The organism is Streptomyces sp. BK239 (assembly GCF_004217285.1).
Lineage (GTDB): Bacteria > Actinomycetota > Actinomycetes > Streptomycetales > Streptomycetaceae > Streptomyces.
This window is the reverse complement of record NZ_SHKS01000001.1, coordinates 676,209-731,645: the sequence shown is the minus strand read 5'-3', so window position 1 is coordinate 731,645 and position 55,437 is coordinate 676,209. Positions and strand designations below refer to the sequence as shown.

The window sequence follows — 55,437 nt, the reverse complement described above, 5'->3', positions numbered from 1 at the left end:
AAACCCCGCCGCACCCACGGACGGCCTGCGCCCGCGTCCCGCAGGACGCCTCGACGGCGGAAGCCCTGGCAGCGGTCGCCAAGCCCCTGCGCTACGACGCCAACGCCCTCCTCTGTGCGATCAGCGGCTACCCGAAGACCGGCTGCGGGGAGCAGGTGACCGCCCGGAGCACCGGCCCCGCCCCCGCCGGGAAGCCCGAGGAGGAGGGCCCCTCCCTGGGCCTGTACGCGGGGGGCGCCCTCATAGCGGTCCTGGCGGGCGCGGCGGTGTGGCAGTCCCGGCGGCGCGGGCATGCGTAGCGGCGACGCGCTGCTGCGCCGGGCCGGACGGCCCCCGGCCCCGCAGTCCACCGACCAGGTGCGAACTCCCGACCGGCTCCACCCGGGCGCCTGGTGGTTGTGGGCCCTGGCCCTCGGCGCCGCGGCCACCCGCACCACCAACCCGCTCCTCCTCGCCCTCCTGCTCACCACCTCCGCCTACGTCGTCCTCACCTGCCGCCCCCACACCCCCTGGGCCCGCGGCTACTCCGCCTTCCTGCACCTGGCCCTCGCCGTCCTCCTCATCCGGCTCCTCTTCGTCGTCGCCCTGGGCTCCCCCGTGCCGGGCACGCATGTGATCCTCACGCTGCCCGAAGTCCCGCTCCCCGACTGGGCGCAGGGCATCCGCCTCGGCGGCAAGGTGACCGCGGAGGGTGTGCTCTTCGCCCTGTACGACGGTCTGCGCCTGGCCGCGCTCCTGGTCTGCGTGGGCGCGGCGAACGCCCTCGCCGGCCCGTCCCGCCTGCTGAAGTCCCTGCCCGGCGCGCTGTACGAGGCGGGGGTGGCCGCCGTCGTGGCGCTGACCTTCGCCCCGCATCTCATCGCCGACGTCCAACGCCTGCGCGCGGCTCGCCGGTTGCGCGGCCGGCCGGACAGCGGGCTGCGCGGTCTGCTGCAGGTGGCGCTGCCGGTCCTCGAGGGCGCGCTGGAGCGTTCCGTCGCCCTCGCCGCAGCGATGGACGCCCGCGGCTACGGCCGTACCGCCGAGGTGCCCGCCGCCGTCCGCCGTACGACCACCGCTCTCACCCTGGGCGGCCTGCTCGGCGTGTGCGCGGGGACGTACGGTCTGCTGACGGCCGTCGGCGGGGTGTACGGCCTCCCTCTCCTGCTCGCCGGTCTCCTCGCCGCCCTGGCCGGGCTCCGCCTCGGCGGCCGCCGTTCCCCCCGCACGCGCTACCGCCCCGACCGCTGGACCCCGCGCGGGTGTCTGGTCGCCGGGTCCGGGATCGCCGTCGCCGCGCTCCTCTTCGCGGCCGCCTCCACGGACCCGGCGGGCCTGCGTCCGGGCGTGGTGCCCCTGACCGCGCCCACCCTGCCGCTGTGGCCGGCTGCGGCGATCCTCGTCGGCCTCCTCCCCGCTTTCCTCGCCCCCGCACCACGCCAGGAGCAACCGTCGTGATCCGCTTCGAGAACGTCTCCGTGACGTACGAAGGCGTCCCCGAACCGGCCCTGCGTGGCGTCGACTTCACTGTCCCCGAGGGTGAACTCGTGCTGCTGGCGGGCCCGTCGGGGGTCGGCAAGTCGACGCTGCTGGGCACGGTGAGCGGTCTGGTCCCGCACTTCACCGGCGGCACCCTGAGCGGCCGGGTCACGGTCGCCGGCCGCGACACCCGCACCCACAAGCCGCGTGAGCTGTCCGACGTGGTCGGCACGGTGGGCCAGGATCCGCTCGCCCACTTCGTCACCGACACCGTGGAGGAGGAACTCGCCTACGGCATGGAGTCGTTGGGCCTGCCACCGGCCGTGATGCGCCGCCGCGTCGAGGAGACCCTCGACCTGCTCGGTCTGGCCGCCCTGCGCGACCGCCCGCTGGCGACCCTCTCCGGCGGCCAGCGGCAGCGGGTCGCGATCGGCTCGGTCCTCACCCCGCACCCGAGCGTCCTCGTCCTGGACGAGCCGACCTCCGCGCTCGACCCGGCGGCCGCCGAGGAGGTCCTCGCCGTCCTCCTGCGCCTCGTCCACGACCTCGGTACGACGGTGCTGCTGGCGGAGCACCGCCTGGAGCGCGTCCTGCAGTACGCCGACCAGGTCGCCCTGCTGCCCGCCCCCGGCGCGGCCCCCGTCCTGGGCCCGCCGGCGGAGATCATGGCCGTGTCCCCGGTGTTCCCGCCCGTGGTGGGCCTCGGCCGGCTGGCCGGCTGGTCCCCGCTCCCCCTGACGGTCCGCGACGCCCGCCGCCGCGCCTGCGGCCTGCGCGAACGCCTCGCGGACCGGGAACCCGACGGCGCGGCGGCCGGGACAGCCCCCGCGCCGCCTGCGCCCCGGTCCCCTTCGAGGCCGCCGTGGTGGCGCCGGCGCGGGCCCGCCGACGCTCCCTCGCCCGTGGGCGCGCCCGCGGAGGTCGTGGGCCTCGCCGTCCGCCGCGGCCGGGTGCAGGCGCTCCGTCACGTGGACCTCGCCATCGCCCCCGGCGAGACCATCGCACTCATGGGCCGCAACGGCGCCGGGAAGTCCACGCTGCTCAGCGCCCTCGTCGGCCTGGTCGAGCCGTCCGCCGGGACGGTGCGGGCCGGTGGCGCGGTCCCGCACCGCACCGCGCCCCGCGACCTCGTGCGCCGCGTCGGCCTGGTCCCGCAGGAGCCGCGCGACCTTCTCTACGCCGAGACGGTCGCCGCCGAGTGCGCGGCCGCCGACCGGGACGCGCAGGCCGCCCCCGGCACCTGCCGCGCGCTGGTCTCCGGGCTGCTGCCGGGCATCGCGGACGACACCCACCCCCGCGACCTGTCCGAGGGGCAGCGTCTCACTCTCGCCCTCGCGGTCGTCCTCACCGCCCGCCCGCCCCTGCTCCTCCTGGACGAGCCGACCCGGGGCCTGGACTACGCGGCCAAGGCCCGCCTGGTCGCCGTACTGAAGGAGTCGGCGGCGGCCGGTCACGCGATCGTGCTGGCCACGCACGACGTGGAGCTCGCCGCCGAGCTGGCGCACCGGGTGGTGCTGCTGGCGGAGGGCGAGGTGATCGCGGACGGTCCGACGGCGGAGGTGGTGGTCTCCTCGCCGTCCTTCGCCCCGCAGGTGGCGAAGGTGCTGGCCCCGCAGCCGTGGCTCACGGTGGCGCAGGTGCGGGAGGCGCTCGGGTGACCCGGCAGGCCCGCGCGGTCCGGCTGGGCCCGCGTTCCGTTCTCGCGCTGGTGCTCGTCAGCGCCGTCGGCGTCGTCGCGTTCGCCTGGCCCTTCCTGGCCCCGCCGCACTCCACGGTGAACGCCCACGCCCAGGACGCGCCGTGGCTGTTCGCGGGGCTGCTGGCGCTGCTGGTCGCGGTGGTCGCGGCGACGATCTCGGAGTCGGGGCTGGGCGCGAAGGCCGTCGCGATGCTGGGGGTGCTGGCGGCGACGGGCGCCGCGCTGCGTCCCATCGGCGCGGGCACGGCGGGCATCGAGCCGATGTTCTTCCTGATGGTGCTGAGCGGCCGGGTCCTCGGGCCGGGCTTCGGCTTCGTCCTGGGCTCGGTGACGATGTTCGCGTCCGCGCTGCTCACGGGCGGGGTCGGGCCCTGGATGCCGTTCCAGATGCTGGCGATGGGCTGGTTCACGATGGGCGCGGGCCTGCTCCCGGGCCGGGACCGGCTGCGCGGCCGAGGGGAGCTCGCGCTGCTCGCCGGCTACGGCTTCCTGGCGGCCTTCGCCTACGGCACGGCGATGAACATGCAGGGCTGGCCCTTCCTGGGCGCGGGCACCACGACCATCGCGTTCGACCCGGCGGCCTCCGTCGCGGCGAACCTGGCCTCCTTCGCCGCGTACTGCCTGGCGACGTCCGTCGGCTGGGATCTCGGCCGCGCGGTCGTCACCGTCGTGCTGACCGTGACGCTCGGCCCGGCGGTGCTCAGGGCGCTGCGGAGGGCCACCCGGCGGGCCGCGTTCGAGACCGCGGTCACATTCGAGGACCGCCGGCCGGTGAACCGGCCCACATGACGCGGATCACCTACGATCCCCTTTAGTCGGACATATCGGATGCCATGCACACGTCGAGACCGCCGCTGACCTGCACAGGGACCGGCTCACTGTCGCGACGGCAGAACACCCACATGCGGCCACAACTAGTAAAAGGGGCCATTGCGGGCACCTCCCGGGCCTGTTTCTCTGGATGACGTCGCACGGCGCCGACGAGCCCCACAGGCCCCGGCGCCGACGTGTGCCGGACGCCGCTCACCCACGGTCCGCCGCCGGCCGCGACACCGTCAGTCCCCGAAGAAAAAGGTTCTCCGTGTCCGTCTCCGTCATCCGCCGCCTCGCCTCCCCGAAGAAGACCCTCACCGCCGTCGCCGTGGCCGCCGCCACCGCCGGCATGGCCCTGACCGCGGCGCCGGCACAGGCGGCCCCCGCCGCGCCCTCCGCCGCCGAGGCCCAGGCGATCGCGCACAAGATGATCCCGGACGCCGCCCAGTTCGACGCGTTCAGCAAGATCGTCGAGCACGAGAGCAACTGGGACGTCGACGCCACCAACTCCTCCTCCGGCGCCTACGGCCTCGTCCAGGCCCTCCCCGGCTCCAAGATGGCCACGGCCGGCTCCGACTGGAAGACCAACGCCGAGACCCAGATCAAGTGGGGCCTGGACTACATGAACTCCCGCTACGGCAGCCCGGCCGGCGCCTGGTCCTTCTGGCAGGCCAACGGCTGGTACTGAGCCGCCCGGACAGGCCGACGGCACCCGCCGAGCGGACCGGGCGCAAGCGTCGGCCCCGCCCCGGCGCCGACCCCGCGGGAGCCCGCCGCACGAACGGACGCCGGGCACACGGCACCGCCGCACGGGCCCCGGCCCGCGCCCGCGCCCGCGGCACAGCCGCACTGACGGACCGGCTCAAGCGCCACCCCCCGCACGCCCCCGCGCGGCACCCTGAGCGGCGGCGGCCCCCTGATCCCCCGGGGCCGCCGCCTTCCGCGTTTCCCGGCCGGCTCCGCAGCGCGCTCCCGCCCCGCCCTCACCCGCCCGTGGTCCACTGGACCGATGACCACCGAGCAGCCCCGGTCCGCCACGGACAAGGGCCCCGAAGATCGCGGCCTGCGCCTGGTCGTCGTGCTGCTGGCGCTCACCGGGGTGAGCGGTCTGATCGACGCGGTGAGCTACCTCGGCCTCGGGCGCGTCTTCACCGCGAACATGACGGGCAACGTCGTCATCCTCGGCTTCGCCGCCGCCGGCGCCCCCGGCTTCTCGGTCCACCACTCGGCGACCTCGCTGGCCTGCTTCCTGCTGGGCGCGGTGAGCGGGGGCCGCGTCGCCCGGCGCCCGGGAGACGGCTCCCGCCGCGCCTTCGCGCGCTGGACGCTGGGCGTCGAGGCGGTCCTCCTCGGCGCCGCGTCGGCCGTGGCGTTCACCGCGCCGGAGGGGGCGACCGCCACGACGTACGCGCTCATCGCGACGACCGCCTTCGCGATGGGCCTGCGCAACGCGACCGTGCGCGAGCTGAACGTGCCGGCGCTCACCACGACGACCGTCGTGACGATGACCCTGACGGGCCTGGCCGCCGAGTCCCACGTCGCCGGCGGCAGCGGCGCCCGTACCCGGCGTCGCACGGCGGCGGTTTCCGCGCTGTTCGCGGGAGCGGTGCTGGGCGCGTGGCTGGTGCTCCACCACGGCATGGGCATCCCGCTGCTGCTGGCGTCCCTGGCGTCGGCCGTGCTCGCGGTGACGGCGTCGGGCAGGGACTGAGCCGAGCCCTTGAGGGCGTCACCCCAGGCTGACCCGCAACTCGGGGTCGTCGTAGGCGATCATCTTGTTGGACCAGTCGAAGCCGGGCGCGCCGTCGCCTTCGCGCGCTTGAACCGCCTCAGCGGTTGAGGTCGAGCACCGGCACGCCGCGCCCTTCGTACGCCTTCGGATCCACGGTGGCGACGAGCGCGTCCGCGCCCCACTCAGGCAGATGACGGGCGGCGTGGATCGCCGCCGCGATCCCGAGAGGCACTCCGTCGCGATGCAACCGGGCCACCGCGAGCGCCGCCGCGTGGTCGAGGTCGACGGTGTGCAGGACCTCCAACTGGCCGACGTGCTCGGCGATTCCGAGATGCTCCCGATCGGCTTCCAGGACCGACAGCGTCGGCGCCCACAAGCGCGACTCGGTCTCGAAGTGGGCCCGGTGGACCAGCGCGGAGACCTGTCGGTTGCCGGACAACGCCAGCAGCGTCGGCGCGTCCAGGACCAGGTGATGAAGGATCACGCGGCGTCACCCTGCTGCCTCGCGAAGGCCTCGCGAAGCCTGCGCCCCATCGCGGCGCTCTCTTCGTCGGTCACCTCGACCCCGAAGTGCTCCGCCAGATAGGCACGGGCCCGCTCCGCCCGCTCACGCCGCTCCTCCTCGGTCAGCGTGGACTCCGCGAAGTCCTGCACCAGGGACCGGATCGACGTCCCCCGCGACTCCGCTATCACGGCCAGGCGGTCCCGGACTTCGGCGGGCACTCGGATCATCGCATCTGCCATGGGGCGAGTATACGCCGCCGTATACACCCCTCACTCGACGGCGACCCGCAACTCCTTCACCCCGTTGATCCAGGCGGACCGCAGCCGCCGTGGGTCGCCGACCAGGCGCAGCCCCGGCATGGCGTCGGCGATGGCGTTGAAGATCAGGTCGATCTCCAGCACCGCCAGCGACTTGCCGAGGCAGAAGTGCGGCCCGCCGCCGCCGAATCCCAGGTGGGGGTTGGGGTCGCGGGTGACGTCGAACGCGTCGGGCCGGTCGAACACCTCGGGATCGTGGTTGGCGGAGGCATAGAAGAGTCCGACCCGCTCGCCCTTCCTGATCGTCCGCCCGCCGAGTTCGGTGTCCTGGGTGGCGGTGCGCTGGAAGGCGAACACGGGCGTGGCCCAGCGGACGATCTCCTCGGCGGCGGTGGAGGGCCGCTCCCGCTTGTAGAGCTCCCACTGCTCGGGGTGCGTGAGGAAGGCGTGCATGCCGTGGGTGATGGCGTTGCGGGTGGTCTCGTTGCCGGCGACGGCGAGCATCAGCACGAAGAAGCCGAACTCGTCGGAGTTGAGGTTGCCCTGGTCCTCGGCGGCCACGAGGGTGCTGACGATGTCGTGCGCCGGGCACTGTTTCCGGTCGGCGGCCATCGTCATGGCGTACGAGATGAGCTCGGCGGCGGACTGCGCGCCGACCTCCTCGGTGATCGCGTACTCGGGGTCGTCGTAGGCGATCATCTTGTTGGACCAGTCGAAGATCTTGGTCCGGTCGCCCTGGGGGATGCCGATCAGCTCCGCGATGGCCTGGAGGGGCAGTTCGCAGGCGACGGAGGTGACGAAGTCGAAGGGGCCGTCGAGTTCGCGGGCGGCGGTGACGATGGCGCCCGCCCGGTCCCGCAGCCGCTGCTCCAGCGCGCGGATCGACCGTGGCGTGAACCCGCGTTGCACGATCTGCCGCACCCTGGTGTGCTCGGGGGGGTCCATGTTCAGCAGGATCAGCCGCTGCGCGTCGATGGAGTCGCGCCGGATGTGCTCGTTGAAACGGATGATGGCGGTGTTGACGGTGGACGAGAACAGTTCGGGGTGGGTGGAGACGTACCGGACGTCGGCGTGACGGGTCACCGCCCAGTAACCCTCGTCCTGGAAGCCGGCCACGTTTCCCGACTGGGGGATCCAGCGGACCGGCTCGGCCCGGCGCAGTTCGGCCAACTCGGGCAGGGGGACGTGGTGTTGCAGCAGGTCGGGGTCGGTGAAGTCGAACCCGTCGGGAAGCGCTGGACAGTGCATGGGCAGCTCCAGCCGTCGGACCAGTCACCTGACGGTCCATCAGAAACAGGGTGCGGCGACGGTAGTTCAGGGCTCTGAAGCTTGCAAGACCCTTGCGGTGACGTACGTCACGTCCGCAGACTGCACAGAGCAGAACTAGAACACGTACTAGTTCCGGGAGGATCCGCACCCATGGCTGCCGAACCCGTGATCGTGGAAGCCGTCCGCACCCCCATCGGCAAGCGCGGCGGCGCGCTCGCCAATCTTCACCCCGCCTACCTCCTCGGCGAGACCTACCGCGAACTCCTCGGCCGCACCGGCATCCCCGCCGACGCCGTGGAGCAGATCGTCGGCGGCACCGTCACCCACGCCGGCGAGCAGTCCATGAACCCCGCCCGCACGGCCTGGCTGACGATGGGCCTCCCCTACGAGACGGCGGCGACGACGGTCGACTGCCAGTGCGGCTCCTCGCAGCAGGCGTCCCACATGACCGCCAACATGATCGCGGCGGGCGTCATAGACGTCGGGATCTCCTGCGGGGTGGAGGCGATGTCGCGCGTGCCGCTCGGCTCGGGCTCGAAGCACGGCCCGGGCAAGCCGTTCCCCGACGAGTGGAACGTCGACCTGCCGAACCAGTTCGAGGCGGCGGAACGCATCGCCCGCCACCGGGGGCTCAGCCGCGACGACGTCGACGCCCTGGGCCTGCTCAGCCAGACGCGAGCCGCCGACGCCTGGTCGGAGGAGCGCTTCAAGCGGGAGACCTTCGCGGTCCAGGTCCCCACGACGGAGGAGGAGCAGGCCGCCGGCCAGGGCATGTGGCGCCTGGTCGACCACGACGAGGGCCTGCGCGACACCTCCCCGGAGGCCCTGGCCCGGCTGAAGCCGATCATGCCGACGGCGGTGCACACGGCCGGCAACTCCTCCCAGATCTCCGACGGCGCGGCGGCGATCATGTGGGCGTCCAAACGGATGGCCCGCGCCCTGAAACTGAAGCCCAGGGCGCGGATCGTGGCCCAGGCCCTGGTCGGCGCGGACCCCCACTTCCACCTGGACGGCCCCATCGACGCGACACGGGCGGTGCTCGGCAAGGCGGGCATGTCCCTCAAGGACATGGACCTCGTCGAGATCAACGAGGCCTTCGCGTCCGTGGTGCTGTCCTGGACGAAGGTCTTCGACCAGGACCTGTCGAAGGTCAACGTCAACGGCGGCGCGATAGCCCTCGGCCACCCGGTCGGAGCGACGGGCGCCCGCCTGATCACCACGGCCCTCCACGAACTGGAACGCACGGACAAGGAGTTCGCCCTCATCACCATGTGCGCGGGCGGCGGCCTGGCCACGGGGACGATCATCCAGCGGATCTAGTGCCCCGGCCGCGCCAGCGCCACGCCGGGGAGAGAAACGGGGGCGGGGCGTTGACGGGGTCGTTAGGGTTCCTAAGTAGATGTCACGTGCCGAGTTCACACGAGAGGCAGAGCAGCGCATGAGCGAGTCGCAGGTTTGGGACGCCGTCGACGCCTACTTCACCGACCACCTCTCCCCGGACGACGAGGTCACCTCCGCGGCCCTGCGCGACAGCGACGCCGCCGAGCTGCCGCCGATCAGCGTCACGGCCGCGCAGGGCAAGCTGCTCCAGCTGCTCGCCGAGATCCAGGGGGCCCGCGCGATCCTGGAGATCGGCACCCTCGGCGGGTACAGCACGATCTGGCTGGCCCGCGCGCTCCCGGCCGACGGCCGGCTGATCACCCTGGAGTACAGCCCGAAGCACGCCGAGGTCGCCGCCCGCAACATCGCCCGCGCGGGCCTCGACAAGCAGGTCGAGGTGCGGGTCGGCCCGGCCCTGGAGTCACTGCCGCTGCTCGCCGACGAGAACCCGCCCCCGTTCGACCTGGTCTTCATCGACGCGGACAAGGTCAACAACCCCCACTACCTCGAATGGGCGCTGAAGTTGACCCGCGCGGGAAGTCTCATCGTCCTGGACAACGTGGTGCGCGGCGGCCGGGTCGTCGACGCGGCCAGCGACGCGGACGACGTGCGCGGGACCCGCGCCGCCATCGAACTCATCGGCTCGCACCCGCGGTTGAGCGGCACCGCGGTCCAGACGGTGGGGGCGAAGGGCTACGACGGGTTCGCGCTGGCCCGCGTGCTGGCGTAGCCCCGCGGGGCTCCCCGGGGCTACGCCTCGTGGAAGAACCCGACGTTGACGCTGCGCGGGCCGGTGCGGTCGACGACGACGATCTCGCCGACGCCGCCCCGCGGCAGCTGCACCGTGCCGCCGTAGGGGATGGTCTGGGCGTACTCGCCGACGACCAGCCGGACCTCGGAGGACGGGTCCGGCTGGGAGCCGCGCAGCCAGCTGACCTGCCAGACGCCCTCCGGCCCGCACAGGAACTCCAGGTGGACCCGGGAGACGAACAGCCAGTCCTCGGGGGTCACGAGGCGGCAGACGGACTTGTCCCGGCCCACCCGCAGCACCGCCCCCGGCTCGCTGGGCGCGTCGGCCATGAGCATGCCGGCCGTGGCACCCTCTTCCGTCCCCGAGACGGTGGCCATGGTGAGTTCGAGCACGTGCGCTCCTCGTGACTGTGTCCGACAGTGGCGTGCAAGTGACCTTGCACAGCGGCCGCATACTAAATCGCCCGGCCCCGCCACGTCCGGCACAATGGACGCATGACCGAGCGAAAGCCACCCGGTGTTCCGTTCGACTCCTGGATCGACAAGCAGATCCGGGACGCGCAACTCCGGGGCGAGTTCGATCAACTCCCGGGCGCTGGAAAGCCGTTGGAGTCCGGCGCCGACACGGCGTACGACGAACTGTGGTGGATCAAGCGCAAGATGGCGCGCGAGGGGCTCTCGGTGCTTCCGCCGGCGCTCGCGCTGCGCAAGGAGGCGGAGGACGCCCTGGCGGCGGCGTACGCGGCCCCTTCGGAACGCCTCGTCCGGAAGATCATCACGGACGTCAACGTCAAACTCCGCGACATGATGTTCAAGCCGCCGCCCGGCCCCCCGCTCGGGATGCAGCCGTACGACGTCGAAGCGGTCGTACGTCAGTGGCGGGAGCGCCGGGAGGCGGCTTCGGAGAACAGCTGACGCGTCGGGCACGACACGCGCCTGTCGGCACGCACACTCACACGTGCAGGAGCCGCTCCGTCAGTTCGCGGTAGTCCCGCAGGGCCAGGCGGAGCTGCTCGGTGTCGACGGCCGTGGCGGCGGCGTCGCCCTTCCTGCCGCCCTGGGCGCCGCCGCCCTCGGCGAGCTGCCAGGAGCCGCGCAGGGTGCGGCGGCGGTCGTTGACGGCGTCGGTGAAGCGGGCGGCCAGTTCCTCCAGGACGTGGTCGGCCTCCTCGACGGCGTCACGCGGCCGGTCCACGAACCCGGCGACCGCGTGGTGCAGCCGGGAGGCGAGCTCGTCGCACTCCTCGTTCGGCAGCAGCGGGGAGCCCTGCGGGCCGTGCGAGCGGTCGGCAGCGGAGTGCGGCCGCGCCGACGGCGTGTCCGTGCGGGTCGTGTCGGCGTCCGCGCCGGTGCGCTCCTCGGTGCCGGTCACGCCGGAGGTCCCGCCCGGGAGGGTGTCCCGTGCGTCCCTCGTCTCCCGGCCGGTCGTCGGGTCGGCCGCGCCCGCGCCGGTGCGCTCCTCGGTGCCGGTCACGCCGGGGGTCCCGCCCGGGAGGGTGTCCCGTGCGTCCCTCGTCTCCCGGCCGGTCGTCGGGTCGGCCGCGCCCGCGCCGGGGGACGTCGTGTCCTTGTGGACGGGGTCCACGGGGCTGACGGGCGTCACCGGGTTCACCCGGGCCCGTCCGGTCTGCTCCGGGGTCGTCGTCCGTTCGCGGTCCTCGCCGCTCGAAGTCACGTCGGGCATTCCTCTCAGCTCTCCTTCGTCTGGTGCCGGTGGAAGCCTCGCGGCAGGTGGAGGCTGGAGCGGTGCTCGCTTCGCGCGTGGGTCTCGCGGCCCTGCGTCACCCCGGCCGGCGACCGGTGACGGCCGGCCCCGTGCCGGCCCTCCTTCACCAGCTCGTCGAAGAGGGCGCGGGCCTCGACCATGGCGGACCGCAGGTCCTCGGTGCCGGGGGCCTGGCCGTTGCGCGCGCCGCCGTCGGCGTGGAAGCGCGCCACGTGGTGCACGTGCCGGTAGCCGTTGACGTGGCGCGGGTGGTGCACGGAGAGCGCGGCGACCTGCTCGTCGTACTGCGCGCCGTCCGGGAAGCCCCGGGCGCCCGCCACCTCCGCGACCAGCCGGTCGGCCTCGGCGACCGCCTCACGGGGCGAGTCGACGAAGCGCTCCTGCGCCGCCGTCCAGCGGGCCTCGAACCGCTCGCGCTCGGCGGGCTCCAGCGGACGCTCCTGCAGTCCGCCGTGCCGCTCCACGAGTGTGCCGAGCTCCCGCTCGGCGGCCTTGACGTCTCCGCCGTGCCGGGCCACGGCACGGTCGTACTCGGGCCCGAAGCGATGCTTCAGGCTGCGTCCCCCGTGCGGCCCTCGGGACCGCACGGCCAGGACGGCCGCGACGGCGATGACGGCCGCCACGATCACGATCAGAGCGATGATCACGCCTGTGGACATGGTTGCCTTCCGATGTGGTCGGCCCCGCGGGCCGGTTCACGATTCCGGGTTGCCCGGAAGACGTCGTACAAACGGCGGGCAAAGCCGCGCGACGCCCACGACAATGACCGGCATGAGCGTCGCGACCGCATGGACCATCGCCCCGGAACCCGTGGACTCCCCCGTCGCCGCCGCGTTGTGGCGGGAGTACTACACGGAGGTCAGCGACCGCTGGTACCTGCTGCACGAGGGGCGCAGGACCGACCCGGCCGAGCTGGAGCGGGAGATCGCCGCCGGGAGAGGGGATCGGCTGACACCGCCGCGGGGTCTGTTGCTGGTCGCGTGGTACGAGGGCGCGCCGGCCGGGAGCGCGGGCGTACGGCTGCTGGACGCGGCGACGGCCGAGCTGACGCGGGTGTTCCTGCTGCCCGGGGCCCGGGGCAGGGGCGGCGCGGCGCTGCTGGTCGCCGCCGCCGAGGAGAGCGCCCGCGCGTCGGGGGCGACCCGGATGATCCTGGACACCCGCGGCGACCTGGTCGAGGCCCGCGCCCTGTACGCGCGGCTCGGGTACGCGGAGACCGAGCCGCACAACGACGACCCGTACGCCGACCACTGGTTCACGAAGAGCCTGAGCTGAGGCGCCGGACAGCTACGCCGGCCGTGTCACCGGCCGCTCGTCGTGCGGCTGCTCGCGGTCCGAGCCGCACAGTTCGCCGCCCAGCTCCCTGACCAGGCGGGTCAGGTCGGTGGGGCGGTCCGGGCCCCACCAGTCGCCGAGCAGTTCGGCGAGGGACTCCTCGCGGGCCCCGGCCAGCCGGCGGGCCACCGTCCACCCCTCGTCGGTGAGGACCAGGTCGAGGCCCTCGCGCCGGGCCAGCCCGCGTTCCTCGATCTGCCGGGTGCCGTCCAGGATCACCGGGAGCGGGACGGTGCTGCGCTCGGCGAGCCGGGACGGCTCGACGCTGCCGTACCGGCGGATGCGCAGCAGCATCCAGCTGGCGACCGGGAGGAGGTCGTAGCCGGCCCGGGCGGTGATCGTGCGGTAGATCTCGCGGCGTCCCTCCCGGGTGCCGAGCAGGGACAGGGCCCGGCAGACCTCGTCGTAGGAGGAGCGTTCGACGGGGTTGCTGGCGAGGGTCTCCGTCACGTCCGGCGCGGTGACCGAGCCGCGCAGCGGTTCCTCCTTGAGGAACCAGGCGAGGACGAAGCCGGCGAGGGCGACGGGCGCCGCGTACAGGAAGACGTCGGTGATGGAGGTCGCGTACGCGTGCAGGACCGGCGGGCGCAGTGCGGCCGGGAGCGCGGCGATGCCCCGCGGGTCGGCCTCCAGCGCGTCGGCGGAGACGCCGGCGGGGAGGGTGACGCCCCGGAAGGCGTCGGCGAGTTCGTCGCCGAGGCGGCCGGCGAACACCGTGCCGAAGACGGCCACGCCGAAGGACGCGCCGATGGAGCGGAAGAAGGTCGCGCCGGAGGTGGCGACGCCGAGATCCTCGTAGGAGACGGCGTTCTGCACGATGAGGACGAGGACCTGCATCACCAGGCCGAGCCCGAGGCCGAAGACGAAGAACACGGTGCTCATCTCCGCCGTGGAGCTGCCCTCGTCCAGCCGGTGCAGGAGCAGCAGGCCGATGGTCGTGACGGCGGTGCCGGCGACGGGGAACACCTTCCAGCGGCCGGTGCGGCTGACGATCTGACCGGAGACGGTGGACGACAGGAGCATGCCGACCACCATGGGGAGCATGTGCACGCCGGACAGGGTGGGCGAGACGCCTTGGACGACCTGGAGGAACGTCGGCAGGTAGGTCATCGCGCCGAACATGGCGAAGCCGACGATGAAGCTGATGACCGCGGAGAGGGTGAAGGTGCGGATGCGGAACAGCTTGAGGGGGAGGACGGGTTCGGCGGCGCGGCGTTCCACGGCCACGAACGCGACGACGAGCAGGACGCCCAGCACGGCGAGTCCGACGATCTGCGGCGAACCCCAGGCCCAGGTGGTGCCGCCGAGGGAGGCCACGAGGACCAGGCAGGTGGCGACGGCGGCGATGAGGAAGGTGCCCAGGTAGTCGATGACGTGCTCGGTCGCCTTGCGCGGGATGCGCAGGACGGCCGCGATGACGGCGAGGGCGACGACGCCGACGGGCAGGTTGACGTAGAAGACCCAGCGCCAGCTGAGGTGTTCGGTGAACAGACCGCCGAGGAGGGGTCCGAGGACGCTGGTGGCGCCGAAGACCGCGCCGAACAGTCCCTGGTAGCGGCCGCGGTCCCGGGGCGCGACGATGTCGCCGACGATCGCCATCGACAGCACCATCAGCCCGCCGCCGCCGAGGCCCTGCACGGCCCTGAAGGCGATGAGCTGGGCCATGTCCTGGGCCATGCCGCACAGTGCCGAACCCACCAGGAAGATCACGATCGCGATCTGGAACAGCTTCTTGCGCCCGTACTGGTCGCCGAGTTTGCCCCACAGCGGCGTCGCAGCGGTCGACGCCAGCAGGTACGCCGTGACCACCCAGGACAGGTGCTCCATGCCGCCGAGGTCGCTGACGATGGTGGGCAGCGCGGTCGACACGATCGTCTGGTCGAGGGCGGCGAGCAGCATGCCGAGCAGCAGGGCGCCGATCGAGACGAGGACGCCGCCGGGAACGTGCTCCTGGCGCGGATCCCCCGTCCTGGCATGTGCGTCCAGGGCCATGAATGCCTCCCGGGGCTGTCGCGAACACCTCCATCGTGATCGGTGTGACCCGTTATGGCCTCTCGAGTCCCGTTGGTTCCTCCTCCGGGCCGCCGGCCGTGTCGAGGTCGTCCGGGATCGTACGGGTGTCCGACGGGCGGTCGTGTGGAGGTTCTGGGTAGTCTCTGGAGTTCGTACGGGGAGGGGCGAACAGGTGAACGAGCCGACGGCGTGGCAGGGACGACCGGGACAGCACAGGCTTCCGTGCCCCGAGTGCGGGGCGCTCCGCGCGGCGGACAACACCCCGTCCTGCGCCTGCGCGCGGCGCGCGGCCGAGGCCCTGCGCGACACGCGTGAGGCGGAGGCGGCCGCGGCGGGGGACTTCGATCCGCTCCGCATACGGCCCTACGTGGAACTGGACGGCGAGGGCGGTGCTCCCGGCACGGCGGACGCCCCGCCCGCGGACGGCGTCTCCGCGAGCGACCTGACCATGCCGCTGCCGGCCGTCCCCTCGGCGGCGTCCGACGCCACCATGCCGCTGCGCGCCGTGAGCCCCGCCGGTGCGGACGCGCGCACGACGGCGCTCCCCGCCGTGTCGGGCCCGGGGCCCTTAAGCACCGGCGAAGGCCCGGACACGAGGGACGCGTACGGCGACGACGGGGAGCCGCGCGGCCGGCGCCGTCGCCCGCTGCTGATCGCGGCGGCCGCCGGGGCGGTGGCGGTCGTCGCGGCGGTGGGGTTCGCCGGCGGGCTGTTCACCTACGAGAAGCCCACTCGCGACGGCGCCGCCCCGGAGGACGTCCGGGCGGCCGTGCCGGAGACCTCGCCCAGCGCGGACGCCTCCGCGTCGCCGTCGGCGAGCCCGCCCGGGTCACCCTCGGACTCCCCCAGCGCCTCCCCGTCGCCTTCCGCGAGCGGGAGCCCGTCACCGTCCCCCTCCGCGTCGCCGTCGAACGCCTCGCCGTCGGCATCCCCGTCGGCCTCCCCGACTCCGTCGGCCGGCCCGAGCACGACCGCGCCGCCCCCCAGGCCCGGGAACGGGGCCGCCGACGCGGGCGTGGCCAGCCCCGGGGCGAGCGTCCTGCGGCCGGGCGACCGGGGGGACGAGGTCACGGAACTCGAGCTCCGTCTGAGCCAGTTGTCCCTCTACGACGCCAAGCCCGACGGTGTCTTCACCCGCCAGGTGGAGGAGGCGCTGCGCACCTACCAGCGGTCCCGGGGGATCCAGGGCGAGGAACTCGGCGTGTACGGGCAGCTGACCCGGGCCCGCCTGGAGTCGGAGACGCACGAGCCTTGAAGGGCCGGCGTCCCGACGGCCGACGCCTCCGACGACACCCCCCACGACGCCTCCGCCGGCGCTTCCGACACGGCAGGGCGCTGACCCGCGCCCGCGGGGGCCTCAGCCCACGTGCAGGCGCACGCCCCCGGTGACGGCCTCCACGCGCACGCGCCGCAGATCCGGCACCACGACGTCCGGTTCATGCGCCGCCGCGCGTGCCCCGACGCCCACGACGCGCATCCCGGCCGCCCGCCCGGCGGCGATGCCCGCGCCGGAGTCCTCGAACACCACGCACTCCTCGGGGGCGACGCCCAGCTCCGCCGCGCCCTTGAGGAAGCCCTCGGGGTCCGGCTTGGAGGTGCCCACCGACTCCGCGGTGACGCGCACCCGCGGCAGGTCCAGTCCCGCCGCCGCCATCCTCGCCGTGGACAGGGGGGCGTCCGCCGAGGTGACCAGGGCGTGCGGGACGCCGCGGAGGGAGGCGAGGAACTCGGGAGCCCCGGGGACCGGGACGACGCCGTCCATGTCGGCGGTCTCCTCGGCCAGCATCCGCGCGTTGTCCTCGAGGTTGAGCTCCCTCGGGCGGTCGGGCAGCAGCAGGGCCATCGAGGCGTGGCCCTGGCGGCCGTGGACGACCCGCATGACCTCGTCGCCGTCGAGCCCGTGCCCGGCGGCCCAGCGCCGCCAGATCCGTTCCACGACGGCGTCGGAGTTGACCAGGGTGCCGTCCATGTCGAGCAGGAGGGCGCGGGCGGTCAGGACGGTGGGGGCGGACACGGGGGCCGGCATCGGCGACTCCAGCACGGTCGGGCGCGCGCCCGGCAGGCGGAACGCGCGCGGGGGCGGACGGCATGCGCGGACGGGGGGCAGGGGACGCGTGGAGAAGAACAAGGCGGCCCCGCCCGCCGGTCAGGGAAAACGGGCGGGAGCCACTTTGTTTCCCCACGGTACAAAACATCCGGGGGTGCACGCCACCCTTGAGCCGCACCGTCCCACCCGGCGTCGTCTCACCCTGCGCCCCACCTCACCCGCCGCCCCCGTCACCCGGTGTCGGCCGCCCGCCTCACCCGGCGATCGCCTCCCACAGGCTCCACGCCCCCAGGGCCAGCATCAGCGCCGCCGCGATCCGCGTGATCAGCCGCAGCGGCACCCGCTTCATGAGGGCCTTACCGCCGACGATGCCGAGCCCGGCCACCGCCCACAGCGCCAGCACCGCGCCGAGGCCGACGGAGAGCGGATCGTCGTAGCGGGCGGCGAGGTTCGCCGTCATGATCTGGGTCAGATCGCCGAACTCGGCGACGAGGATGAGCATGAAGCCCGCGCCGAAGACCTTCCAGAAGGACTGGTTCTCGGGCGTGCGGACCTCGTCCTCGTCGTCGTCCTTCTTCCTCAGCAGTACGGCCGCGCCGCCGAGGAAGAGCACACCGGTCAGCGCGTGCACGATCTGCTGCGGCAGCAGCGTCAGCACGCTGCCCGCCGCGACGGCGAGCGCGACGTGCACGGCGAAGGCGGCGGCGACGCCGGCGAAGACGTAGGAGGCGCGGTAGCGGGTGCCCAGGACGAGGCCGGCGAGGGCGGTCTTGTCGGGCAGTTCGGCGAGGAAGACGACGCCGAAGACGAGCGCCGTCACGGTAACGCTGATCAAGGTTCCTCAATCGGTCGGGCTGCCCCACCGAGAGCGCGGGGGGCCTGTCGGCCCTGCGGAGACGCCTCGGCACGGCAGCGCACACGGCGCCCGCGCCGGACGGCACGGGCGTGCACTGCTTGCCGAAGGTCTCGCTGGCGGATCCACACGGGTGCGGATCGGCCTCCGGGCGCCGGCCCGGCATCCGTCACGAGGACGGGCCGAGCAGTATGTCGACGGTCCGGCGAAGAGCTACTCCCCTTCTGCGCCGTCCATGGTACGTGACACCTGCACCGGCCTCGCCCGCCGGTGACGCTCGCCACATCCCCGCACGCCGCCGAAAAGCTTCACACCGAACGTCTTGTCGTGTCATGCGCACGTCACTAACTTCTCACCGCACGCACACCTCCCCGCAACGCGGCCCCGCGAGCATTCCCCCGCTCGCACCGCAACGCCCTCACCCCTCAAGGGAGTTCGTATGTCCCGCAGGCCCTCTGTCTACGCGCGTCAACGGCTCAGCATACTCGCGGCGCTCACCGGACTGGCAGCCTCCGTCGCGCTGTTCAACGGCCCGGCCGCCTCCGCCACCCTCCCCACCCCGGTCAGCGCCGCCACCGCCCGCACCTACCTCGCCTCGCTCACGGTGGCCGCCGAGGACCGCACGGGCTACGACCGCGATCTGTTCAACCACTGGATCACCGTCAGCGGCTCCTGCAACACCCGCGAGACCGTCCTCAAGCGCGACGGGTCCAACGTGGTCGTCAACTCCGCCTGCACCGCCACCGGCGGCAGCTGGTACTCCCCCTACGACGGAGCCACCTGGACCGCCGCCGCCGACCTGGACATCGACCACGTCGTGCCGCTCGCCGAGGCCTGGGACTCCGGCGCCGGCGGCTGGACCAGCGCCAAGCGCCAGAACTTCGCCAACGACCTGACGCGCCCGCAGCTCATCGCCGTCACCGACAACGTCAACCAGGCCAAGGGCGACCAGGACCCGGCCGAGTGGATGCCGTCGGTCTCGTCCTACCGCTGCACCTACGTCCGCGCCTGGGTGCAGGTGAAGTACTACTACGGCCTGTCGGTCGACTCCGCCGAGAAGAGCGCGCTCACGAACCAGCTGGCGAGCTGCTGATCCGGCGACCGCACGCGGTTCGCCGCCGGGATCTCCCCACCGCGCCCCGTCATTCCGTACCGTACGGGGCGACGGAGGAGGCGATCACATGGCCGGACTGCGGCTGGGACCCCTGCTGAGATACGCCGACAGCACGTCCGCGACCGTATGGGTCGAGGCGAGCCGTCCGTGCGCCGCCGAAGTGCGCTGCGCGGACGGCTCCGGCGGCACCGCCCGCACCTTCCAGGTGGCGGGACACCACTACGCCCTGATTCCGGTGACCGGCCTCTCCCCGGGAACCGACACGCCGTACGAGGTGTTCCTCGACGGCACACGCGTGTGGCCGGCGCCGGACGCACCCTCGTCGTTTCCGCCGTCGGTCATCCGCAGCCCGGCCGGCGGCGACGACGTGCGCGTGGCGTTCGGCTCCTGCAGGTGGGCGGCGCCCGCCGCCGACGCGCACGACCCCGTGGGCCCCGACGCCCTGGACAGCCTCGCCGCGCGCATCGCCGCCGACCCGGAGGGCGAGCGGCCCGACGTCCTGCTGCTGCTCGGCGACCAGGTGTACGCCGACGAGACCTCCGACGCGACGCAGCGCTGGCTGGCCGCCCGCCGCGACACCGACGAACCGCCGGGCACGGGAGTCGCGGACTACGAGGAGTACACCCACCTCTACTACGAGTCCTGGCTCGACCCCGAGATCCGCTGGCTGCTGTCCACCGTGCCCAGTTGCATGATCTTCGACGATCACGACGTCATCGACGACTGGAACACCTCCGCCTCCTGGCTGACCGACATGCGGGCCACCCACTGGTGGAGCGAGCGGCTGCTGAGCGGGCTGATGTCGTACTGGGTATATCAGCACCTGGGCAACCTCTCCCCCGCCGAGCTGGCCGCCGACCCCCTCTACGCGGCCGTGTGCGCCACGCCCGACGGCACCGACGCGCTGCGCGAGTTCGCCTGCCGCGCCGACGCCGACTCGGCTTCCGCGCGCTGGAGTTACCGGCGGGACTTCGGCCGGGTGCGGCTGGTGATGGTGGACTCGCGGGCGGCGCGCGTGCTGGAGGAGAGCGAGCGCTCGATGCTCGACCCGGGCGAGGCCGAGTGGCTGCGCGCCCAGGTGCTGGACGAGCCCGGTTCCTACGACCACCTCCTCGTCGGCACCTCCCTGCCCTGGCTGCTGCCTCATCTGGTGCACGACGTCGAGGGCTGGAGCTCGGCCCTGTGCCGGGGCGAACGGGGCGCTCGCTGGGCGCGGTTCGGGGAGTGGCTGCGGCGCAAGGCGGACCTGGAGCACTGGGCGGCGTTCCCGTCGTCGTTCGCCGAACTGACCGGCCTGTTCGCGGAGATCGGCACCGGCCCGCAGGCCCCGGCGACGGTGCTCGTGCTCTCCGGGGACGTGCACCACGCGTACGTGGCCGAGACCCGGTGGCGGGACGGCTCGCCGGACGCGCGGGTGCTCCAGCTGACGTGCTCGCCCGTCCACAACTCCGTCCCGCTGTCGATGCGGGTGGGTTTCCGCTTCGGGTGGAGCGCGGTGGCGCGGGCCCTAGGACGCCGGTTCCGACGGCACGGGCACTGCGCCCGACCGCCCGTCAGCTGGCGCAAGAAGGGCGGGCCCTGGTTCGGCAACCAGCTCATGACACTGACGCTGCGCGGTCGTTCGGCCCGGTTGCGGTTGGAGCAGGTGAAGCCGGCGCGGAACGGCGGGCGGCCCGGCCTGGAGACGGTCATGGAGTCACGGCTGAGCGGGTCCTGAGGGGGGCCGGCGGCGGGAATCCGGTCGCCGTGGGTGCACATTCGGTCACCCGAGAGGCAAATCAAGTCTCAGTCAGTCGTATTCGGTCGCGTTGGGTGTGGATTCGGTCACTCTCTCGGTAGCGCACCCGGGCACAGAAAGCGCTCTACGTGCTGCGCTGTCACCAGGAAAGCGCCAAGGGGAATCCAAGCGGTGGCCAAATGTTGAACTTGCAAGCATCGCCGGAATCCGCCTACCGTGGGTCACTCGTTCGGTACCGCCGCCCCCACCGACCGGTCCGTCCCCAGGACCGGTCGTCTTGACCGAAACCGAAGGAGTACCCCCCTCATGTCCGCTCGTCTCGACAGCGCACAGCCGTACGCGCTCGGCCTGTTCCGCATCGTCGTAGGCCTGCTCTTCGCCTGCCACGGCGCCGCCTCGCTCTTCGGCGTCCTCGGCGGGGCCGTCGGCACCGACGGAGGGACCGTCAGCGCCGGCACCTGGCCCGGCTGGTACGCGGCCGTCATCCAACTGGTCGGCGGCACCCTCGTGATGCTCGGTCTGGGCACCCGCGCCGCCGCGTTCATCGCCTCGGGTTCCATGGCGTACGCGTACTTCAAGGTCCACCAGCCGGAGGCGCTGTGGCCGATGCAGAACGGCGGCGAGGCGTCCGCGATGTTCTGCTGGGCCTTCCTGCTGCTGGTCTTCACCGGCTCCGGCGCGTTCGGGCTGGACCGGCTGTTCAGCCGGCGCACCGCGCGTGAGCAGGAGCAGGAGCCGGCGGCGCGCGAGGCGGCCGTCACGGCCTGACCCGTCACGGCCGGACGCCGACGACCGGCCCGTCGCGGCCCCACCCACGCGGTCGTACCCGGGGCGCCCTCTCCGTTCGCACGGGGAGGGCGCTTTCCGTCGTCGACCCGGCGGGGCCCTTCTGCCGCTCCGCGCACGGTCGTTGAGGCGGCTCGCGGGTCTGTGCGTTGCCGAACACACGCGCACCCTGTGACCCTTCTGTCACATCATCGGCGTACGCTGTATGGCTGTCATGGCCGCACCTGCCGCTCCCCCGCGACACCGCGGCGAGGCCGGCCGCTACGGGGGAGACCGGGGAGTTCGGGGTGTTCGAGAGTGTGGGGGCGTGGGCGCTGATCGGCGCCCCGTGGATCTATGTGCTGGTGGCGCTGTCGGTGCTGCTCGACGTGTTCCTGCCGGTGCTGCCGAGCGGGGTGCTCGTCATCGCCGCGGCGACGGCCGCCGCCGCGGGCTCGGGGGCGGCGACCGGACGGCTGCCGCATCAGGTACCGGACATCCTGGCCCTGATCCTGTCCGCGGCGACCGCGTCCGTGCTGGGCGACCTGGCCGCGTACCGGCTGGCCTGGCGCGGGGGCGCGCGTCTGGACCGCGCCATATCCCGCTCCCGGCGGCTCACCACCGCGCAGGCGCGTCTCGGCGGGGCGCTCGCGCGGGGCGGCGGGGCGCTGTTCGTGCTGGCCCGGTTCGCGCCGGCCGGCCGCTCGGTCGTCTCCTTCGTCGCGGGCGCCGCGCACCGGCGCCCGCGTGACTTCGTCCCGTGGTCGGCGCTGGCGGGTCTGTCCTGGGCGGCGTACAGCGCGGCGCTCGGGTACTACGGCACCCAGTGGCTGGGGACGGCATGGCTGGCCACGGCGGTGTCGGTGCTGGCGCTGTTCGGAGCGGGAGCGGGAGCGGCATACGTCATGCGCCGCCAACCGGCCTGACCGACGCGACGCCCCGGCCTACGGCTGCCGCCGCCCCCAGGGACCGCCCTGCCAGCCGGCCTGACCGGCACGGTGGCCCGGCGTGGGACTGCCGCCGCCGGAAAGACCGGCCGCCGCCGACTTGACCGACACGACGCGGGGCTGCCACCGCCGGAGAAACCGGCCGCCAGCCGACCTGACCGACACGACGCCCCGGGTGTGGGACGCCGCCGCCCCGAGGGACCGGCTGCCAGCCGGCCTGACCGGCACGGCGCTCCGGCCTGCGGCTGCCACCGCCGGAGAAACCGGCCGCCCGCAGGCCCGACCGGCACGGCGCTCCGCCGCGGGACTGACGCCACCGGAAGGACCGGCCGCCAGCCGAACTGACCGGCACGGCGACCCCGGTGTGGGGCTCCCGCCGCCCGGAGGGCCGGGGTCGGCGCCGCCGGTGGGGAGGCGCGGCCGGGACTACGCTTCCCTTGCTGCCGAGCCCCTGATCTCCAGACCGTCCAGCAGCTTCGCGGTCGCTGCCGCGATCGCGTCCACCGCTTCGTCGAACACCTCCCGGTTGTGCGCGGCCGGCGCCCGGAAGCCCGACACCTTGCGCACGTACTGCAGGGCGGCGGCCCTGATCTCGTCGTCCGTGGCCTCCTCGGGCAGCGCGGGCGGACGCAGCGTCTTGATGCTTCGGCACATGGTCTCAGTGTCCCCCCGCTCCGGTGGGCGCGTCGCCGTCGAGGTCGACGCACCAGTCGTTCGACGTGATCCAGTTGCCCTTCGGATACTCGAAGTCGGCCTGCCCGAGCAACGTGAACCCCGCCTTGCGGCACACCGCGTTGGAGGCGGCGTGCCGGACGTCGGGGAAGGCGTGCAGGGCGGCGTGGCCGCCGGCCGGACGCAGGGCGCGCACGACCCCGGTCAGGGCCCGCGCCGCGCTCACCGCGAGGCCTCTGCCCTGGAACTCCGGCAGGATGCCCCACCCCGTCTCCCAGACCGTCCCGCCCCTCCACTCGCGCTCCCAGTAGCCGATCGAGCCGACGGTCTCCCCGCTCCCCGCCGACACGACCCGGTACATGCACCCCGCCTCCAGCCCGACGTACCGCCGGTGCCGCTGTGCAAGTGTGTCCTCTGGCTCCGGTCCGCCCAGGTGGGCCGTCATCCCGGGACTGTTGGTCCGCCGCAGCAGCCAGAAGTCGCCCTCCGCCCAGGGGACCAGCCGTACCCGCTCCCCGCCCGTGCCCTCGCCCGCACCGATGCTCTCCATGACGTCACCGTAAGTGACGGCACTGACAGTCCCACCCGCTCCTTCGAACACACGATCCCCCAGACTGAGCTCGCCACCCAAATTCGAACAGGCGTACCATTGCCGTGTGGCGAGTTCCTTTGACTTCCCGAGCGATCTGCGCGCCGGCCAGGAGGAGCTGCATCAGGTGCGGGCCGAGCTGTCGGCCCTCCTGAAGCGGCTCCCCTGGTCCGTCGAGCCGTTGGACGGTTTCAGCGACGACGGCGGCTGGCGCAAGGTGGAGCGCCCCGCCTCCCCCGGCTGGACGGCGGACGAACAGGCCGAGGTCGAGAAGCTCCGGCAGCGGGAGCACGAGCTCGCCGTGTTCGTCACCTGTCACCGCTTCTGGACCGACGTCGCCACCGGTGACCTCGTGGAGGCCCGCACGCGCCTCAAGCACGCACCGCCGGCCCCGCCGGCCGAGGACGCGTCCGACGGCGGCAGGCAGGACGCACAGGAGACGTAGCGCACGCGCCCGGACGCGCGAGAGGGCCCCCGGAACTCCGGGGGCCCTCTCGCTTCTCACCTGGTGGGCGCGGACGGTTTCGAACCGCCGACATCCTGCTTGTAAGGCAGGCGCTCTACCCCTGAGCTACGCACCCAGGACGAGTGGACAGACTACATGGCCGCAGGTACTGCCCCGCAAACCCGTATCCCGTCCCGCCGAAGCGACGTCTGCGCGCGGGAGGCGAACTGATCGGCTCGTGTGTTCGTCCTCAAGCGGTGGGAGAATGACACCGGGCACGGGCGGATCACACCACGGGGAGAGGGATCGTGACGGCGACACCAGCGCAGCCGCACTCGCCGTCGGAGCCGCGCGCACGCCGGCCCAGCCGCACACCGACCCCCGCCCCCGGCCGCCGCGCGGCATGGCTGCGGGACGCGCTCGTCCTCGCCGCGCTGCCGCTCGTCGCCGCGCTCGCGCTGCCCGCCGCGTTCGCGGGCGGGGGCACCCGGCGCTGGTTCGGCGGGCGCGCGGAGGGGCAGCGGGCCGAGGCGCAGGCCGCGAAGGACGCCGCGGCCGCCGCGTTCTACGAACTCGACACCGCCCAGCGGGACCTGCGGATCTCGATCGAGACCATCACCGCCGTCGACGACTCCCCGGCGGCCCGGCGTGCCGTCGCCGACTTCGAGGCGATCGGCCGGCGCGTCGACGAGGCCAGCCACCAGTACATCCAGGCCGTCGACGCCCAGGATCTGGACCGCGACGACCTCGAAGCCTCGGCCGCCGCCCGCGCGCGGAGTGAACTTGCCCGCGCCAAGGAGGAGTTGGAGCGGGTCAAGGGAGAGCTGGACCGGTTCGCGGACGGGCTGGGACCGCTGCTGGGCAAGGCCGAGACGCAGCTGGCCCGGGTCGCGCCCGCCGTGGAGCGGGCCCGGCAGGCGCTGCTGGCCGCGTCGAACGCGCTGGACGCAGCCCGGGGCTCGGGGCTGCGCGCCGACGACCTGGCGGCCCGGCTGGCGGCGCTGGGGCCCGAGCTGACCCGGCTCAACCAGGGCGCCGGACAGCACGGTGTGCCGCAGACCCTGGAGCGGGCCGAGCGGGTCTCCCGGGAGGCGGAGGCGGTCCGGGCGCAGGCCGAGCGGCTGCCGGAGCAGGCCGCCGAGATCGACCACCGTCTGGTGTCGCTGCGGACCCGCGCGCAGGCGCTGACGACCCGCGCCGGGCAGGTGGAGCCGGTGCTGAGCGAACTGCGCCGGCGGTTCACCGCGCCCTGCTGGCAGGATCTCCAGCACGTCCCGGAGCAGGCCGTGGAGCACGTACGGCAGGCAGAGGCGAGGCTCGCGGAGGCACGGGCCGCGCGGGAGGCGCAGCGGTGGCCGGACGCCACCGCGCTGCTGTCGACGGCGCGGGCGCTGCTGAACGCCACCGACGAGGCCGTCTCGGCCGCCGGGGACCGTCTGGCCCGGCTCAACGCCGTGCAGAAGGACCCGCGTCAGGAGATAGAGCGGACCCGGTTCGCGATCCGCGACGCCCAGCGGCTCGCCATGGCCGGCCGCAACACGCCCGACCCGCGGCACGCCCGGCCGCTGGACGAGTCGGTGGCCCGTCTGGAACGGGCCATCACCGTGCTGGACGGCCACCACCCCGACTACTGGCACTTCCTCACCGAGACGGAGGCGGTCCGCCGTACGGTCGCGGACGTGGTGGCCCACATCCGGGGCGAGCGAGGCGCGGCGTCGGCCCACTGAACCGGTGCCGGGGGCACACGGGCTGCCGTTGCCGCCCCGGCGCGGCGGGCGGATATTGGGAGGTGCGCACTTCGGCGGGCGCTCCGGTCACGCGCTCCGGGTGCGCACTCAGGCACGTGGTGCGCGCACGCAGGCACGCGCTCCGGGTGCGTACAAGGGTCCGTCGGCCCGGCGAGCGAGACAGGGAGGCGGCGATGGCCACACACACGGTGCGTTCGGAGCATCGGCGGCGTATCCGGCTGGACGATCATCTGCCCGTCGACCACCGGCTGAACAAGGTCTACCGGATCGGCGCCGGGCTCATGGGCGCCGGGCTGCTCACGTTCGGGATCTTCGGCATCCTGCACCGGATCGGCTTCTTCGACACCGGTGGGGACACCGTCTGGTCGCTGAACACCAACGGCGCGCTCAGCTGGCTGTCGGTCGCCGTCGGGCTGCTGCTGATGGTGGGAATGGTGATCGGCGGGAACTTCGCGTCCACGCTGAACATGACCCTGGGCGTGCTGTTCGTCCTCAGCGGCTTCCTGAACATGGGGCTGCTGGAGACGGACTACAACTTCCTGGCGTTCCAGATCCAGAACTGCCTGCTCAGTTTCGTGATCGGGATCCTGCTGCTGGTCTTCGGGATGTACGGCAGGGTCGGATCGGCCCTGCCGCACGACAACCCCTACTACCGGGCGCGCCATCCCGACCTCGCGGAGGAGCGGGACCGCAACCAGGAACGCCGGGAGGAGTTCCCGGCCTGACGGGCACGACGGCCGGTCAGGCGCGGGCCCCGATCAGGTGCGGTACGCGTAGTAGTTCGCGGTCGGGTACGACGCGAGGATGCTCTGCAGCGACCGGCTGTAGGTGTTGGTGGAGTGGTACGTCAGGTACGGCACACCACGGCTCTTCGAGGTGACGATCATGGTGTGGTCCTTCGAGCCGTCACGGTCGAAGTCCATCTGGAGCACGTCGCCGACGTCCAGCTGGTAGACGTTGGCGAGGCTGGTGGTCCGCTTGGAGTTCTGAGCGAACCAGGACCACTCGTTGACGCCGACGAACGAGTCCGACTGGATCTCGTTGTTGCCGAACCACTTGGTGTAGTCGTACACGTAGCCGGGGACGTGCTTCCAGCCGCCCGCCTTCAGCGACTGGCTGACGAAGTTGGTGCAGTCGCCGCCCGCGCCGTGGCCGTTGAAGTTGGGGTAGGCCGGGTTGTAGTTCGACCAGTACTGCTTGGCGTACGCGGCCATCGCGTTGTAGTTCAGGCCGCTGGCGCTGAAGTTCTTCGGGTTGGCCGGGCCCGGGTACGTGGTGGACGCCTTGGGCGCCGCCGGCGTGGTGCTGCCGGTGGTGCCGACGCGGGGGGCGACGGCGGGCCGGTCCGTCTGGTTCACCGCGACGCCGTCGTCGGTGTCACGGATGCCGGTGAGCTGCCAGTTGCCGTGCTTGTCGGCGGTGAACGTCAGCTCGTGACGGGCCTGGAAGCCGGTGGCCTGCGGCTCGCCGCCGCGGACCTTCGCGTAGGTCAGCGTGGTGGTCTCGGTGACCGCGACCTTGGCGGTGCGGCCCTTGACGCTGGTGGCGTTCAGGGTGACCGAGGTGCTGCCGCTGCTGTACTTCTCACCGAGCTTGGCGAGCGTGGCCTTGCGCTGGTCGAGCGAGGACAGCGCGGAGTCCTCGGTGCGGGCCAGACCGGAGGACAGCTTCACCTTCCCGGAGAAACCGTCGGTCAGCGGCTTCTTGCGGTCACCCCGCTTGCCGTCGACCAGGGCCTCGGTCCGGTCGGTGAAGACCGCGTCCGCCAGCCGCTGGAAGGTGGCCTTCGTCTTCGCGTCCACCGTCGGGTCGTCGACGACCGCTGCGCCGGCGCTCCAGTTGGGCAGCAGCGCCACGCCGGCGACGACCGAGGTGGCGGCAGCGCCGAGTATCGCGGCTCGACGCCGCGTACGGCTCAATTTCCTTGACTTCACTGGTTGTTTCCCCTCTGCCCCGGCGGGAGGGATGCCGGGACCGGAATCTTCGCACGCCATGTGTGGCTGTTGTGAAGAGGGGTAAGGGCACTTGAGCCAGGGAGTTATACGACTGTCATGGGGGCGGCCGCGACACGTGTCAGTGCGCGGCCGTGGCGTCACCGGGCGGCTTACTGGACGACCGTGGACCAGTTGGGGCTCTGCGCCGGGTCGAGGGTACGCAGCCGCTCCAGCGTCGCCGGCTTCTGCACGTCCATCCAGTCGGCCAGCTCCTTGAAGGACACGCACTTGACGTCCTTCTTGGTGCACACCTTCTTGACGGTGTCGTCGACGGCCTTCATGTAGATGCCGCCGTTCCACTCCTCGAAGTGGTTGCCGATGAACAGCGGGGCGCGGCTGCCGTAGTAGACGCGGTTGAAGCCCGCCATGTAGGTGTCGGCGGTCTCCTTCTCCCACTCGGGGTACTTCGCCGGGTCGCCCTGGGTCTGGCCGTCGGACTGGTTGTAGAGGAAGTTGAAGTCCATGGACAGGCCCTGGTACTTGCCGCCCTCGTAGGGGAGCATCTGCAGCGGGAAGTCCCAGACGCCGTTCTTCTTCGCCGGCCAGATCTGGAAGTCGCCCTTGGAGCTCGCGTCGTAGCGCCAGCCGTAACTCTTGGCGGCCTTCAGCAGGTTGGCCTGGCCCTCCAGGCAGGGGGCGCGGCCGCCGACGACGGCCTTCCGGAAGTCGAAGGGCAGCGGCTTCATGTCGGTGTAGCCGGTGTTGGTCTTCCACTTCTCGGCGAAGGCGTAGAACTGGTCTATCTCGCTGCGCCATTCCGCGACGCTCCAGTCGTCGCCGCCCTTCGCGCCGCAGAAGTGGCCGTTGAAGTGGGTGCCGATCTCGTTCCCCTCCTCCCACGCCTTGCCGAGCTGCTCGATCGTGGTGCGGATGTGGTCGTCGGTGGGGAAGCTGATCGCGGCCGAGCCCTTGGGGTGCTGCGGCGGGCTGTAGAGGTCCTTCTTGCTCTTGGGCAGCAGGTAGATGCCGGTGAGGAAGAAGGTCATGTGGGCGTCGTACTCCTTGGCGAGCTCCCGGTAGTGCTGGAAGAGCTCGTCGTCGCCGGCCAGGGCGCCGTCCCAGGAGAAGACGACGAACTGGGGCGGTTTCTCACCGGGTTTGAGGGGCTCGGCCTTCAGGCCGCCCTTCTGCGGGCCGGTGTACGAGGTGGAGCCGTCCCCCAGGACCTTGGTCTTGCCGTCCCATTCCGGCTCCTTGGAGGTCGTCGCGTTCCTCTGCTGTTCCCCCGAGGACGCGGTCGGCGCCGTGTTGTCCGTGCGGTTGAGCACCAGGTAGCCCGCCGTCAGGGAGGCGACGGCGAGGAACGCCGCCAGGCTGACGAACCCGGGACGAGCGGCGGGGCGGCGCGGTGCCGCGGCCTTGCGGCGGCGGCCCGACGGTGACTTCATGTGCGGCTCATTCTGCAGACGGTCGGTGACGGCGGTGTCCGTCGGTGGTCAGCCGAGCGGGCTCATGGCCTTGGACCAGATGTCGTAGGCGACGCCGTCGGCGGTGTCGCCGGCGACGCCCTCCAGCGGCAGCGGTTCGAGGCTCTTGGTGAGGTCGATGCGGTAGACGACGATCGCCGTGGACACCGACTTGGCGGTGCCGACGTACCAGGCGGCGTTGTCGTCCTGGGTGGTGCCGGCCTTGCCGGCCACCTCGGCGCCGGCGGACGCGGCGGAGGGGTGGGCGGCGCGGAAGGAGCCCTCCAGGGCCGAGGTGACCTCGCGGGCCACGTCGGCGCCGACGGCGCGGCGCGGAGCGGGGATGTCCAGGGCGACCTTGGTGCCGTTGTGGGTGATCTTCCACACCGAGTAGGGCTCGGTGTGCTTGCCCTGGGCGGCGAAGGTGGAGTAGCCGCTGGCCATGCGGATGGCGCTGGGCGTGGAGCTGCCCGTGGACAGGGCGGGGACCTGGGCGCCGATGCTGGAGGCGAGCAGTCCGGAGGCCTCGGCGGTGGAGCGCACGTTCTCGAGGCCGGTGTCCATGCCGAGCTGCATGAACGGGGTGTTCACCGACAGCTCCAGCGCCCGGCGCAGGGAGATCTTCCCGTAGGAGCGGTCGCCGTCGTTGCTGGCGGCCACCTTGCGGCCGCTGCGGTCCCAGTAGGGCCCCTCCGGGGTGGTCACCGGTATGTCGTCGTCGCCGTCGTAGACGGTGTCGCCGGTGACCTCCGTCGCCTCGCCGCCGCGCTCCTTGTGGACGCCGTGCTCCAGTCCGGCCGCGTACACGAACGGCAGGAAGGCCGAACCGGCCGGGACGGTGGTGGCGTTGGACTCGTTGTAGCCCTGCGTACGGTGGTCGGGGCCGCCGTAGACGGCGAGGATCCGTCCGCCGGTGTCCACGGAGGCGGCGCCGTAGTGCGCGTTCTTCGCGGCCTTGGGTTCTTCCTTGGCGGCCTTGGCGCGGGCCTTGGTGACGGCGTCGGTGAGCTGCGCCTCACGCTTCTTGTCGAAGGTCGTGTAGATCTGGTAGCCGCCGAGGTCGAAGTCCTTGTCGGAGATCTTCCCGGCCTTCTTGGCGTACTGGGCGGCGAGTTCGACGAGGTAGTCGCTCTGCTCACCGGTGTCGTACAGCGGGTTGCTCTTGAGCGGGTCGGGGAACTTCTTGTACTTGGCCCGCTCGGCCTTGGACAGCTTGCCGATCTCGACCATCCGGTCGAGGGTCCAGGTCCAGCGTTCCATGGCCCGGGCGCGGTTGGAGCCGCTCAGCGTCGGGTCGTACAGGCCGGCTCCCTTGAGCAGGGAGGCGAGGAAGGCGGCCTCGCTGGCGTTGAGCTCGCTGACGTCCTTGCCGTAGTAGGCCTGGGCGGCGCGCTGGATGCCGTAGGTGCCGCGGCCGAACCAGCTGGTGTTGAGGTAGCCCTCGAGGATGTCGTCCTTGCTCATCTGGTTGTCCAGCTTGAGCGCGATCATCGCCTCGGTGAACTTGCGGCTGACGGTCTGGTTCTGGTTCAGGTAGACGTTCTTGACGTACTGCTGCGTGATCGTCGAGCCGCCCTGGGTGTCGCCCTGGCCGATGGTGCGGAACAGGGCGCGGCTGATGCCCTTGAAGGAGATGCCGGGGTCGCTGTAGAAGCTGGCGTTCTCGGCGGCGAGCACCGCCCAGCGGACGTCCTCGGGGATGTCCTTCAGCGGCATCGCCTGCCGCTGCACCCAGCCGGTGCGGGCCATGGGCGTGCCGTCGGCCCAGAAGTACACGTTGTCCTGCTGGGTGGCGTAGGTGTTGAGGTTCTCCGGTATGTCCGTGACGGCGTAGGCGGTGACCAGGAAGACGGTGCTCAGGCCCAGGGCGCCCAGGAAGCCGCCGAGCCACTGCCGCCAGGAGGGCACCCACCGCTGCCAGCCCTCGCGGCCCGGGCGCGGGTACTGCGGGCGCATCCGGCGGGCGTAGGGCTTCAGGCGGGCGGCCAGCGGGGCCAGGTAGGGGCCGAGCAGGGCGGATATTCGGGCGTGGAGCCGGACGAAGAAGGAGGGGCGCGGCGCCTTGCGGCTCTTGCGCCGGTTCCCGGGGTCCTCGGACGCCGCCGGGGTGTCCCGGGTGACCGGTATCCCGCCGTCCGGGACGCGCAGTTGCATGGTCTCGTCGGCTGTGAAAGAGGCCGGGACCTTCAACTGCATGGTCGCGTCGGGCTCCTGGGGCTCCTCCCCCTGCCCCCTCTGGGTCACGCTGTCTCCCTCCGCACTCGGTGCTGCTCGCGCAGGCAGACGTACAGACGTACGAGGACCTGACATGGTTGCCGTGTCGACGGCTGCAGACCCTGAGTCCCACGACCTCGCGGTTCATCGCGGCGCTCTCAAATTACCAGCGCCCTTCGCAAGTTCTCCACATAAGAAATCGACAGAAGCAAACACAGTCGACGATGTGGGGCATACATCAGAACACCCCAGGTCAATCCTAGACTTTCCCGTCCCTTCGCCCGAAGTCGGGGTGGGTCGGGGCATTCGGCGGGGACGCCGGCGCGCGACATCCCGGTCGAATGCCCTGACCATCCGGAAATGCCCGGAAAATCCCCCCTACTTCAGATATACGAGTCCGTCGGTGAGGACGGTGGGACGCCTCGGTGTGCCTTCCACCACGATCCTGACCGTGTGCGGGGCGCTCTCGGCCCAGGTCCGGGTCCAGATGGCGTTCCGGTAGCCGACCTTGGACCGCCCGAAGTCCACGGTCGTCGCCTTCTCGCCGTCCACGTAGGCGTCCGCCCGGCCCGAGAGGGCGGACCGCGCGACCACCCAGGCGGTGGCGCTGAGGGGCGCGGTGGACGGGGCGCTGGCGACGGCCGGCCCGAAGGTCGCCGCCGTCGGGGCGGTCAGGCGTACCTCCTTCAGAGCCGCGACGACCGCGCCCGTCCCCCACCGCCGACGCCTCATCCAGACCCGCACACCTTTCCCGTGCCACGGAACCGGCGGCCTGCCGGGACCTCCCCCGGAGGGCAGGCCGCCCGCACTGTTTCAAGATTGGACAACTGTAAATACCATGAAGATCGGGTTCCCGCCAGCCGGGGTCGAGCCGTCGGCTTGCCGGGGCGGGGGCGTGCCGCCCGGCTAACCTGGGCGCATGCCTCGCTACGAGTACCGCTGCCGGACGTGCGGCGACACGTTCGAACTGAGCCGCCCGATGGCGGAGTCCTCCGCCCCCGCCGACTGCCCCGCCGGCCACGACGACACGGTCAAGCTGCTCTCCACCGTGGCCGTGGGCGGCACGACGACCGCCCCCGCGCCCAAGGCGGGCGGTGGGGGCGGTGGCGGCGGCTGCTGCGGCGGAGGCTGCTGCGGCTGACTCCGGCGACGGGCGCGGCGGCTGACGTCAGAGACGGGCCGCGCCGGGGGTCATCCCTCGCGCGCCCCCCGCAGGAACTCCCGCAGGATCCGCTCCCCCGCGAGGACGCCCCGCTCGGGCAGCGCCGTGATCCGCGGCGCGGTCCAGGCCTCGTCGGCCAGTTCGCCGTGGCCGGGGCGCCAGCCCCGGTCCGCCGCCAGGAGCAGGTCGGCGTCCAGGAGCGAGTCGCCGGCGGCCAGCGTGAGCTGCGCGCCCGTGCGGCGGACCACCTCGCGCACGGCCGCGCTCTTGGTGAGCGGCTTGGGCACGGCGTAGATCTTGCGGCCCTGCAGGGACACCGTCCAGCCGCGGTTCTCCGCCCAGACCGCGAGCTCCTTCACCCACTCCTCGGGCAGCAGCTCGCGCTCCACCACGAGGTAGGCGAACAGGTCCTCCGCGACGCGCTGCTTGCGCAGCCAGAGCGGGTCGGAGAAGGCCGCAAGATGCGCCTGCACCTCCGCGAGCGGCGCGCACTCGTCGGCGAGCCGCGCGGTCACCGACGCGTGCCAGTCCGGGTCGGACACCCCGTCGACCAGGAGGTGGCCGCCGTTGGCGCAGATCGCGTACTTGGGCGGCGGGCCCGGCAGGTTGATGCGCAGGTACTGCTTGCGTGTCCGGGTGGTCGTCGGCATGAACAGCGCCGCGTCCCCGAGTTCGGTGAGCAGCCGTGCCGACGTCTCCGTCATGAACGACAGCGGCCTGCTCTCGTGCACCTCCACGCAGAGCAGCCGGGGCGCCCGCGCGTCCGGCATGGTCAGCGCGAGGGCCGCCGCGGAGTAGATGAGCGTACGGTCGAGGTCGCTCGCCACCAGCACCGGCATCAGACCGTCACCGCCCGGCCGTCGGCGCCGGTCGCGCCCCGCGTGTACTTCGGGTGGATCAATCCCACGCAGGTGTACGGCAGTTCGCCGACCTCCTCCACCGGCACCCCTCGCTGCCCGGCCAGCAGCCGGACGTGGTCCAGGTCGGCGCCCGCGCCGGAGCGGGCCAGGATCTTCCACGGGACGCGGCGCAGCAGCACCCGGGTGGTCTCGCCCACGCCGGGCTTGACCAGGTTCACGTCGTGGATGCCGTACTCCTCGCTGATGCGCTCCACCGCGGCCCAGCCCTCCCAGGTGGGCGAGCGGTCGCTCGCGAGGAGCTCCTTCACCGTGCCGTCGACGGCGTCGGCGACGTCGGGGAAGCGGGCGGAGACGGCGTCGAGGAAGGCGTTGGACAGGTCCGCTCCGGCCAGTTCGCGGTAGAACTTCGCGCCGTGGAAGTCGTGCGGGCCGACCAGGTCGGCGCGCAGCACCGTCCGCGATATCAGGCCGGACACCGTGGAGTTGAGGCAGGCGGAGGGGATCAGGAAGTCCTCGCGGGTGCCGTACGTGCGCACGCAGGACCCCGGATCGGCGAGCACCGCGATCTCCGGGTCGAAGCCGGGCGCGCCGCCCGCCGCCTCGAACTCCTCGACGGCCGCCGCGAGTTCGCGGGTGATCGCGCCCTTGCCGGTCCAGCCGTCGACGAAGACGACGTCCCGCGGGTCGTGGTGCTCGGCGAGCCAGCGCAGCGCGTTGGCGTCGATGCCGCGCCCTCGCACGATCGACACGGCGTAGTGCGGCAGTTCGAGACCGTGCCGGTGCGCCGCCCAGCGGCGCATCAGCACGCCGACGGGGGTGCCGGCGCGGGCGAGGGAGACCAGGACGGGGCGCGGGGAGCGTTCGGCGATCACCAGCTCCGTGACCGCGCCGACCGCCTGCGCGAGGCGCGCCGCGGAGGTCCCGAGGGCGGCGTGGAACAGCTCCTGGTACTGCTCGCTGGGCTGGTACTCCACCGGCAGCGACTCGGCGTAGTGCGCGCCGCCCGACTGGATGGCCTCCTCGCGCTCCTCGGTCGGCGCCTCCAGCGTCACGTCCGAGAGGTCCTGGAGCAGCCAGCCGACCTCCTCGGGCGCGTACGAGGAGAAGGCGGGGCCGCGGAGGGGCTCGGACAGCATGGAGGGTCTCTTTTCGGGCAGGGCGTCGGCGTACAGCGGCTGCGGCACGTACGACGGTACGACGGCGAGGACCACGTGCGGGGTGTGCGCGGCGAGCCGGTCGAGGAGGCCGCCGGGGGCGTGCAGCTCCTCCGTGTCGGCCGCGGAGTCCACGACGGCGACGACGGCGTCGAAACCGGCGCCGGCGACGTTGTAGGCGTAGCGCTCGCCGGGGCCGTCGGCGGGGTCGTCGTGCGCGGGGAAGACGAGGCGGCTGCGTATCGCGTAACCGGGGTCGTCGACCGCCAGGACGGGGGAGCGGGTGGTGGTGGAGTAGGTGACCTCGACGCCGCCGCCGCGCTCCAGCTCGCAGGCGAGGCGCAGGGGGGCGTACATCAGCTCCTCGAAGCCGAGGATGTGCACGCGGGCGTCCCTTGGTAGTGCGGCGGCTACACGGGCGGCCATGTCCGGGAGGGCGGCGTCGAGTTGTGCGCGGTGGGTCGGGGTGAAGCCGTGACGACCCCCGTCGGGAAGGCCTTCGGGCCAGTTCAGGTCCACGCGGGTGAGGTGGCGTGTCGGCTGCGGGCCGGTGGGCGCCGGTCGCGCCCCCGCGGCGGAGCCGCATATGTCACCGCCCCGCGCCCCTGCGGGTGGATGCCGACGCGAGCTGTCAAGCGGACGGTCGGCCCACCCCCCTGGGGGCGCGGGGAACTGCGCGACCGGCCCCGACGGCGCCGCGGCCGACACACCACCCGTCGCGGCACCCTCCTCGTACCGCGCCACCAGCTCCCGCCCCCTCTCCAGTACCCCCTCCGGCAGGAGCACCGTGCCCGAGGCCGCGGCCACGAGATCGACTCGCGCCCCGATCTCGTGGGCGAAGTCGTTCAGGCGTCCCGCGTCCGCGGCCGAGCGCATGTCGACCAGGGCGACCACCACGTACCGGCGGCGCGGATAGCGTTCGTGGAGGTCGCGGATGGTGTTGAGGACCGTGTTGCCGGTGGAGAACTCGTCGTCGACCAGGACCAGCGGCCCGTCGCCGACCAGCAGCGCGGGGTCCTCCGGCAGCAACAGGTGGGACGTGGCGTGGGAGTGGGCCTCCTCGAAGCCGCCGGCCCGGGCGACGCCGGGCACCGGGCGGCGGGTGGAGTGCAGGTAGGGGACGGAGCCGATGCCGTCGGCGACGCAGTGGCCGAGGCCGGTCGCGGTCTCCGCGTAGCCGAGGACGACCGCGTTCCCTGCCTGCGCGCCCAGCAGTTCCCGCACCCGGCGGCCGAGGGCGACGCCATGGCCGCGGACGACGGCCGGGGACTGCGGCACGTGTTTGCCCAGCACGTTGGAGACGAGCAGGTGCGCCCGCTTGGGGTTGCGGCGCAGGGCGAGCCCCAGGTGGTCACGGAGCGCGTCGTCGCCCACGAGTTCCAGCCCGAGCCGCTCGGCGACCCAGGTCCCGGACCAGACCGCGTTGTTCACTGAGTTGTTCATGCGTCCCTATGTCGAAGCCAGGTGGAGAGAAGAGTGAGGCGGGTGAGGGGGGGCTCAGCCGGGGATGGTCGCGGCGAGCAGGTCGACGAAGCTGACGTCCTCGTTGGCCACGCCGAAGACCTCGGCCCGGAGCATGGTCCGCTCCGCCCAGGCGCGGTGCGGCTTCACCTCGTTCATCTTGTTCGTGTAAGCCGACCGCAGCACTCCCCCGCCGCCGCGCTCCGGCCGCAGGATGTCCGCCGCGTCGCTGTACTCCTCGTGGCTGACGACGGACAGCGCGTGGACCGCCGGCACGTGCGAGGGGTGGATGCAGGTCTTGCCGAGCAGGCCGTTGGCGTGGTCGAGCGAGATCTCGCGCAGCAGCCCGTCCATCGCGTGCTCGATCAGCTTCTCACGCAGCTCCACGGCCTGTCCCTCCAGGAAGGGGCTGTGCCGCAGCATCGGCTTGAACATGCGCTCGGGCACCCGGAAGTACTCCCACACCGGCCCGGTCACGGTGAATCCCGAACCGTCGGCCCGGCCGAGCATGTTCACCACGTCCGCGATGACGGAGGCGACGATCTGCACGTCGTAGGCGGTCATGTCGGGGGCCCGGCGCAGCCCGTAGGAGGAGCAGAAGTCGGTCACGCCGAGGCGCAGGGCGAGGACCCGGCTGCGGTACTTCTCGACGGCTCGGGCGATGCCCTCCAGGGCCTCCACCCGCGACTCCCGGTACATCAGCTCGGGCGTCTCCAGCACGGGCATGCCGAACAGCCGCCGCCCGCTCGACACCTCCGCGCCGGTCAGCGCCTCCAGGAAGGGGATGCCGCGCTCCTCGGTGAACTTCGGGAACACGAAGCCGCTGAGCAGCCGCGCCTGCGGGCCGAGGCGCCGGACCAGGTCGGGGATCTGCTCGGGTGTGCGGACCCGGATGAACAGCAGCGGCAGTTCGCCCGCGGGGCGGGTGGCGAGCTCGGTGAACTGGCGGACGAGGTTCCGCTCGCCCTCGGCCACGTCCTCGTCGCCGATGGAGTCCTCCAGGCACAGCACCATCGAGACCACGCCGCGTGCGGCCTGCTTGACCACGTCGTCGGCGAGCCGGGGCCGGGTGGCCGGGCTGTAGAGCGTGGCGCCCAGGGCGGCGGAGAGCAGCCGACCCGGCGAGTCGGCGTCGAAGGCGCAGGGCTCCCGGTGGAAGAGACGCTGCCGCACCTCGGCGGCGAGGTGCCCGAAATGACGCATGTATCTCCCCCGTGGAACAAGGTGGCCGGTGGATTTCGGCGATGGGTGGCCGGTAATAGTACGTAGGGTCCGATGTCCGGGGTTCCCGGCGGTCGTGAATTTCAGGTGACGCGGAACCGCCGAGTACCCCGCGTTGTCGTGAGCAGAACCGAAAGGGCAGGATGACCGCATGACGCACGCCATGCTGAAGGGGTCGAACGTCCCGCTGAAGGCCACCACGGTGCGCGCCGTGCTGCGCTGGACGCCCGGGCGGGGGGTACCGGCCGTGGACGCCTCCGCGCTGCTCCTCGGTCCCGACGGCCGTGTGCGCTCCGACGAGGACTTCGTCTTCTACAACCAGCCCCGGCACCCCTCCGGGAAGGTGTGGCGGCTCGGCGCGAAGCGGGTGACCGAGGGCCTCACCGACACGATCCAGACGGATCTCGCCGGTGTCGAGCCCGACGTGGGCCGCATTCTCCTGGTCGCTTCGGCGGACGGCGTCACCTTCGACCACGTACGGTCCCTCAGCATCCTGCTGTACGACGCGGCCAAGGACGGCGATCCGCTGGCCACCTTCGACATCCGTCCGGAGACCGGCGAGGAGACCGCGCTGATCTGCGGGGAGCTGTACCGCCGTGGGGACGGCTGGAAGTTCCGCGCGCTGGGCGAGGGCTACACCGAGGGCCTCAAGGGACTGGCGACCGACTACGGCATCTCGGTGGACGAGTCGGCGGAGCAGCAGGACGACGGGCTGCCCAGGGCGGCTCCGGACCCGACCCCGAGCCTGTCCCAGCCGCTCCCCCCGGAGCAGCCGACGACGACCACCCCGCAGCAGCCCCCCGCCACCTACGGCTACCCGCCGAACCTCCCGACGTACGGCTACGGCTACCCGGACGCCCCTCAGCAGGCGCCGGCCCCGGCGGCGGCCCAGGCCCCGGCTCAGGAGTTCCGGATGCCGCCTCAGGGCCCCCAGTTCATCGGACGGTAGGGCGACTCGCTCAGGGGCGCGCGGTCACTTCTCCGCCTTGGCCTTGTAGCCGCGTCCCCACTGCAGTCCCCACCCGTAGAGCCGGTCCAGTTCCGCCTGGAAGCCGTACACGAAGCGCACCTCGCGCCGCACGACCAGTTCGTCCTTCAGGTTCTCGATCATCACCACCGCGCAGGAGCGGGCCTGGGGGTGCCGTTCGTCGAGGCCGATCTCGATGCGGGGCCCGTTGCTCGGATACAGCGTGACGATCGCGTGGGTGCGGTCGAAGGCCGGCGTCTGGTCGTAGATGTAGACGAACACCAGCAGCCGCTTGATCGCTTCGCGGTGGTCGAGGTTGACGTAGATCGTCTCCCCGGACGCCGAGCCGAACCGGTCGTCCCCGCTGAGCTTCACGTACGGCGGGGCGTTGACGTCCCCGAGGAGCCCGCCCAGCGGCTGGACGACGCCCTTGGTGCCGTCGGTGAGCTCGTACAGGCAGCCGAGGTCGAGGTCGACGTTGACCATGCTCTGGCTGTGTCCCATGACCTCCGGCGGGCGCAGCGCCTTCAAGGGGTGGCGCAGCAGGCTCTCCCGCCCGCCGCCGATGTCGGAGGTGCGCATCCGCCAGGTCAGGTTGATGCGCAGGTTGCCGGTTGCGGCGTCCTGCCGGGTGAGCGAGACCTGGCTGTGCCGTTTGGTCAGCTCGATGGCGTTGGTCGCCGCGCTGCCCGAGTCGAAGTCGGCGGCCCGGCCGGGCCGGAGTCCGTCGAAGAATCCCATTCCCGCCCCCAGGGGATCTGTGGAAGACCGGCGGGGCGGCCGCCGGAGGACTCGTCCTCGACGGCCGCCCCGCACAGAGCGTTCCTCACCGGGAAGGTGATCACACCCCGGACGAGATCTCGCTCTTCTCGTCCGAGCCGGCTCCGCCTTCGGCCGCGGCCAGGGCGCGGTTGCGGCGGACGGAGGACCAGAAGGACCAGGCGATCAGCACGACGCCGACCAGGCCGGTGATGATCTCGGAGATCTGGTACTGGATGGTGACCAGCAGGATGACGGCGAGGGCGCCGATCGCGTAGTGGGCGCCGTGCTCCAGGTACACGTAGTCGTCGAGGGTGCCCTGGCGGACCAGGTAGACGGTGAGCGACCGGACGTACATGGCGCCGATGCCGAGGCCGAGGGCCATCAGGACGATGTCGTTGGTGATGGCGAAGGCGCCGATCACGCCGTCGAAGGAGAACGAGGCGTCCAGGACTTCGAGGTAGAGGAACATGAAGAAGGCGGCCTTGCCCGCGAGGAGCACGGCGGACTGCTTCTTGCCGGTGCGCTTGGCCTCTTCCTCGGCCTCGTGCTCGCGCTCCTCCTCTTCCTCCAGCTTGTCCTCGAAGTAGCTGGAGAGCCCGCCGACGACGAGGTACGTGATGAGGCCGGCGACGCCGGAGAGCAGGACGGTTTCGGCCTTGTCGGCGTGCCCGGCGTGCAGGTGGGCGTTGGTGGCGAAGGTCATCGCGGTGATCAGCAGGACGATCAGGGCGATGCAGACCGACAGCATGTCGACCTTGCCCAGCTTGGCGAGCGGGCGCTCCAGCCAGGCGAGCCACTTGATGTCCCGGTCCTCGAAGATGAAGTCGAGGAAGATCATCAGCAGGAACATGCCGCCGAAGGCGGCGATCGCCGGGTGCGCGTCGGTGACGAGCTCCTGGTAGCGGTCCTTGTCGGTGAGCGCGAGGTCGACGGCCTCGATCGGCCCGAGCTGGGCGCTGATCGCGACGATGACGACGGGAAAGACGAGGCGCATACCGAAGACGGCGATGAGGACGCCGACGGTGAGGAAGATGCGCTGCCAGAAGGCGTTCATCTTCTTCAGGATCCCGGCGTTGACGACTGCGTTGTCGAAGGACAGCGAGATCTCGAGGACGGAAAGGATCGCCACGACTCCGAAGGCGGTCCACCCCCCGTAGAACACCGCCGCGACGAGGCCGAGCGCGGTCACCGCGAACGACCACCCGAAGGTTTTCAGAACCACTGGCTACCCAATCCTTGTGTACGGGGCTCCCCCGCGCCGTACGCGGTTTTACGAAACGTTGACCCCGAAGTCTAGAGCGATGCCCCGCAGCCCTGACGCGTACCCCTGCCCGACCGCTCGGAACTTCCATTCGCCCTGGTAGCGATAGAGCTCGCCGAAGATCATGGCGGTTTCGGTCGAGGCGTCCTCGCTCAGGTCGTAGCGCGCGAGTTCCTGGCCGTCGGCCTGGTTGACGACCCGGATGAAGGCGTTGCTGACCTGCCCGAAGGTCTGGCCGCGCTCGTCGGCCATGTGGATCGAGACCGGGAAGACGATCTTGTCGCACTGGGCAGGCACCTTGGCGAGGTCGACGAGCAGCGACTCGTCGTCGCCGTCGCCCTCACCGGTGAGGTTGTCACCGGTGTGCTCCACGGAGCCGTCGGGGCTGGTCAGCTGGTTGTAGAAGACGAACCACTCGTCGCCCATGACCCGCTGGCCGGCGCACAGCAGTGCGCTGGCGTCGAGGTCGAAGGGTGCTCCGGTGGTGGAGCGCGCGTCCCAGCCGAGGCCGACCATCACCCGCGTGAGGTTAGGCGCGACCTTGGACAGGGAGACGTTGCCTCCTTTGGCGAGCGTGACACCCATGTGCTGATCCTCCCCTGGGGCCTGTCCGGCTGTCAGGGCCGGAGCCCGGTCTTCTTCGGTTGTCCTGCGCGTCCGGCGCCGCCCGTAAACGGTGCGGCGCCGGACAGTGGGCGAGTCGGGTCAGACGTTGACGCCGAAGTCCTGCGCGATGCCGCGCAGGCCCGACGCGTAGCCCTGGCCGATGGCGCGGAACTTCCACTCCGCGCCGTGCCGGTAGAGCTCGCCGAAGACCATCGCGGTCTCCGTCGAGGCGTCCTCGCTCAGGTCGTAGCGGGCGATCTCGGTGCCGCCGGCCTGGTTCACGACGCGGATGAAGGCGTTGCGGACCTGGCCGAAGGACTGCTGGCGGTTCTCGGCGTCGTAGATGGAGACCGGGAAGACGATCTTCTCCACGTCGGCCGGGACGGCCGCGAGGTTGACCTTGATCGCCTCGTCGTCGCCCTCGCCCTCACCGGTGAGGTTGTCGCCGGTGTGCTCGACCGAGCCGTCGGGGCTCTTGAGGTTGTTGAAGAAGACGAAGTTGGCGTCGCTGGCGACCTTGCCCGCGTTGTTCAGCAGCAGCGCGCTCGCGTCCAGGTCGAAGTCGGTGCCGGTCGTGGTGCGCACGTCCCACCCCAGACCGACGATGACCGCGGTCAGGCCCGGGGCCTCCTTGGTCAGCGAAACGTTGCCGCCCTTGCTGAGGCTGACTCCCACGAAGTCCTCCATTGGTGTCAGGGGCCGGGGAGCCCCGTCGTGCGTCGGATATCGGATCAACGAGTCGATCCTAGTGACGGGTTCCCGGACCCCACAGGCTCTGGGGCCGGTCAATCACAGGGTGTCGAGAGCCGAGACGTACTGGCCGAGATCGCGGGCGTCCGGCAGCCCGTTCACGACGGTCCAGCGCACCACGCCCTCCTTGTCGATGACGAAGGTGCCGCGCACCGCGCAGCCCTTGTCCTCGGCGAAGACGCCGTAGGCCCGGGACACCTCGCCGTGCGGCCAGAAGTCGCTGAGCAGCGGGTACTCCAGGCTCTCCTGCTCGGCGAAGACGCGCAGGGTGTGGATGGAGTCGTTGGAGACGGCGAGCACCTGGGTGTCGCGGTCGGCGAAGCGCGGCAGGTTGTCCCGCACCTCGCACAGCTCGCCCGTGCACACACCGGTGAAAGCGAACGGGTAGAAGATCAGGACGACGTTCCGCTCGCCGCGGAAGTCGGACAGGCGCACGGTCCTGCCGTGGTTGTCCTTGAGCTCGAAGTCGGGGGCCTTGTCGCCGACCTGGATCGCCATCGCGGGGACGTCCCTTCGTGGGGCTGTCTGGGTGAGCCCCAGCCTACGCAGCGATCACAGCGGGCCGCCGGACGGGCCGGGCGCGCGCCCGGCCCGTCCGGACCTTCGGTTCGTCACTTCTTGGACTTGGCCGCCTTGGGCGTCACCAGCCGGCTGCCGCTCCAGTCCTTGCCCACGCTGACGCTCTTGCTGGCCGACAGACCCGCCGTCGTCGATGCTTCGGAGATGTCGCTGGGCTCGACGTACCCCGGTCGGCCGGTCTTCGGCGTGAGGAGGAGGATGGAGCCGCCTTCTTCGATGTACGTGGTGGCGTCCACCAGCGCATCCGTCAGGTCGCCGTCCTCGTCGCGGAACCACAGCACCACGGCGTCGGCAACGTCGTCGTAGTCCTCGTCCACCAGGTCGCTGCCGATGACTTCCTCGATGGACTCGCGGAGCTCCTGATCGACGTCGTCGTCGTAGCCGATCTCCTGGACCACCTGCCCGGGCTGGAAACCCAGCCTGACGGCAGGGCTAGTCCGCTCCTCCGCGTGGTCCGCGGTCGCGCTCACGGGTTGCCTCCTGATCATGTTTCGGGAAATAACTCAGCCACGCGCGTGCGCGAAGCATTGGCCGTAGTCCACACGGGCGGGACGGATCGCGCAAGTACCCGGCGGTTCAGACCGCCGAAACGGTGACGATCCTGGCCGTGTCGCCGCAACTTCAGGCACACCACCCGGGCCGATGAGTGACACACACCACACCTGTGTGCCCTGAATGCGCGTTTGAGAACCATCCACGGGTACGAGTTTCGAACAGGTACCGGTTACCTCTGGGTAGAGATGACGTTTGCGGCCCCGAGGTACACGATGGGGGCGGTGCAGGCATTGCAGACCCGGGGCGTGCAGCGCGGGCCGGCGGACACAGCGGCACAGCGGACATTCAGCCCTCCGACAGGTAAGGAACAGCGTGGCTTCCGGATCCGATCGCAACCCGATCATCATTGGCGGCCTCCCGAGTCAGGTTCCTGACTTCGATCCCGAGGAGACCCAGGAGTGGCTCGACTCCCTCGACGCCGCGATCGACGAGCGCGGCCGGGAACGGGCCCGCTATCTGATGCTGCGCCTGATCGAGCGGGCCCGCGAGAAGCGCGTGGCCGTGCCCGAGATGCGCAGCACGGACTACGTGAACACCATCCCCACCAGGGCCGAGCCGTTCTTCCCGGGCAACGAGGAGATCGAGCGGAAGATCCTCAACGCGACCCGCTGGAACGCGGCCGTGATGGTCTCGCGCGCCCAGCGCCCGGGCATCGGCGTGGGCGGCCACATCGCCACGTTCGCCTCCTCCGCGTCGCTGTACGACGTCGGCTTCAACCACTTCTTCCGCGGCAAGGACGAGGGCGACGGCGGCGACCAGGTCTTCTTCCAGGGGCACGCCTCGCCGGGCATCTACGCGCGCGCGTACCTGCTGGACCGGCTCAGCGAGCAGAACCTGGACGCCTTCCGCCAGGAGAAGTCCAAGACGCCGCACGGGCTCTCCTCGTACCCGCACCCCCGGCTGATGCCGGACTTCTGGGAGTTCCCGACCGTGTCGATGGGCCTCGGCCCGATCGGGGCGATCTACCAGGCGCGGATGAACCGCTACATGCACGCGCGCGGGATCGCCGACACCTCCAAGTCGCACGTGTGGGCGTTCCTCGGGGACGGCGAGATGGACGAGCCCGAGTCGCTCGGCCAGCTGTCCATCGCCGCCCGTGAGGGCCTGGACAACCTGACGTTCGTCGTGAACTGCAACCTCCAGCGCCTCGACGGCCCGGTGCGCGGCAACGGCAAGGTCATCCAGGAGCTGGAGTCGGTGTTCCGGGGCGCCGGCTGGAACGTGATCAAGCTGATCTGGGACCGGTCCTGGGACCCGCTGCTCGCGCAGGACCGCGACGGCCTCCTCGTCAACAGGATGAACACCACGCCCGACGGCCAGTTCCAGACGTACGCCACGGAGTCCGGCGCGTACATCCGCGAGCACTTCTTCGGCGACGACCAGCGGCTGCGCGCGATGGTCGAGGGCATGACCGACGACCAGATCCTGCACCTGGGGCGCGGCGGCCACGACCACCGGAAGATCTACGCGGCGTTCAAGGCGGCCGTGGAGCACACCGGCCAGCCGACGGTCATCCTCGCCAAGACGGTCAAGGGCTGGACGCTCGGGCCGAACTTCGAGGGCCGCAACGCCACGCACCAGATGAAGAAGCTGACGGTCGCCGACCTCAAGGGCTTCCGCGACCGGCTGCACCTGCCGATCTCCGACAAGGAGCTGGAGGGCGGGGTCCCGCCGTACTACCACCCGGGGCGCGACTCCGAGGAGCTCCAGTACATGCACGACCGGCGCAAGGGGCTCGGCGGGTACGTCCCGACACGGGTCGTGCGCGCCAAGCCGCTCGCACTGCCGGACGACAAGACGTACGCGACCGTGAAGAAGGGCTCCGGTCAGCAGTCGATCGCCACGACCATGGCGTTCGTCCGGTTGCTGAAGGACCTCATGCGGGACAAGGAACTCGGCAAGCGGTTCGTGCTGATCGCGCCGGACGAGTACCGCACCTTCGGCATGGACTCGTTCTTCCCGAGTGCGAAGATCTACAACCCGCTCGGCCAGCAGTACGAGTCCGTGGACCGCGAGCTGCTGCTCGCGTACAAGGAGTCGCCCACCGGTCAGATGCTGCACGACGGCATCTCCGAGGCCGGCTGCACGGCCTCGCTGATCGCGGCCGGCTCGGCCTACGCCACGCACGGCGAGCCGCTCGTCCCGGTCTACGTCTTCTACTCGATGTTCGGTTTCCAGCGCACCGGCGACCAGTTCTGGCAGATGGCCGACCAGTTGGCGCGCGGTTTCGTCCTGGGCGCGACCGCGGGCCGTACGACCCTGACCGGTGAGGGTCTCCAGCACGCGGACGGCCACTCCCAGCTGCTCGCCTCCACCAACCCGGGCTGTGTGGCGTACGACCCCGCGTTCGGCTTCGAGATCGCGCACATCGTCAAGGACGGTCTGCGCCGGATGTACGGCGAGACCGCGGACGGCAAGCCGGGCGAGGACGTCTTCTACTACCTCACCGTCTACAACGAGCCCATCCAGCACCCCGCCGAGCCGGAGAACGTCGACGTCGAGGGCATCCTCAAGGGCGTCTACCGCTTCAGCGAGGGCGTCTCGGGCTCCGTCCCGGCGCAGATCCTCGCCTCCGGCGTCGCCGTGCCGTGGGCGGTCGAGGCGCAGAAGATCCTCGCCGAGGAGTGGAACGTGAAGGCCGACGTCTGGTCGGCGACCTCCTGGAACGAGCTGCGGCGCGAGGCCGTCGACGTCGAACGGCACAACCTGCTCCACCCCGAGGAGGAGCAGCGCGTTCCCTACGTGACCCGCAAGCTCGCCGGGGCCGAGGGGCCGTTCGTGGCGGTCTCCGACTGGATGCGCTCGGTGCCGGACCAGATCGCGCGCTGGGTGCCGGGGACCTACCAGTCGCTGGGCGCGGACGGCTTCGGCTTCGCGGACACGCGGGGCGCGGCCCGGCGGTACTTCCACATCGACGCGCAGTCGATCGTGCTGGCGGTCCTGACCGAGCTGGCCAAGGAGGGCAAGGTCGACCGTTCGGCGCTGAAGCAGGCCGTCGACCGCTACCAGCTGCTGGACGTCTCGGCGGCGGACCCGGGGGCGGCGGGCGGCGACGCCTGATCCCGAGGGTGCTCAGGGGCGGTGAGGTTCAGCCTCACCGCCCCTTCGCGTTCACCCGTTCCTTACGATGCGGGTCATGCGGGAAGAAACGGCCCAGGCGCGGTGGGAAGAGCGGACGCAGCGGCCTTTGCTGGCGCTCGCCGTGGTGTTCGCCGTGGCGTACGCCCTGCCGATCGTCGACACCTCGGCCGACGCGTCGCTCACCGTCGTGTGCGCGGCGGTCGAGTGGGCGGTGTGGGCGGCCTTCGCCGGGGACTACGCGGTGCGGCTGGCGCTGTCGCGGGACCGCCGGGAGTTCGTCCGCACCCGCTGGCTGGACCTGGCCGCGGTGGTGCTGCCGGTGATACAGCCGCTGAAGCTGCTGCGGCTGGTGTCGACGCTGCTGCTGGTGGGTCAGCGGGCGCGGATGGCCTCGCAGATACAGGTGACGACGTACGTCGCCGGGGCGGTCGTCGGGCTGCTGATGTTCGGGTCGCTGGCGGTGCTGTCGGTGGAGCGGGACGCGCCGGACGGGAACATCCGCACCCTGGGTGACGCCCTGTGGTGGTCCTTCACCACGATGACGACCGTGGGCTACGGGGACCACGCTCCGACCACGGGACTGGGACGGATGATCGCGGTCGGCCTGATGCTGTCCGGGATCGCCCTGCTCGGTGTCGTGACCGCGAACATCGCCGCGTGGTTCATCGAGCGCTTCGAGAAGGACGACGTGGAGGAGCGCCGGCAGACCGAGGCGATCCAGGCCCTGACGGAGGAGGTCAGGGCGCTGCGCACGGAGGTGGCGGCCCTGAGGTCCCGCGCGAACGCCGACTGACCCCGGGCTGAGCCCGGGGTCAGTCGGCGGAGCGCTCGGGGAGCGCCGGTCAGATGTGGCCGACGCCCGCTCCCGCGTCGGCGTTGACCCCGCGCTTGGTCAGCAGCGCGACCAGTACGGCGACCGCGGCCACGCCCGCCGCGACGAGGGACGCCAGACTCATCCCGGAGATGAACGTGTCGTGGGCGACGTCCGCGATCTTGGCGGCGATCGGCGCCGGCGTGCCCGGCGCCACCGGCGGCACACCGACCTGGACCGCCTCGGAGGCCTTGCCGAGCTGCTCGGGCGTCAGGTCCGGCAGCCCGGCCTCCTTCCAGTTGACGGGCAGGTCGCTGTCCACCTTGGAGGCCATCACCGCGCCCAGCACGGCGGTGCCGAGGCTGCCGCCGATCTGCATCGCGGCCTGCTGGAGACCGCCGGCCACGCCGGACAGCTCCAGCGGAGCGTTGCCGACGATGACCTCGGTGGCGCCGACCATGACGGGCGCGAGTCCGAGGCCGAGCAGCGCGAACCAGACGGACATGACACCGCTGCCGGTGTCCGTCTCCAGCGTGGACATGCCGTACATGGCGATCGCGGTGGCCGCCATGCCCCCGGCCAGCGGGATGCGCGGCCCCCACTTGGTGATCATCGCGCCGGCGAGCGGCGAGCCGACGATCATCATGCCGGTGAGCGGCAGCAGGTGAAGGCCCGCGTCGATGGGGCTCATCCCGTGCACGTTCTGGAGGTAGAACGTCACGAAGAACAGACCGCCCATGAAGGCGATCGCCATCAGGACCATGAGGACCACGCCCGCGGACAGCGGGACGGAGCGGAACAGCGCCAGCGGGATCAGCGGCTCCGCCACCCTGGTCTCCCAGTAGGCGAAGAGCGCGAAGCCCGCGAGGGAGGCGAGGACGAACGCCCACGTCTTGCCGTCGCCCCAGCCCCACTCGGGGGCCTTGATCAGCGCCCAGACGAGGCAGAACATCGCTGCCGACAGCAGGGCGATGCCCAGCAGGTCGAAGGAGCGCGGGGCGTTCTCGGCGCGGTGGTCGAGCAGGATGACGACGCCCAGCACCAGGGCGAGGACGCCGACCGGCACGTTGATGAAGAACACCGACTGCCAGTTGACGTGCTCGACGAGGACGCCGCCGAGGATGGGACCGCCGGCCGTGGAGGCGCCGATGACCATGCCCCAGAGGCCGATGGCCATGTTGAGCTTCTCGGCCGGGAAGGTCGCGCGCAGCAGCCCGAGCGCGGCCGGCATCAGCAGCGCGCCGAACAGTCCCTGGAAGACGCGGAAGGTGACGACCAGCGCGATGCTGTCGGACAGGCCGATGGCGCCGGAGGCGGCGGCGAAGCCGACGACGCCTATCAGGAAGGTCTGGCGGTGCCCGAAGCGGTCACCGAGCTTGCCCGCGGTGATCAGGGAGACCGCGAGGGCGAGGAAGTAGGCGTTGGTGATCCACTGCACCTCGGCGAAGGTGGCGCCCAGGTCGCTGGCGATCGCCGGGTTGGCGATGGCGACGATGGTGCCGTCCAGGGCCACCATCATGACGCCCACGGCGACGGTGATGAGCGTGAACCACGGGTGGCCGCGCAGCCCCTTGGCCGGAGGCTGGTCCGACGGGTCCTGGGGCGCCCCGTCCCCCGGTCCCGTCTTGTCGACGGTGGTCTGACTAGTCATACGACGGAGGCTAGTGACAGCCACTGACAATTGACAAACCAATTCACAAGTCGGTAACTGACATCTATGGAAACTCTGCGTGAGCGCAAGAAACAGCGCACCCGGGACGCGCTGCTGCGCGCCGCGCTGGAACTGTTCACCACCCGCGGGTACGAGCGGACCACCGTCGACGAGATCGCCGAGGCGGTCGACGTCTCCCAGCGCACCTTCTTCCGCTACTTCGCCGGCAAGGAGGAGGCGGCCCTCGCGGTCGCCGACATGACCGTGGCGCGCTTCGTCGAGGCGATGCGCGAACGCCCGCCGCACGAGGCGCCCCTGGAGGCCCTGCGCCAGGCCGTCCTGGACAGCTGGAACTCGGTGCACGAGATCGTCGAGCAGGTCGTGCCGGTGGAGCTGTACCTGCGCATGTGCCGGGTGATCGAGTCGACGCCGGTGCTGCTCGCCGCGTATCTGCGACACTCGGTCGAGACCGAGGAGACGATCGCCCGGGTGCTCGCGGACCGTGAGGGGCTGGACGTGGAGGCCGACCCGCGGCCGCGGCTGGCGGTGGCGGCCTTCGGCGGGGTCATGCGGCTCACGGAGCGGCACTGGAGCAGCGGCGAGAACGTGACCCTGGAGGAGATGCGCGCCCTCGCGTCCCGCTACCTCGACCAGCTGGGGCCCGCGCTCATGGGAAGCTGGCGCACGGCCTGAGAGGTCTCATGACCATCGTCACGGTCATCGAAACGTGATACCTGTCACTCAGGCCTCCCGAGACCATCCCGTTCTCCTAGTGTGTCCTTCCAGTGACTTCCTTCGACTCCACTCCCCCGCTCAACATGGGGCGGCTGCTGCTCGCCCTCGCCGTGGTCTTCGTGATGCTGGCGACCACCGGCTGGACCGCCGTACACCACCAGCGGGAGAGCACCGCCCTGCGCGCGTCGCTCACCGCCTGGGAAGAGGGCCACGTCGACGGACGCGCGTTGCCGGACCCGTCAGCGCCCCCCGGCCGGCTCGCCCGGTTCTTCGCCACCCTCAGCGCGGCCCAGCGCACCGCGCTCGCGCATCGCTACCCGCTCGCCGTCGGCAACATGAACGGCGCCCCGGCCGAGCTGCGCTACCGCGCCAACCGCATCGCGCTGCGGGAGCAGGTCCGCGTCGAGCGGGCCCGGATGCACGACGCCCGGCTCTCCCCCGCCGGCCAGCACGAGGCCGGGCGGCGCATGCAGCGCTACGAGTCGATGAGCGACCGCGACCGCAAGATCCTCGCCTTCGACCCGGACGGCGCCGGCCGCGCCGCCGAGGTCTTCGGCGACCTCGACAGCGCCCAGCGGATCTCCGTCGTCGTCCCCGGCGTCGACACCGCGCTGCTCACCTTCCAGCGCACCTACCGCAAGTACTCGGCGCCCGTCGGCATGGCCCAGGCGCTGTACGCGGCCGAGCGGGAGGCGAGCCCGAAGACGCGGACCGCCGTGATCGCCTGGGCCGACTACACCTCCCCGGCCGGCCTCGGCATCGACTCGGCGACCGCGATGCGCGCGGAGTCCGGCGCGATCCGGCTGAACGCCCTGGTGCGCGCCCTGCCCGGCGTCTCGCCCGTCTCGCTGTTCTGCCACAGCTACGGCTCCGTGGTGTGCGGGGTCGCCGCGCACACGCTGCCGGAGCGGGTCAGCGACATCGCGGTGGCCGGCAGCCCCGGCATGCGGGTGGAGAGCGCGGTCCAGCTGCGCACCTCCGCCCGGGTGTGGGCGATGCGGGACGCGGACGACTGGGTGCAGGACGTGCCCTACCTGGAGCTCGGCGGCCTCGGGCACGGCGCGGACCCGGTGTCGTCCGGGTTCGGCGCGCGGGTGCTGTCCGCGCGGGAGGCCGAGGGCCACGCCGGCTACTTCGAGCCCGGCACGGACAGCCTGCGCAACTTCGCCGGCATCGGCGCCGGCGTGTACGACTCGGTGCGCTGCGCCGCGGAGGATGACGCCTGCCGGGAGGATCTGTCCGGCGCAACGACGGCGGGACGCGCGTAGAAGCGCAGAAACAGCGGTGTGCGCGAGGAGGGACGGAAAAAGCCGGTGCCGCATACGATGAGCCGCATGGGTGACGTACTGGCCGGATTTCATGCCGCCTGGGAGTTCGAGTCCGACTCCGTCCTCATCCGCTACGAACGGGGGATACGCACGCCGAAGCTGCTCTCGGCGCTCGGGGAGCGCCGGATCCCGCTGGCGGCGATCGAGGGCGTGACGCTGGAGCCCGGCAGACGCGGGACCGCGGTGCTGCGCATCCGACCGCGCGAGGGCGCGGACCCGCTGATCGAGGCCGCGGCGGGGCAGCTGAAGGAGTCCTGCGACCCCTACCGGCTGGTGCTGCCGGGCGAGCGGGACGCGCTCGCGGAGTACTACGCCGACGAGCTGCGGGAGCGGCTCACCGAGTCCGGGCCGGCCGACCGGTTCCTGGTGGCGGCCCCGAAGGCGCCGCTGTCGTTCAAGGCGTACGACGCGAAGGCGTCCTTCGACGGGCGGACCGTGCGGTTCCGGTGGTTCTGGACGGGTGCGTCGTCGGCCAAGTGGAAGGCGGGCGACCAGAGCTTCCCGGTGTCCGAGCTGAGCGGCGTGGAGTGGCGGTCGCCGGAGGTTTTCGAAGGCTTCCTGCGGCTGCACCGCGGCGAGCACGCCCCCGCGGGGACCGACCAGGACCCCGCGACGGTGGTGTTCGGGCTCGGGTACGGGGCGGTGCACGAGTCGCTGCCGCTGGCGGCGGCGGTGCTGGCGGCCGTCCGCACGCGCGGGAGCACGCCGGCCGTCCCGGCGGCCGCCGTCCCCGCCGCGGACCCGCCCCGCCGGGACCCGGCGGACGTCGCCGACCGGATCCGGCACCTCGGCGAGCTGCACCAGGCGGGGCTGGTCACCGACGAGGAGTTCGCCGCGAAGAAGGCCGACCTGCTGGCCGAGCTGTAGGGACGTCCCGCTCACGCGCCCCGGGAGTAGTGCGTGATCTTGCGGTCGAGCACGGCGAGCGTGTCCTGGAGTTCGGCGATCCTGGCCTGGACGTCGCGTCGGGTCTCCTCCAGCAGCTCGCGCCGCTGCTCGTACGTGCCCTCGCCCTCGCGCACCAGCTCGGCGTACCGCACCATGTCGGCGACCGGCATGCCGGTCAGCCGCAGCTTGCCGACCAGGTCGAGCCAGTCCAGGTCGCGGTTGCTGTAGCGGCGCTGGCCGGTGTGCGAGCGGTCGACGTGGGCCATCAGCCCGATCCGCTCGTACCAGCGCAGGGTGTGCGCCGTCAGGCCCGTGAAGGCGACGACCTCGCTGATCGTGTAGCGGTCCTGCCCGTCCGGGCGCGGATGACCCGGCGGCGGTCCGGAGCAGACGTCTGCGGAGCTCTGGCTGCGCTGGGCGGTCACGGGCGTGGTCTGCAACACCGTCATGGCCCCACGCTATGACCTTCAAGTGCGCTCCAGGCAAGCGGGAACGGTAAGAATCGGAAAGACACGACGGGATCCCGCTGCCGGACCGGTTCCGCGAGCGGGGCGTGCGCCAGGTCCACCTCACGCCCGACCCTCTGCTGGAGCTGCTCCGGCAGCCGCATAGGCTCGGGGCATGTCGTCGCAGAGCCTCGCGCTGATCGAGAACTGGCCCGTCCCCTCCGCCGCGGCGGGTGTCGTGCGGGCCGACGGGACGGTCCTCTGGACGCACGGCCCGGCCGGGCGGCGTTTCCCGCTGGCCTCGGTCACCAAGCCGCTCGCCGCCTACGCCGCGCTGGTCGCGTACGAGGAGGGGGCGATCGAGCTGGACGAGCCGGCCGGGCCGCCCGGGGCGACCGTCCGCCATCTGCTCGCGCACACCTCGGGGCTCGCCTTCGACGAGCACCGGGCGACCGCCGCGCCCGGGGAGCGGCGGCTGTACTCCAACGCCGGGTTCGAGCAGCTCGGCGACCACATCGCCAAGGCCACGGACATCGACTTCGGGGAGTACCTGCGGCAGGCGGTGCTGGAGCCGCTGGGGATGGCGTCCACCTCGCTGGAGGGGTCGCCCGCGAAGGACGGCGTCTCGACCGTGGAGGACCTGCTGCGCTTCGCGGCCGAGGTGCAGGCGCCCCGGCTGCTGGACCCGCGCACGGTCGCCGAGGCGATGAGCGTGCAGTACCCGGGCACGAAGGGCGTCCTGCCCGGCTACGGCCACCAGAACCCCAACGACTGGGGCCTCGGCTTCGAGATCCGCGACTCCAAGTCCCCGCACTGGACCGGCGGTTCGTCCTCGCCGCGCACGTTCGGCCACTTCGGGCAGTCCGGTACGTTCCTGTGGATCGACCCCGACGCGCGGCTGGCCGCCGTCGCGCTCACGGACCGCGCGTTCGGCCCGTGGGCGGTCGAGGCCTGGCCGGCGTTCACGGACGCGCTGCTGACGGAGTTCCGGAAGGGCTGAGTCCCCCTCAGCCGGCGCGCATCTCCCAGACCAGCAACTCGGCCGGCGTGAGCGCCAGCACCCGGACCTCGCCGGCGTCCGTGACGCGGGCCGCGTCGCCGGGGCCCAGCCGCTCGCCGTCCAGGCTCACTTCGCCGCGCACGACGTGCACGTACCCGTGCGACCCCGTCGGCGCCGACGCCCGCTCCCCGGCCGTCAGCCGCCGCACGTGCAGCGTCGCGCCGGCCCCCGGGACGGCGTACGGAGTGGAGTCGGCGACGCTGCGGACGATCTCGTAGGACGGGTCGCCGCCGGGCTCCAGCGGGGTCAGCCACATCTGGACGAAGGTCAGGGGGACTTCGGCGTCGTTGCGCTCGGTGTGGCGCACCCCGGCCGCCGCGCTGAGCCGCTGCACGTCCCCGGGGCGGACGGTCACCTCGTGGCCCTCTGAGTCGCGGTGGGTCAGCTCGCCCTCGACCACCCAGGTCACGATCTCCGTGTGGCTGTGGGGGTGTTCGCCGAAGCCCGCGCCGGGCGCGAGCCGCTCCTCGTTGCAGGCGATCAGCGCGCCGAAGCGGAGGTTGCCGGGGTCGTAGTGGGCGCCGAAGGAGAAGGCGTGCCGGGTGTCGATCCCGGCCTCGGGATCACCGCCGCGGTAGCGCTCCTCGGCGCGCCGTACGTCCATCACGCGACCCACGCTATCGGGCGGGCGAAGCCCTCCGGCAACCCACCGGCGCGGCCCGCCGTCCCGATAAGGCAGTCTTGTCCCGTGCCCGAACCCCACTCCGAACCCGAAGCCCGCCACCGCCGAGCGGCAGCGCACCCGCACACCGCGACCCTGAAGCGGCTGGAGAAGTCCTCCGGAAGTCTCGCCGCCCAGGCGATCGCGCGGATGGACGAGACCCTGCCGTGGTACCGGGCGATGCCCCCGGAGAACCGTTCCTGGATCGGGCTCGTCGCCCAGGCGGGCATCGCCGCGTTCACGGAGTGGTTCCGGCACCCAGACGCCCCGCAGGCGATCTCCACGGACGTCTTCGGGACCGCCCCGAGGGAGCTGACCCGGGCGATCACGCTCCGGCAGACGGTGGAGATGGTGCGCACCACCATCGAGGTCATGGAGTCCGCGATCGACGAGGTCGCCGCTCCGGGCGACGAGGGCGTGCTGCGCGAGGCGCTCCTGGTGTACGCCCGTGAGATCGCCTTCGCCACCGCCCAGGTGTACGCGCAGGCGGCCGAGGCGCGCGGCGCGTGGGACGCCCGGCTGGAGTCCCTCGTCGTCAACGCCGTGCTCAGCGGGGAGGCCGACGAGGGGGCCGTCAGCCGGGCCGCCGCGCTCGGCTGGAACGCGCCGGAGAACGTGTGCGTGGTGCTGGGCACCGCCCCGGACGGCGACTCGGAGCTGACGGTGGAGGCGATCCGGCGGGCCGCCCGGCACGCCAAACTCCAGGTGCTCACCGGCGTGCTCGGCTCGCGGCTCGTCGTCATCGCGGGCGGCAGCGACAATCCGCTGGCCGTGGCCAGGTCGTTGATCGGCCCGTACGCGGCGGGCCCCGTGGTGGCCGGGCCCGTGGTGCCCGACCTGCTGGCCGCGACCCGGTCCGCGCAGGCCGCCGCGGCGGGACTGAAGGCGTGTTCCGCCTGGCAGGACGCCCCGCGTCCGGTCCTGGCCGACGATCTGCTGCCGGAGCGGGCGATAGCGGGCGACCCCGGAGCCCGCGAGCAGTTGGTGGAGGAGATCTACAGACCGCTGGAGGAGGCGGGGTCCGCGCTGCTGGAGACGCTCTCCGTCTACCTCGAACAGGCGTCCAGTCTGGAGGGTGCGGCCCGGATGCTGTTCGTCCATCCCAACACCGTGCGCTACCGGCTTCGACGTGTGACTGACGTCACCGGCTGGTCCCCTTCGGATGTACGCTCGGCGTTCACCTTGCGCATCGCACTGATCCTGGGGCGTCTGGTCGATGGAGATCCCCAGACCTAGGCTTTTGTCGGGGGCCCACAAAACCCCCTGCCGTTCTTCGTCCTTGTCCCCACGGGCGGCCGTGGCCGCCCTCAAGAGAGAGTGTGAGAGTGCTCGTACTCGTCGCTCCCGGCCAGGGCGCCCAGACGCCCGGCTTCCTGACCCCCTGGCTCGAACTGCCCGGCGCCGCCGACCGCGTCGCCGCGTGGTCCGACGCCATCGGCCTGGACCTCGTTCACTACGGCACGCAGGCCGACGCGGACGCCATCCGCGACACCGCGGTGGCGCAGCCGCTGCTCGTCGCCGCCGGAATCCTGTCCGCCACGGCACTCGGTGCCGTGACCCCGGGCGCCGTCGCGGGCCACAGCGTCGGCGAGTTCACCGCCGCCGCGTTCGCCAGGGTCCTCGACGACACCGCCGCGCTGACCCTCGTACGCAAGCGCGGTCTGGCCATGGCCGAGGCCGCCGCGATCACCGAGACCGGCATGTCGGCGCTGCTCGGCGGCGACCCGGAGGTCTCCGTCGCGCATCTGCGGAAGCTGGGACTGACCCCGGCGAACATCAACGGCGCGGGCCAGATCGTGGCCGCGGGCACGCTGGAGCAGCTCGCCGCGCTGAACGAGGACAAGCCCGAGGGCGTCCGCAAGGTCGTCGCGCTCAAGGTCGCCGGCGCCTTCCACACGCACCACATGGCTCCCGCGGTCGAGACGCTCGCGACCGCCGCCAAGGAGGTCACCCCCGCCGACCCGACGGT

Annotated in this window: 55 protein-coding genes and 1 tRNA gene (2 of these 56 running past the window's edge); 28 read left to right on the top strand and 28 right to left on the bottom strand. The window is 72.0% G+C overall.

Annotation, left to right across the window (positions count from 1 at the left end):
- The 6 genes from EV567_RS03195 to EV567_RS03170 all read left to right on the top strand — a co-directional run.
- A protein-coding gene (locus EV567_RS03195; protein WP_130437014.1) for an SCO2322 family protein crosses the window boundary here: on the top strand, positions 1-299 show its 3' portion. Its footprint begins 337 nt before the window's first position; 299 of the gene's 636 nt are visible here — the last part of the coding sequence; the start codon falls outside the window, past its left edge; it ends in the stop codon at positions 297-299.
- The gene (locus tag EV567_RS03190; RefSeq protein ID WP_130437013.1) at positions 292-1,437 is read left to right on the top strand and encodes an energy-coupling factor transporter transmembrane component T; all 1,146 of its coding nucleotides are present in this window, start codon (positions 292-294) and stop codon (positions 1,435-1,437) included. Before EV567_RS03195 ends, EV567_RS03190 begins: the two co-directional genes overlap by 8 nt.
- Positions 1,434-3,116 carry an ABC transporter ATP-binding protein gene (locus EV567_RS03185; RefSeq protein WP_130437012.1) on the top strand — a complete coding sequence of 561 codons (1,683 nt, stop codon included), beginning with the start codon at positions 1,434-1,436 and terminating at the stop codon, positions 3,114-3,116. The genes EV567_RS03190 and EV567_RS03185 overlap by 4 nt, the downstream gene beginning before the upstream one ends.
- Positions 3,077-3,946 carry an ECF transporter S component gene (locus EV567_RS03180; RefSeq protein ID WP_207228662.1) on the top strand — a complete coding sequence of 290 codons (870 nt, stop codon included), beginning with the start codon at positions 3,077-3,079 and terminating at the stop codon, positions 3,944-3,946. Before EV567_RS03185 ends, EV567_RS03180 begins: the two co-directional genes overlap by 40 nt.
- 292 nt (positions 3,947-4,238) lie before the next feature.
- On the top strand, positions 4,239-4,658 hold the full coding sequence (locus EV567_RS03175) for a transglycosylase SLT domain-containing protein (RefSeq protein ID WP_130437010.1): 420 nt from the start codon (positions 4,239-4,241) through the stop codon (positions 4,656-4,658).
- Positions 4,659-4,979: 321 nt separating this feature from the next.
- Positions 4,980-5,681 (top strand): YoaK family protein, encoded by a 702-nt coding sequence (locus EV567_RS03170; RefSeq protein WP_130437009.1) that lies wholly within the window; start codon positions 4,980-4,982, stop codon positions 5,679-5,681.
- Between the two features lie 118 nt (positions 5,682-5,799).
- Here the strand turns inward: EV567_RS03170 and EV567_RS03165 are convergent, their stop codons facing one another.
- From EV567_RS03165 to EV567_RS03155, 3 genes are read right to left on the bottom strand one after another with little or no spacing between them, the layout of a single operon-like run.
- Positions 5,800-6,186 (bottom strand): hypothetical protein, encoded by a 387-nt coding sequence (locus EV567_RS03165; RefSeq protein ID WP_130437008.1) that lies wholly within the window; start codon positions 6,184-6,186, stop codon positions 5,800-5,802.
- Positions 6,183-6,446: a hypothetical protein gene (locus tag EV567_RS03160; RefSeq protein ID WP_130437007.1), complete on the bottom strand. Its 264-nt coding sequence runs from the start codon at positions 6,444-6,446 to the stop codon at positions 6,183-6,185. Before EV567_RS03160 ends, EV567_RS03165 begins: the two co-directional genes overlap by 4 nt.
- A 30-nt stretch (positions 6,447-6,476) precedes the next feature.
- Positions 6,477-7,712 (bottom strand): cytochrome P450, encoded by a 1,236-nt coding sequence (locus EV567_RS03155; protein ID WP_130437006.1) that lies wholly within the window; start codon positions 7,710-7,712, stop codon positions 6,477-6,479.
- Positions 7,713-7,883: 171 nt separating this feature from the next.
- Between EV567_RS03155 and EV567_RS03150 the strand changes: the two genes are divergently transcribed.
- Positions 7,884-9,053, top strand: coding sequence for a steroid 3-ketoacyl-CoA thiolase (locus EV567_RS03150; RefSeq protein ID WP_130437005.1), 1,170 nt, complete (start codon positions 7,884-7,886; stop codon positions 9,051-9,053).
- Between the two features lie 118 nt (positions 9,054-9,171).
- Positions 9,172-9,843, top strand: a complete 672-nt coding sequence (locus EV567_RS03145) for an O-methyltransferase (protein ID WP_130437004.1) — start codon at positions 9,172-9,174, stop codon at positions 9,841-9,843.
- 20 nt (positions 9,844-9,863) lie between these two features.
- Here EV567_RS03145 and EV567_RS03140 read toward each other — a convergent pair whose 3' ends face one another.
- Entirely contained in the window at positions 9,864-10,256 is a 393-nt protein-coding gene (locus tag EV567_RS03140) for a hypothetical protein (protein WP_130437003.1), read from the bottom strand.
- 102 nt (positions 10,257-10,358) lie between these two features.
- Here EV567_RS03140 and EV567_RS03135 point away from each other — a divergent pair, with 102 nt between their 5' ends.
- A complete protein-coding gene (locus EV567_RS03135) occupies positions 10,359-10,778 on the top strand; it encodes a DUF1992 domain-containing protein (protein ID WP_130437002.1) in 420 nt (139 codons plus the stop codon).
- Between the two features lie 37 nt (positions 10,779-10,815).
- On the opposite strand, the gene EV567_RS28040 is transcribed toward EV567_RS03135, so the two are convergent.
- Both EV567_RS28040 and EV567_RS03125 read right to left on the bottom strand, forming a co-directional pair.
- Positions 10,816-11,547, bottom strand: coding sequence for a hypothetical protein (locus EV567_RS28040; RefSeq protein WP_347400479.1), 732 nt, complete (start codon positions 11,545-11,547; stop codon positions 10,816-10,818).
- A 5-nt stretch (positions 11,548-11,552) separates the two neighbouring features.
- Positions 11,553-12,248 carry a hypothetical protein gene (locus EV567_RS03125; RefSeq protein ID WP_130437001.1) on the bottom strand — a complete coding sequence of 232 codons (696 nt, stop codon included), beginning with the start codon at positions 12,246-12,248 and terminating at the stop codon, positions 11,553-11,555.
- A gap of 112 nt (positions 12,249-12,360) precedes the next feature.
- On the opposite strand from EV567_RS03125, the gene EV567_RS03120 reads away from it, so the two are divergent.
- Positions 12,361-12,864: a GNAT family N-acetyltransferase gene (locus tag EV567_RS03120; protein WP_207228661.1), complete on the top strand. Its 504-nt coding sequence runs from the start codon at positions 12,361-12,363 to the stop codon at positions 12,862-12,864.
- Between the two features lie 12 nt (positions 12,865-12,876).
- On the opposite strand, the gene EV567_RS03115 is transcribed toward EV567_RS03120, so the two are convergent.
- Entirely contained in the window at positions 12,877-14,916 is a 2,040-nt protein-coding gene (locus tag EV567_RS03115; RefSeq protein ID WP_130436999.1) for an MFS transporter, read from the bottom strand.
- A gap of 193 nt (positions 14,917-15,109) precedes the next feature.
- On the opposite strand from EV567_RS03115, the gene EV567_RS03110 reads away from it, so the two are divergent.
- Positions 15,110-16,192: a peptidoglycan-binding protein gene (locus EV567_RS03110; protein WP_242620659.1), complete on the top strand. Its 1,083-nt coding sequence runs from the start codon at positions 15,110-15,112 to the stop codon at positions 16,190-16,192.
- A 102-nt stretch (positions 16,193-16,294) separates the two neighbouring features.
- Here the strand turns inward: EV567_RS03110 and EV567_RS03105 are convergent, their stop codons facing one another.
- Positions 16,295-16,963 carry an HAD-IA family hydrolase gene (locus EV567_RS03105; RefSeq protein WP_130436997.1) on the bottom strand — a complete coding sequence of 223 codons (669 nt, stop codon included), beginning with the start codon at positions 16,961-16,963 and terminating at the stop codon, positions 16,295-16,297.
- 274 nt (positions 16,964-17,237) lie between these two features.
- Positions 17,238-17,819 (bottom strand): TMEM165/GDT1 family protein, encoded by a 582-nt coding sequence (locus EV567_RS03100; protein WP_130436996.1) that lies wholly within the window; start codon positions 17,817-17,819, stop codon positions 17,238-17,240.
- A gap of 457 nt (positions 17,820-18,276) precedes the next feature.
- Between EV567_RS03100 and EV567_RS03095 the strand changes: the two genes are divergently transcribed.
- The 4 genes from EV567_RS03095 to EV567_RS03080 all read left to right on the top strand — a co-directional run bounded on the left by EV567_RS03095 (position 18,277) and on the right by EV567_RS03080 (position 22,380).
- Complete coding sequence (locus EV567_RS03095) at positions 18,277-18,930, top strand: HNH endonuclease family protein (protein WP_130436995.1); 654 nt, start codon at positions 18,277-18,279, stop codon at positions 18,928-18,930.
- An 88-nt stretch (positions 18,931-19,018) separates the two neighbouring features.
- Complete coding sequence (locus EV567_RS03090) at positions 19,019-20,668, top strand: alkaline phosphatase D family protein (protein ID WP_130436994.1); 1,650 nt, start codon at positions 19,019-19,021, stop codon at positions 20,666-20,668.
- A gap of 327 nt (positions 20,669-20,995) precedes the next feature.
- Positions 20,996-21,457: a DoxX family protein gene (locus EV567_RS03085; protein ID WP_130436993.1), complete on the top strand. Its 462-nt coding sequence runs from the start codon at positions 20,996-20,998 to the stop codon at positions 21,455-21,457.
- A 305-nt stretch (positions 21,458-21,762) separates the two neighbouring features.
- Complete coding sequence (locus EV567_RS03080) at positions 21,763-22,380, top strand: DedA family protein (protein ID WP_130436992.1); 618 nt, start codon at positions 21,763-21,765, stop codon at positions 22,378-22,380.
- Between the two features lie 447 nt (positions 22,381-22,827).
- On the opposite strand, the gene EV567_RS03075 is transcribed toward EV567_RS03080, so the two are convergent.
- Together EV567_RS03075 and EV567_RS03070 are read right to left on the bottom strand one after the other, a co-directional pair.
- On the bottom strand, positions 22,828-23,055 hold the full coding sequence (locus EV567_RS03075) for a DUF2277 domain-containing protein (RefSeq protein WP_130436991.1): 228 nt from the start codon (positions 23,053-23,055) through the stop codon (positions 22,828-22,830).
- Between the two features lie 4 nt (positions 23,056-23,059).
- Positions 23,060-23,623 carry a GNAT family N-acetyltransferase gene (locus EV567_RS03070; protein WP_130436990.1) on the bottom strand — a complete coding sequence of 188 codons (564 nt, stop codon included), beginning with the start codon at positions 23,621-23,623 and terminating at the stop codon, positions 23,060-23,062.
- A gap of 106 nt (positions 23,624-23,729) precedes the next feature.
- Between EV567_RS03070 and EV567_RS03065 the strand changes: the two genes are divergently transcribed.
- On the top strand, positions 23,730-24,107 hold the full coding sequence (locus EV567_RS03065; protein ID WP_130436989.1) for a hypothetical protein: 378 nt from the start codon (positions 23,730-23,732) through the stop codon (positions 24,105-24,107).
- Between the two features lie 61 nt (positions 24,108-24,168).
- Here the strand turns inward: EV567_RS03065 and EV567_RS03060 are convergent.
- Positions 24,169-24,243 (bottom strand) — tRNA-Val (locus tag EV567_RS03060).
- 172 nt (positions 24,244-24,415) lie between these two features.
- On the opposite strand from EV567_RS03060, the gene EV567_RS03055 reads away from it, so the two are divergent.
- Both EV567_RS03055 and EV567_RS03050 read left to right on the top strand, forming a co-directional pair.
- Complete coding sequence (locus tag EV567_RS03055; protein ID WP_130436988.1) at positions 24,416-25,834, top strand: hypothetical protein; 1,419 nt, start codon at positions 24,416-24,418, stop codon at positions 25,832-25,834.
- A gap of 194 nt (positions 25,835-26,028) precedes the next feature.
- Positions 26,029-26,580 (top strand): DUF4383 domain-containing protein, encoded by a 552-nt coding sequence (locus EV567_RS03050; RefSeq protein ID WP_130436987.1) that lies wholly within the window; start codon positions 26,029-26,031, stop codon positions 26,578-26,580.
- 33 nt (positions 26,581-26,613) lie between these two features.
- Here the strand turns inward: EV567_RS03050 and EV567_RS03045 are convergent, their stop codons facing one another.
- The 4 genes from EV567_RS03045 to EV567_RS28450 form a co-directional block, all read right to left on the bottom strand.
- Positions 26,614-27,789 carry an amidase domain-containing protein gene (locus EV567_RS03045; protein ID WP_165430292.1) on the bottom strand — a complete coding sequence of 392 codons (1,176 nt, stop codon included), beginning with the start codon at positions 27,787-27,789 and terminating at the stop codon, positions 26,614-26,616.
- Positions 27,790-27,959: 170 nt separating this feature from the next.
- Positions 27,960-29,237, bottom strand: a complete 1,278-nt coding sequence (locus tag EV567_RS03040) for a hypothetical protein (protein ID WP_130436985.1) — start codon at positions 29,235-29,237, stop codon at positions 27,960-27,962.
- 48 nt (positions 29,238-29,285) lie between these two features.
- Positions 29,286-31,451, bottom strand: a complete 2,166-nt coding sequence (locus tag EV567_RS03035) for a transglycosylase domain-containing protein (protein WP_207228686.1) — start codon at positions 31,449-31,451, stop codon at positions 29,286-29,288.
- Between the two features lie 396 nt (positions 31,452-31,847).
- Positions 31,848-32,201 (bottom strand): hypothetical protein, encoded by a 354-nt coding sequence (locus EV567_RS28450; RefSeq protein ID WP_130436984.1) that lies wholly within the window; start codon positions 32,199-32,201, stop codon positions 31,848-31,850.
- Positions 32,202-32,388: 187 nt separating this feature from the next.
- Here EV567_RS28450 and EV567_RS03025 point away from each other — a divergent pair, with 187 nt between their 5' ends.
- Complete coding sequence (locus tag EV567_RS03025) at positions 32,389-32,610, top strand: zinc ribbon domain-containing protein (protein ID WP_130436983.1); 222 nt, start codon at positions 32,389-32,391, stop codon at positions 32,608-32,610.
- 50 nt (positions 32,611-32,660) lie between these two features.
- Here the strand turns inward: EV567_RS03025 and EV567_RS03020 are convergent, their stop codons facing one another.
- Genes EV567_RS03020 through EV567_RS03010 form a run of 3 tightly spaced genes read right to left on the bottom strand, consistent with a single transcriptional unit; the run spans position 32,661 to position 37,309 of the window.
- Positions 32,661-33,470 (bottom strand): HAD family hydrolase, encoded by an 810-nt coding sequence (locus EV567_RS03020; protein ID WP_130436982.1) that lies wholly within the window; start codon positions 33,468-33,470, stop codon positions 32,661-32,663.
- Complete coding sequence (locus EV567_RS03015; protein ID WP_130436981.1) at positions 33,470-36,088, bottom strand: phosphoribosyltransferase; 2,619 nt, start codon at positions 36,086-36,088, stop codon at positions 33,470-33,472. Before EV567_RS03015 ends, EV567_RS03020 begins: the two co-directional genes overlap by 1 nt.
- A gap of 54 nt (positions 36,089-36,142) precedes the next feature.
- Positions 36,143-37,309, bottom strand: a complete 1,167-nt coding sequence (locus EV567_RS03010; protein ID WP_130436980.1) for an HpcH/HpaI aldolase/citrate lyase family protein — start codon at positions 37,307-37,309, stop codon at positions 36,143-36,145.
- A gap of 169 nt (positions 37,310-37,478) precedes the next feature.
- Here EV567_RS03010 and EV567_RS03005 point away from each other — a divergent pair, with 169 nt between their 5' ends.
- Positions 37,479-38,276, top strand: coding sequence for a TerD family protein (locus EV567_RS03005; RefSeq protein WP_130436979.1), 798 nt, complete (start codon positions 37,479-37,481; stop codon positions 38,274-38,276).
- A 24-nt stretch (positions 38,277-38,300) separates the two neighbouring features.
- Here the strand turns inward: EV567_RS03005 and EV567_RS03000 are convergent, their stop codons facing one another.
- From EV567_RS03000 to EV567_RS02975, 6 genes are all read right to left on the bottom strand, one after another.
- On the bottom strand, positions 38,301-39,035 hold the full coding sequence (locus EV567_RS03000; protein WP_130436978.1) for a Tellurium resistance: 735 nt from the start codon (positions 39,033-39,035) through the stop codon (positions 38,301-38,303).
- Between the two features lie 100 nt (positions 39,036-39,135).
- Positions 39,136-40,278, bottom strand: a complete 1,143-nt coding sequence (locus EV567_RS02995) for a DUF475 domain-containing protein (RefSeq protein WP_130436977.1) — start codon at positions 40,276-40,278, stop codon at positions 39,136-39,138.
- A gap of 48 nt (positions 40,279-40,326) precedes the next feature.
- Entirely contained in the window at positions 40,327-40,902 is a 576-nt protein-coding gene (locus EV567_RS02990; RefSeq protein WP_130436976.1) for a TerD family protein, read from the bottom strand.
- A 120-nt stretch (positions 40,903-41,022) separates the two neighbouring features.
- Entirely contained in the window at positions 41,023-41,598 is a 576-nt protein-coding gene (locus EV567_RS02985; protein ID WP_130436975.1) for a TerD family protein, read from the bottom strand.
- A 114-nt stretch (positions 41,599-41,712) separates the two neighbouring features.
- A complete protein-coding gene (locus EV567_RS02980; protein WP_130436974.1) occupies positions 41,713-42,171 on the bottom strand; it encodes a peroxiredoxin in 459 nt (152 codons plus the stop codon).
- Between the two features lie 113 nt (positions 42,172-42,284).
- Positions 42,285-42,722: a DUF3052 domain-containing protein gene (locus tag EV567_RS02975; RefSeq protein WP_207228660.1), complete on the bottom strand. Its 438-nt coding sequence runs from the start codon at positions 42,720-42,722 to the stop codon at positions 42,285-42,287.
- A 397-nt stretch (positions 42,723-43,119) separates the two neighbouring features.
- On the opposite strand from EV567_RS02975, the gene aceE reads away from it, so the two are divergent.
- Together aceE and EV567_RS02965 are read left to right on the top strand one after the other, a co-directional pair.
- Positions 43,120-45,867, top strand: coding sequence for a pyruvate dehydrogenase (acetyl-transferring), homodimeric type (gene aceE, locus EV567_RS02970; protein WP_130436972.1), 2,748 nt, complete (start codon positions 43,120-43,122; stop codon positions 45,865-45,867).
- Positions 45,868-45,943: 76 nt separating this feature from the next.
- Complete coding sequence (locus EV567_RS02965) at positions 45,944-46,681, top strand: potassium channel family protein (protein WP_130436971.1); 738 nt, start codon at positions 45,944-45,946, stop codon at positions 46,679-46,681.
- Between the two features lie 49 nt (positions 46,682-46,730).
- On the opposite strand, the gene EV567_RS02960 is transcribed toward EV567_RS02965, so the two are convergent.
- Entirely contained in the window at positions 46,731-48,350 is a 1,620-nt protein-coding gene (locus EV567_RS02960) for an MFS transporter (protein ID WP_130436970.1), read from the bottom strand.
- 66 nt (positions 48,351-48,416) lie between these two features.
- Here EV567_RS02960 and EV567_RS02955 point away from each other — a divergent pair, with 66 nt between their 5' ends.
- The 3 genes from EV567_RS02955 (at position 48,417) to EV567_RS02945 (ending at position 51,280) form a co-directional block, all read left to right on the top strand.
- Positions 48,417-49,043: a TetR family transcriptional regulator gene (locus EV567_RS02955; protein ID WP_130436969.1), complete on the top strand. Its 627-nt coding sequence runs from the start codon at positions 48,417-48,419 to the stop codon at positions 49,041-49,043.
- Positions 49,044-49,135: 92 nt separating this feature from the next.
- Positions 49,136-50,353, top strand: coding sequence for an alpha/beta hydrolase (locus tag EV567_RS02950; protein ID WP_130436968.1), 1,218 nt, complete (start codon positions 49,136-49,138; stop codon positions 50,351-50,353).
- Positions 50,354-50,410: 57 nt separating this feature from the next.
- On the top strand, positions 50,411-51,280 hold the full coding sequence (locus EV567_RS02945; protein WP_130436967.1) for a DUF4429 domain-containing protein: 870 nt from the start codon (positions 50,411-50,413) through the stop codon (positions 51,278-51,280).
- 11 nt (positions 51,281-51,291) lie between these two features.
- Here the strand turns inward: EV567_RS02945 and EV567_RS02940 are convergent, their stop codons facing one another.
- Positions 51,292-51,750 (bottom strand): MerR family transcriptional regulator, encoded by a 459-nt coding sequence (locus EV567_RS02940; protein ID WP_130436966.1) that lies wholly within the window; start codon positions 51,748-51,750, stop codon positions 51,292-51,294.
- A gap of 172 nt (positions 51,751-51,922) precedes the next feature.
- Between EV567_RS02940 and EV567_RS02935 the strand changes: the two genes are divergently transcribed.
- Positions 51,923-52,747, top strand: coding sequence for a serine hydrolase (locus tag EV567_RS02935; protein WP_130436965.1), 825 nt, complete (start codon positions 51,923-51,925; stop codon positions 52,745-52,747).
- A 7-nt stretch (positions 52,748-52,754) separates the two neighbouring features.
- On the opposite strand, the gene EV567_RS02930 is transcribed toward EV567_RS02935, so the two are convergent.
- Positions 52,755-53,411: a pirin family protein gene (locus EV567_RS02930; protein ID WP_130437551.1), complete on the bottom strand. Its 657-nt coding sequence runs from the start codon at positions 53,409-53,411 to the stop codon at positions 52,755-52,757.
- An 84-nt stretch (positions 53,412-53,495) separates the two neighbouring features.
- Here EV567_RS02930 and EV567_RS02925 point away from each other — a divergent pair, with 84 nt between their 5' ends.
- Positions 53,496-54,704 carry a CdaR family transcriptional regulator gene (locus EV567_RS02925; RefSeq protein WP_130436964.1) on the top strand — a complete coding sequence of 403 codons (1,209 nt, stop codon included), beginning with the start codon at positions 53,496-53,498 and terminating at the stop codon, positions 54,702-54,704.
- An 89-nt stretch (positions 54,705-54,793) separates the two neighbouring features.
- Positions 54,794-55,437: the 5' portion of an ACP S-malonyltransferase gene (locus EV567_RS02920; protein WP_130436963.1), read on the top strand. It continues 295 nt past the right edge of the window; the window shows 644 of its 939 coding nt (coding positions 1-644); the start codon lies at positions 54,794-54,796; its stop codon lies beyond the right edge, outside the window.

What these genes read in the sequence shown, in the direction of transcription:
- EV567_RS03040 (WP_130436985.1), bottom strand. Translation starts at nt 29,237, where the DNA reads ATGAAGTCACCGTCGGGCCGCCGCCGCAAGGCCGCGGCACCGCGCCGC.
- EV567_RS02955 (WP_130436969.1), top strand. Translation starts at nt 48,417, where the DNA reads ATGGAAACTCTGCGTGAGCGCAAGAAACAGCGCACCCGGGACGCGCTG.
- EV567_RS03025 (WP_130436983.1), top strand. Translation starts at nt 32,389, where the DNA reads ATGCCTCGCTACGAGTACCGCTGCCGGACGTGCGGCGACACGTTCGAA.
- EV567_RS03035 (WP_207228686.1), bottom strand. Translation starts at nt 31,451, where the DNA reads ATGCAGTTGAAGGTCCCGGCCTCTTTCACAGCCGACGAGACCATGCAA.
- EV567_RS03090 (WP_130436994.1), top strand. Translation starts at nt 19,019, where the DNA reads ATGGCCGGACTGCGGCTGGGACCCCTGCTGAGATACGCCGACAGCACG.
- EV567_RS03150 (WP_130437005.1), top strand. Translation starts at nt 7,884, where the DNA reads ATGGCTGCCGAACCCGTGATCGTGGAAGCCGTCCGCACCCCCATCGGC.
- EV567_RS03010 (WP_130436980.1), bottom strand. Translation starts at nt 37,309, where the DNA reads ATGCGTCATTTCGGGCACCTCGCCGCCGAGGTGCGGCAGCGTCTCTTC.
- EV567_RS02960 (WP_130436970.1), bottom strand. Translation starts at nt 48,350, where the DNA reads ATGACTAGTCAGACCACCGTCGACAAGACGGGACCGGGGGACGGGGCG.
- EV567_RS03190 (WP_130437013.1), top strand. Translation starts at nt 292, where the DNA reads ATGCGTAGCGGCGACGCGCTGCTGCGCCGGGCCGGACGGCCCCCGGCC.
- EV567_RS03075 (WP_130436991.1), bottom strand. Translation starts at nt 23,055, where the DNA reads ATGTGCCGAAGCATCAAGACGCTGCGTCCGCCCGCGCTGCCCGAGGAG.
- EV567_RS03155 (WP_130437006.1), bottom strand. Translation starts at nt 7,712, where the DNA reads ATGCACTGTCCAGCGCTTCCCGACGGGTTCGACTTCACCGACCCCGAC.
- EV567_RS02945 (WP_130436967.1), top strand. Translation starts at nt 50,411, where the DNA reads ATGAGCCGCATGGGTGACGTACTGGCCGGATTTCATGCCGCCTGGGAG.
- EV567_RS02940 (WP_130436966.1), bottom strand. Translation starts at nt 51,750, where the DNA reads ATGACGGTGTTGCAGACCACGCCCGTGACCGCCCAGCGCAGCCAGAGC.
- EV567_RS03160 (WP_130437007.1), bottom strand. Translation starts at nt 6,446, where the DNA reads ATGGCAGATGCGATGATCCGAGTGCCCGCCGAAGTCCGGGACCGCCTG.
- EV567_RS02965 (WP_130436971.1), top strand. Translation starts at nt 45,944, where the DNA reads ATGCGGGAAGAAACGGCCCAGGCGCGGTGGGAAGAGCGGACGCAGCGG.
- EV567_RS03135 (WP_130437002.1), top strand. Translation starts at nt 10,359, where the DNA reads ATGACCGAGCGAAAGCCACCCGGTGTTCCGTTCGACTCCTGGATCGAC.
- EV567_RS02990 (WP_130436976.1), bottom strand. Translation starts at nt 40,902, where the DNA reads ATGGGTGTCACGCTCGCCAAAGGAGGCAACGTCTCCCTGTCCAAGGTC.
- EV567_RS02930 (WP_130437551.1), bottom strand. Translation starts at nt 53,411, where the DNA reads ATGGACGTACGGCGCGCCGAGGAGCGCTACCGCGGCGGTGATCCCGAG.
- EV567_RS03170 (WP_130437009.1), top strand. Translation starts at nt 4,980, where the DNA reads ATGACCACCGAGCAGCCCCGGTCCGCCACGGACAAGGGCCCCGAAGAT.
- EV567_RS03015 (WP_130436981.1), bottom strand. Translation starts at nt 36,088, where the DNA reads ATGAACAACTCAGTGAACAACGCGGTCTGGTCCGGGACCTGGGTCGCC.
- EV567_RS03020 (WP_130436982.1), bottom strand. Translation starts at nt 33,470, where the DNA reads ATGCCGGTGCTGGTGGCGAGCGACCTCGACCGTACGCTCATCTACTCC.
- EV567_RS03070 (WP_130436990.1), bottom strand. Translation starts at nt 23,623, where the DNA reads ATGGAGAGCATCGGTGCGGGCGAGGGCACGGGCGGGGAGCGGGTACGG.
- EV567_RS03125 (WP_130437001.1), bottom strand. Translation starts at nt 12,248, where the DNA reads ATGTCCACAGGCGTGATCATCGCTCTGATCGTGATCGTGGCGGCCGTC.
- EV567_RS03120 (WP_207228661.1), top strand. Translation starts at nt 12,361, where the DNA reads ATGAGCGTCGCGACCGCATGGACCATCGCCCCGGAACCCGTGGACTCC.
- EV567_RS03145 (WP_130437004.1), top strand. Translation starts at nt 9,172, where the DNA reads ATGAGCGAGTCGCAGGTTTGGGACGCCGTCGACGCCTACTTCACCGAC.
- EV567_RS03115 (WP_130436999.1), bottom strand. Translation starts at nt 14,916, where the DNA reads ATGGCCCTGGACGCACATGCCAGGACGGGGGATCCGCGCCAGGAGCAC.
- EV567_RS03005 (WP_130436979.1), top strand. Translation starts at nt 37,479, where the DNA reads ATGACGCACGCCATGCTGAAGGGGTCGAACGTCCCGCTGAAGGCCACC.
- EV567_RS02980 (WP_130436974.1), bottom strand. Translation starts at nt 42,171, where the DNA reads ATGGCGATCCAGGTCGGCGACAAGGCCCCCGACTTCGAGCTCAAGGAC.
- EV567_RS28450 (WP_130436984.1), bottom strand. Translation starts at nt 32,201, where the DNA reads ATGAGGCGTCGGCGGTGGGGGACGGGCGCGGTCGTCGCGGCTCTGAAG.
- EV567_RS02935 (WP_130436965.1), top strand. Translation starts at nt 51,923, where the DNA reads ATGTCGTCGCAGAGCCTCGCGCTGATCGAGAACTGGCCCGTCCCCTCC.
- EV567_RS03050 (WP_130436987.1), top strand. Translation starts at nt 26,029, where the DNA reads ATGGCCACACACACGGTGCGTTCGGAGCATCGGCGGCGTATCCGGCTG.
- EV567_RS28040 (WP_347400479.1), bottom strand. Translation starts at nt 11,547, where the DNA reads ATGCCCGACGTGACTTCGAGCGGCGAGGACCGCGAACGGACGACGACC.
- EV567_RS03105 (WP_130436997.1), bottom strand. Translation starts at nt 16,963, where the DNA reads ATGCCGGCCCCCGTGTCCGCCCCCACCGTCCTGACCGCCCGCGCCCTC.
- EV567_RS03095 (WP_130436995.1), top strand. Translation starts at nt 18,277, where the DNA reads ATGTCCCGCAGGCCCTCTGTCTACGCGCGTCAACGGCTCAGCATACTC.
- EV567_RS03000 (WP_130436978.1), bottom strand. Translation starts at nt 39,035, where the DNA reads ATGGGATTCTTCGACGGACTCCGGCCCGGCCGGGCCGCCGACTTCGAC.
- EV567_RS03085 (WP_130436993.1), top strand. Translation starts at nt 20,996, where the DNA reads ATGTCCGCTCGTCTCGACAGCGCACAGCCGTACGCGCTCGGCCTGTTC.